Genomic DNA, 57671 nt, shown 5'->3' with positions numbered 1-57671 from the left:
TATTCCAACAACACAAGCATTAAGTGTGGTTGTTGGTAGCGATGCGGTGATGCGTGAACAGGTTGAACAAGCGGCCATGGTGGTACGTGTTGCTGAATCGCATGTGCGTTTTGGCCACTTCGAACACTTTTATTATACTCAGCAGTTAGACGATTTAAAGCTGATGCTGGATTATACTCTGACCAAGCATTTCCCTGATGTCTTAACCGCAGAAGTACCTTACTTGGCGTTTTATAAGCAAGTGATGACCACTACCGCGGAGTTAATGGCACATTGGCAAGCGGTTGGTTTTGTTCACGGGGTAATGAATACCGATAACATGTCGATCTTAGGTCAAACCTTTGATTATGGCCCGTTTGCGTTTCAGGATAACTTCGATCCGGCTTATGTTTGTAACCACACCGATTATTCGGGACGTTATGCCTTTAATCAGCAACCACAAGTGGGTTACTGGAACTTAATGGCGTTAGGTCGTGCGTTGACGCCGTTCATGGATGTCGAGCCGTTAAATACAGTACTGCAAACTTATGATGATATCTTCTTAGCGAAATTTCGTGAGTTGATGCGTGGTAAACTCGGTTTACAACAAGTGCAGGATACGGATGGTGAGTTGATTAAAAACTTGCTGGAAATATTGGCAGGTAGCGCAGTGGACTATACCTATTTCTTCCGTTCATTAAGTGATTTTGATAGCGCAGAGGATGCTGAAAATAGTACTAATAATGAAAAGAATAGCGCTATTCGCGATCAGTTTATCGACCGAGAGGCATTTGATGGCTGGGCAGTTAAATATCAGCAACGTTTAGTCTTAGAATCGAGCGTAGATGAGGTGCGTAAAGTACGCATGAATCAAGTTAACCCTAAGTATATTTTACGCAATTACTTAGCGCAGCAAGCGATCACGCAAGCAACAGACTATGACTATAGCCTGGTGAATGAGTTACTTGAAGTATTAACCAATCCATTTTCCGAACACCCTGAGTTTGAAACGCTCGCTGCATTACCGCCCGAGTGGGGACGCAAGATGGTACTGAGCTGTTCGTCTTAGTCACTCTAAATGAATACTGCCGATATGCTTATATCGGCAGTATTAACCCAGAAAATATTTCTGCATGATTAATTAAAACCCTTCGGTATAACCAATAACAACCCTTCGGTATAACCAATAACAACCCTTATATATAACCAATAGACGGCTGACCGGTGCATTATTGTGCTTTTAAATTATTGCCGGGCGTTATTATTACCCATACAACTTTCGTTTTAATTATGAAATGAAAGAAAAGAGCCCTACATTGTTAGGTGGCAGTCACAACTAACCACTAGTTTTCGTTACATAAAATAAATCTAAGGTAATATTTTCGTTCTGAGCATCATGTTTATACACGCGACAATTATAGACGCATGATGACTGTTAATTAATATCAGATGTGGCATTCCTTTTTGCCTGATGATTTGGAACGTAAAATGAAAAAAATAACATTGAAGGCTCGATTGGTATTAACCGCATCGATTGCTGTTTTTATTGGTGCTGGAGCCGTTGGAGCAACTGGCTATTTTTCTGCTAAACATAGAATTGAAAATGAGACTTTATCAAGAATAGAAAGTACTGCAAACTCATACAATAAATCTTTAACTGATTGGTTAAGTTCTAAATCAGATACCTTGAATAGTATGCCTGCAAACACGCCTTTAATGATGGTTCGAAGTACGTTAAAAATAATTAAAAATGCGGGCCGCTTTGAAAACGTTTTTTTCGCTTATCCTGATGGCAATCAAAAGAATGCTGATGATGTAGAACTTCCAGAGGGAAATGACGATCCGAGAAAATGGGGCTGGTATAAAAATGCCTCGATGGATGCTATTTTTATGGATACCCCGACCGTTGCTGCGGCAACAGGAAATCGAGTTGTATCTTTAAGTCGCGCAATGAAATTTTACAACACTGATATGGTGATTGGAGCAGATGTTAAAATTGATATTTTAATTTCAAATTTAGCGCAAACGCTTATTCCTGGAAATGGAAAAATATTTGTTGTATCTAATGATGGTGAAATTTTTGCGGATGTAAATACAGCGCTTATTAATAAGAAATTAACCGATATTTCGTTAGATAATAAATATTTAAATAATGAGCAGCCTAAGATTTATAATGACAACATAAATGGCACTGACAGTGTCATATATGTTGCTCCAATTGAAGGCACAAACCTAAGAACCATTATAGTTATTGATAGAGCAAGTATTACTCAAGATATTAGAGATAATGCGTTCTTGCAATTATTTGCGGCATTGGCTGTCAGTTTAATTGTGTCTTTGTTTATGTTCTTTTTTATTAAAAAATCACTCAATCCATTGCTTAAGGTGACGGCATCTTTAAAAGAGATCGCGGCTGGAGGCGGTGATCTTACGCATCGTCTTGACGCAAGTAATGCAGATGAAATTGGAGAATTAAGCCAAGCCTTTAATGATGTCGCTGAAAGCCAAAGATCTTTAATTGAAGAAGTTAAACATCAAGCGACTACGCTTAAATCTATGGCTGAAATAAGCCAATCAAAATCACATGAAAACAGTAACATAATCAAAGAACAACAAATTGAAGTGTCTATGGTGGCCACGGCGGTTAACGAAATGACAAGCGCTACTGTAGAGATTGCTCGCAATGCAGAAGAGGCTGCAAGTTCAGCGCAAGCATCTTCTGAAAGTGCACAAAAAGGCATGACCATTATTTCTGGTTCGATTAAGTCCATCGGTGATCTTTCGTGCGAGATTAAAGAGACATCTAATGTTATAGAAGAATTGAATTCGCATGTACTGGAAATCAATAGCATTCTTGTCGCTATTCAAACGATTGCCGATCAGACTAACCTACTTGCACTTAATGCTGCTATCGAAGCTGCTCGTGCCGGGGATGCCGGACGTGGTTTTGCTGTGGTCGCTGATGAAGTTCGTACGCTTTCTCAAAAGACCCACCGCTCTACAGGAGAGATTCAAAAAACAATTCAAACACTTCAAGACATTGTTGGCAAAGCCACTGTACTGATGAAATCAAGTGAAAAACTTGCACTCTCTACCGTTTCGGAATCCGATCTTGTCGCTGAATCGTTTAATGAAATTAATGTGTCTATCCAGAAAATTTCTGATATGTCGACGCAAATTGCGACCGCTGTTGAACAACAAACGGCGGTAACAGGCGAGATATCTGAAAATGTAAATAACATTAATAATGTATCCGATATTTTATCCGAAAACGCGGTTGATGCTAATGAACAGTCTAATGTGCTTAATACCGAAGCCACTAAACTTTATGATAGCGTAGCGATATATACGGTTTAATTACTGAAATATAATTAAGATAATAACCAGATATCTTGTATTATATACTCTCAGGTTTCATGACCACTAGGATTCAGATAAATGAATGTAGATAAAGCAAAAAAACGTATCGAAAAGCTAGCCAAAAGAGGCTTCAAAGGCTACCCAGTTGTATCATTCGAGTACTTTGGTGCAACGGCTGACATCGCGACTGAAGTTGTGGTGACATTTACGTCAGAAGAAGGCGCAGCGCCACAAGCGCAAAAGTTTGCAAGTAAAACTGACGCACGCGAAGATGAAACGATCCAATCTGTGCTGGTTAAAACAATAGAACGTACTGATGCGAGTACTGTGGCTGTAGTTGACGGCGTTTCAATCATTAAATAACGTTTTGAGTCAGAGTTAATATGTCATTCTGTAGGGTGAACATGTCCCTACAGATGCTTGAATTACGAGTTAAAAACTAACCACAACGCCAGTGGAAATGGTTGCCGTTAGATCATAGGGCAGAAATGTTTTATCTCGATCGATATAGTTAAAATCAGTCCCGGCTCTGAACGCGATATTGTCAGTCACTGCAATCACCCAAGACGCTGAGATACTCACTCCTTTCGCTTCCATTGTTTGTACGTCTGAACCCCAGTACGATCTTTTCTGACCGGTATATTCAACCACGCCAGCCTCCAGTTGCAATGACATTTTAGGTCTATTAACCAGCTGTTTTTGTGCACCTATTCGATATGTTTTTAACCTGTCCTTATGGATACCTAAAAATTCTGCAGAGGTATGGCTGTAAGAGACGTAGACGGCATCCAAGCCTAAGGTATCGGTCAAACCGAGTTGCATACCCGCACCAGAAATACCAGAGCTTTCATAGGGGCCAATTTTAATTTCTGGTGATATATGGATGGTATTAGCAAATACTGATGTTGAACTGATCAGCAGTAACGGAATAAGTATCTTATTCATAGGAAACACTCATAATTAAATGTAATAATCTGTTATTAAGACTATTTTAATGAGCGCTGTGAAGCTAAGCGTTATGTCTTATATCGCTGATAAGCGTTACTTATTATTCAGGGTCAATTGCTGTTGAATGACACCAGAGATGAGTTGATGTAACCAGTTTAAGAGTGCGCTATTTCTATGCCGTGCATGGCAGTAAGTGTAAACACCAATGTGGTAGGCTTCACCTTGAACCTCAACGTCTAAAGCGCGTAAATTGGGGTGTTGATGGACAGGAAAGAGATTGGTGTGTGGCATGTACATATCTGAATGTTGAATAATATCAAGTAACACCATGATGAACTCAGAGCGAAAGCCGACCTTATATTCCAAGCCATGCGCTTTCATCGTGTCAGCGGCGACACTAAATTTGTCATTCCAGCCGGGAGAAATGATGGATGCAATTTCATAACCCGCGTAGTCGTAAGGTGTGGTGAGCGTCTTGGTTATTGGGTGGTTTTTTTTAACGATGACTTGTCCGCATAAATCAGCCAGTTTCTTACTGTAAACTTCTGCGGGCGTTGCTATTTCGTAATTAATGCCAAGGTAAACCTCATCTTTTTGTATCTCTTCAACCGTCGAACGCGACCAGCTCACCAATTCGATTACCGCATGCGGAGCTGATGCTTTGAATGCTTGATAAAGTGATCCTGATAGGCAAGAAAGAACAATGGGAGAAAGGGCAATTTTAAGCGATGTGTTGAGTGTTGCAGGATCGAATTTAAGGCAAGTATTAATGCTGTTTGCTAATCCGTTTAAATAGGGGGAAATCGATGCGGCTAGTGTTTCTGAAAATGGAGTTGCCTTTAAACCCTTTGGCACTTTCACAAATAGTTCATCATCAAAGTGGTTACGCAGTTTCGTCAATGACTGGCTAATCGCAGGCTGAGAGACAAAAAGCCGTTCGGATGATTTCCGCATGTTTAACTCTTGAGAAAGAATCAGAAAGACCTTTAATAAGTTAAGATCTAACGTCGTGTACAAATCCTTTTTCATACTAGCCTCCCTATTAACCATGCAGTAATTTCTAGTCTAATAAAGTTCTGCTTAATTAGATAGTATTAGGTAACCGTCATTTAATTCCGCAGATGAAGATAAAGAAATTACAGCCAACCTACCTTATGAAGTAAAGCCTGCAGATCCTCGATCGGTCAGTTTTAGCATGGCTTTACCTGCACAGCAGATATCCAATGGTTCGCATTTAGGCTTGTTATTCTCACCGCTGAATCCTTACTTTCCCAAAGCATGTCATTACTTGATAACGTGATGCAACAAGGTGTGTTGCATCACCAGTCGCGTAGAGATCTTTTTCATACATGGTCTGCATCGTTTAGTGAGTATTAAACGCATTCTAAATCACCGGGTAGAGTGACATCACCAGTAGCATTGCCATTGTTACATTAAAGGCTTTTAAGCGTTTACGGCTGGTTAAAAAACGTTGCATTTTTTGTCCTAAAAGAACCCATAGGCTGATGGCCGGTAGATTAATAACAGCGAATATTAGCGTGACAAATAATACCGTATTTAGGTCGCTAGACGTGGCATAAATGCTCAATGCAGTCAGCGCCATTGTCCATGCCTTTGGATTTATCCATTGGAACATTGCCGCTTGTATAAAGCTAAATGGCTTGGTCTTGGTGGCATTGTGTTCCAGTGTGGTATTAGAGGTGGCGATCTTAAAGGCGAGATAGAGTAAATAAGCAATACTCGATACTTTTAATATGTCATAACTGACAGGAAAACGCTGGAAAATTTGCATAATACCGAGTCCCACCAACAGCAGCATAAATATAAATCCTACGACGATTCCCAATACATGTGGCACGGTTTTTCTAATACCAAAACTAGCGCCTGAGTTCATTAACATCAAGTTGTTTGGTCCCGGAGTGACCGAGGTGACGAATGCAAAAGCCATAAATGCAGTTAGTATTTCGACGCTCATAAAATCAATCTCTTTAAGTAATCCCTAGTTAATTAAATGATAATTCAGTTATAGTGGGATTATCGTTAAAAATGATCAGTGAAAAGGACTTATGAAACAACAAATCATCAAAAAGGATGCTTTTAATGACAGGATCTTACAAGAGCTTCAAATCAACGGGCGGATCTCCAATGCTGAACTGGCTGAAAAAATAAATTTATCGCCGTCAACGTGTTTACGTCGAGTGCAGGAATTAGAATCCAGTGGTGTGATCAAAGGCTACCGCGCTATTCTAGATAGTGAACTGATGGGAAATGGCTTTATTGCTTATGTGGAAGTGGGGTTAAGTGAACACACCATGGCTGCACAGCAACATTTTGAGCGAGAAATCACGCTGGCGGAAGAAGTGAAAGAGTGCCACAACATTACCGGCTCCTCTGAATATCTATTACGTGTCGAAACCAAGAATTTAAAAGCTTATAAAGTTTTTCACTCTAATAAATTAGGGGCGATACCCCAAATCCGCATCATTACCACGCATGTGGTGATGGACTCTCCGAAAGACGATCGGGCGTAATGTTTATTGATTATCGAGTAATGAAAAAGATTAAGCATTAGCAACTAAAAAGGGGCGAAACAGTTATAGTTTCTCCCCTTTCGATTACTTTTAACTAGCTAACAGCCATTTGATTAAAAATGAATGCCGTTTTCTAGTGAACTGATACGTGCCAGTGACAAGGTATCAATGCCTTTTTCTGCTAACATTGCTGCGCCACTTTGGAACGATTTTTCAAACAAGATACCCACACCTACTAATTCAGCGTTAGTTTGCTCAAGGATTGCCAGCGTACCTTCAACCGCATTACCGTGTGCCAATACGTCATCAACAAACAAGATACGATCATTGTCATTAATGTGTTCAACATTACAGTTCAACTCGTATGAGCTATTTTTGGTAAAGCTGAACACATTGGTGGTGAGTACATTTTCTGGATCTAACATGCTGCGCTTTTTCTTCATCACCACTAATGGCACATTCAGTTTTAATGCCACCAAGGTCGAGATAGCAATACCGCCGCTTTCAATGGTGAGGATACGGTCGATTTTAGCATCTTGAAAGTGGATCGCTAATTGCGATGCACACCAATCTAAAATTTGAATATCAATTTGCTTTGTTAAAAAGCTACTTGCGTCTAGGGCTACGTTGTTAACTGATTTACCGTGCTCTAAAATCGCTTTTTCTAATAAATTCATGTGTTAGTCCCTTAAATTATGAAATTGCTAAATAAACAACAAATAGTAATGCGAGTGAGTAAATTATTGGATGAACTTTTTTGCCGTCACCTTGTACTAACATGACGAAACAGTAGCTGATGAAGCCCATTGCCATACCGTTTGCAGGCGAGAAGGTTAACAAGCTAAATACCATGATAAAGAATACTGGAATGGCTGACTCTTTCTTATCCCACCTGACGTTAGCCAAGTTTTTAATCATATAAATACCGATAACAACCAGTGCCGGAGCCACAATCGCCGACGTGAAGATTGAGAATACAGGGAACAAGAACATAGATATTAAGAACATCACGGCAACAGTAATGGCACTGATACCTGTTTTAGCCCCCATTGATGATGCGACTGCCGATTCGGAATAAGCGGTAATTGACGTCGTACCTAATATCGTCCCTATGATGGTACCACCGGAGTCAGCCACTAATGCCGATCTTGCGTTTGGCACTTTACCGTCTTTACCGATAATACCGGCATCACGGCCGACACCCACAATCGTGCTTAGACCATCGAAGAAGTCGACAATAAAGAAGATAATAACCAAGAAAATCAAATCAGTCAGTTTTGGCATTGTCAGTTGTGACAAATCAAAGATAGCACCAAATGTGGGCGCTAAACTTGGCGGCATCGAAAAAACTTCTGACGGTAAGGTAATTAAGTTACTACCCAGGAAGCGATCGCTTAATAAACTTAAAATAATAGACGAGATGAATGAAATAACAGTCGCAAGTTTCATGTCTCGGACTAAACAGCCAATCGCAATAAAGATGCTGAACAGGGCGATAAATACTTTCGGATCGCTGACATCACCCATGCTTACTAAGGTGAACGGGTTGCTTACAATGATACCGGCGTTACGTAATCCCAGAAAAGATACAAACAAGCCCAGACCAACCGCGATACCGAGTTTTAGATCTTCAGGGATCGCTTCAATCATCACCTTACGTGCAGGGGTTAAGCTTAAGATTAAATACAGACAACCAGAAAGGAAAATAGCAAACAGTGCTTCATGCCAAAGTAACGAGATACCACCACCGAGTAAAATAGCTTTAAAGAAGCCATTCATCGACATGCCCGGCGCCAACATAATCGGGTATTTAGAGATCGCACCCATAATGAATGTGGCGATAGCTGCAGACAGTGCTGTTGCGGTAAAGACCGAACCTTTGTCTATCCCTTCGATGCTGCCTAAGATTGCCGGATTCACTGCTAAGATATAACTCATCGCTAAAAAGGTAACTAAACCCGCGTAGATTTCATTTTTTAGAGTTGCGCCACGCGCAGACAGGAGGAAGTACTTGTCCATTAAACACCCATTACTATTAAGTTGGTTGATTTAAAATGACAATATTCCGAAGTATAAACTTGGGTAGGGGAACCATACCAGAAAAAAGGTACAGTTATCCTGCTTCATTGTAGGTCTGAAATTTACGGTTTCAGAGTAGAGACTTAAGGCCCATATTGCCAAAATTATACAACGTCACATTGCTTGCGGGGCATCTTAAAGATGTTGACGCGGTTGTCAATTTTTTTATGTTGGCTGAACATTCAAAACAGCGAGATATCTAGGCGGAAAATAGCTAGTATTGCTATGGGGAACTACTACTTATAGGGCTTTGAAGAGAATTAGGTATATAACAGGGTAATATTAAAATAAATTAAATTAATTGACTTGATGGTCAATATTTAAACAGGTCGATATTATACTTTATGGCTTTGTTTTTGAGTGAAAAGTGACGAACATGTCGTTAATTTGTGCCAATTATGTCTAGATAGGCAAAATAGCCTTTAAATAGAAACTGTTTTTATAATAATACCGTAGCCTCTAAACGAAAAATGGCGAGCCTCGGCTCACCATTTCGATTAACGTTAAACAATTACTTTTTAAGATCAGCAATTGCTTTGGTTAATTCATCAACTTTTGCGTTTAATGCGTCAACTTTAGTGCCGTCAACACCTGAAATTTTAGTGAACACTTGGTTTACACGTGTTTCTAAAACGTCAGTAGAGATTTTTTTATCAGACAATTTTGCTTTAGCTGATTCTTCAATCTTAGTGCCTTTAGCAACAAGTTCTTCGAATAATGTTGAAGATTTGTCTGAAACTTTGTTCGCTTCATCAATGCTCTTACCGTATGCACCAAGGCCTGCTAACCAAATGTTTTTAGCAATTTCGTCTTTGCTGCTCCAAAGTTTCTTCGCTGTATCAACTACGTTTAATTGTGTCATGGTTTTTATCCTTTCAGGGTGCGTTTCGATTTGTTGAAGCCAGAATAGGGTTTTAAATTAGAAAATGCATACAAATTGTGTATTTAGTTTTGTTGAATAATTTATAATTAGATAAAGAATAATTAGAATTATTTTTCTGTTTAACTGTGTTTCACTTATCTACGGTTATACCGTAATAACGCGTAAAAGAGTGCCTGACGTGGGGTTTAATTTTATTATTCAGCATTATTCAGCATTATTCAGAATTGTTTGTTTTAGTTTGAACTATTGTTGGCGAGTTACTTATTAAGCAACTATCTTACTATTTATAACCACTTAAACCGTTATAACGAAAAAATAGTAATAAACAGCATCGTTTTTTTTCCTAGGCGATTATAATTTTTACCAAATTATTTGGGGTGCTAGCAGTGGAATTTGAAATTTTAGTAAAAGATGGTTTAGCCCTTGTTTCTCGTGTTAAGCAAGAAATTCGTTTTATTCGTTCATGCAATTACACGCAAGCAAGTCTTGATATCTTACATACAGCTTCTTTTAATTTGGATTCTGTTGAAGATTTGTTGAATTATGCGAATGAACTGGCCTTAAAAAACAATGATGTCGCTGGAGAGAAAGTGTTGATTGCCAGTCATGCAATTAAAAAAGTACAATCAATGTTATCACGTCAATTTGACGCAGAGCTCGATTGCGAAAGCCAGCCCTGGTTTGAAAACGTGGCTGCAAATATCGGTATTTGTGCTTAGCGATAATAGTATGAGTTCAGCACTAGGCCAGATACATTTTTTCTGGTTCTTTTATGTCCACTATTTTATTTAAAAATCAGGTTTTTGTGGTATAGATCATGATTTTAAGCAAAATTCTCCTGCAATTTAAGAGTATGTAAGTCAGCTGCCTGGCTGGCGATGATTTCATGTTACTGTACCTGCGAAAATCAGGTGATAGTTAACAAGGGATGAAGGGTTGTAAGATGGATTTTATGAATGATTACGCCAGGCTCCACAATAATATCATCGAGCTTATCGAAGAAGACGCCGAATATGGCTTCTATATTACCTACCAAGACTTAACTTTTACCAGTGTGTTTCAACCCATTTTTGATCGTGAGCATAATATATACGGTGTCGAGGCATTAGCGCGTATTTTTGATGCCAATGGTTCTGCGGTTAACCCCCATGATTACTTTGAATCTATCATCCATGATGATGAAGTAAGCGCTATTGCCACGTTAATTTGTTCTACTATCCATATGTTAAACTTTTCTCGTTCATGTTATTACGATAAAAAGCTCTTCATCAATGTTACCCCGGTTATATTTGAGATCCTGTCTAATCATGACATTGCGGTTAATACTTTAATCAGGGGATTGAAAAAGATCGGTGTGTCACCGACGCAATTGGTTTATGAAATCATTGAGTTTGAAGGTCGCAACCTTGAATCGGTTTTAAATGGAATCCAGAAATTAGCCGATTTTGGTATTGAAGTGGCTATTGATGACTATGGTATTGCTTATTCGACAGAAGAGAGAGTAAGAAGTATTAAACGTGATTACTTGAAAATTGATAAAAGTATTGTCGATTTGTTAGCTGCATTTAAGTACAGCAAATTTCATCATGCAGTGAGTATCGGCCGTTCCATTAAGGCGAAGACCATTGCCGAAGGGATTGAGACTAAAGCTGTTTTTGAGCGTTGCGTGGAATCGGGTGCGGATTATTTTCAGGGGTACTATTTAGCGAGACCAGAGAAGCTAGCAAAATCTGAAAGCGTACGTCAGACTACAGAGTCTAGCGAAGGCTGGAAGGTGCTCTAATTTGTAACATCAGATAGCCAGACGGCCAATCACACCTTGGTGCTGGCAGATCAACAGAAGGCTATCCATTTTTGTATTTACTCTTTGCTATGGCGCTCGGTTAATCCGAAATCATCGAGGATGCCATAGAAGGCTGGTAAGATTAAAATCACTAATAACGTTGAGGCTAATAAACCAAAAATCAGCGCGACGACAAGTGGGATGATGACCTGAGCCTGAATACTCTGTTCCAGTAGTATCGGCATTAACCCGGCCGTGGTTGTTGCTGTGGTGATTAAAATAGCGCGGATACGATTAGTGGTTGCATGGATGGCTGCTTGCCTCATGTCGTTAGTCTGCACTAAATTCTCTTTGATAAACTGCACCAGCAAGATAGAGTTATTCACCACGATCCCAGCCAACGAGGTAAAGCCCAGCATTGATGGCATGGTCAGATCATAATTCAACAGGTAATGACCCCAGAATACCCCAATCAGCGCCAGTGGAATAGCGAGCATCACAATGAGTGGTTCGATGTAACTGCGGAACTGAAAGCTTAATATTGCAAAGACCACAAACAGACCAATCGAGAAACTTTTCAGCATTGAGTTACCTGTTTCTGCGGTTGATTCGACTTCCCCCCCTAAGCGCACTTCAATACCTGGATATTTCTGTATCAGGGTAGGGACAAATTCTTTTTGCATTCTCGTCATCAATTCGACGGTATTGGCTTTTTCTTTATCTATGTCCCCTTTTAACGACATAGTGCGAATGTTGTTAATACGGTTTAATTGACTCACCCCACGGCCCCATTCTACTTTAACTATACTCGCCAGTGGTACTTGGCTGCCATCAGCAAGGGTGAAAGGGAAATCTTCATAATAGGCTAAGTCAGCGCTATAACGCTCAGCCAATCTTACGTCTAGCTCCACATTTTCACTGCCAATTTGTAACTCATCGACAGTGATACCAAAAAATGCAGCGCGTAATTGCAGCGCGATATCTTGTCCGGTGACGCCAAATGTTTCCGCGCCAGGCAGTAACGACATTCTGAGCTCAGGTTTACCATCACGAAGGTTGGTAATGATATTGCTCACGCCATTAAATTGGGCTAGGTATTGGGCTAATTCATTACCGGCATCTTTTAATGTCTGGATCTTCGGGTGGCTTAATTCAATATCAATCGCACGTCCAGCTGGACCAATCGCAGGTTCACGTACGATCAAGTTGGTGACTCCCGGGATAATACCAATCTGCTGCTGCAACGCGGCTAAATAATCGGCCATCCGTGTCACACGCTGCTCTGATGTCAGCAGATCCACAAAGATAGTCGCGACATGTTCACCGGTTTCTCCTGCGTCAGGGTTCACGCCACTTTGTACTGTGATATATTTTAGCAGTGATTCATTATCGGGTTGTTCACCAAATTGAGCACTGGTGAGCTTAATATCTTTGGTGATACGGGCAACAACCTTATCGGTTTTATGAAGCGGGGTGCCTGGCGGCATTAATACGGTTATCTGTACCCAATCACCTTCTACTTCGGGAAACGCTGAGAAGCGCAGCATGCCACTGGATGTCAACGATAGCGTACCGATGAATAAGGCAATGATGCCTGCTGTTACCATGTAACGACGGTCGACAACAGCACCAATCACTTTAGGTAAAAGAGTAAACTGGAAGTATTCAAATTTCTTATTAAAACGGCCTTTAAAGCTGTTCTCCGCGACGCTGTCATCGACATCTTTAACGGATGCATAAAGGTGATGTGGCAAAATTAAAAAAGCTTCAACCAAGGATACACTTAAGGTAATGACTAAGGTTATCGGGATCACTTTAAGTACTGCGCCCATGTCACCTTCAAGAAACGCCAGTGAACCGAAGATCGCGACTGTGGTTAGAAATGATGAAAACACCCCATTTTTAACCCGGTTCACCCCCTTGACGATCCCGGCAAGTTTATCTTCGGTTTTACTGAGTTCATGAGCGACACTTTCGGATAATACAATGGCATCATCCATCAACAAACCGATAGCCACTAACAGCGCCACCATCGACATCAGATTTAAACTAATACCAACCAATGACAGTACATACATACTGGCAAGGAAGGACACCGGTAAGCCCATTGCCACCCAGATAGCATAACGCCAAGGGAAGAATAACCACATCACCAGGAATACTAAGATGAAACCTTGCCAACCATTAGAGAGCAATAGATCCAAACGATCTTTCGCCACTGAGGCCATGTCTTTGGTGAGCGAGAATTCAATACTATCCGGTGTTTGCAGCTTTTCGTTGACAATAAATTGTTGCACTTCTTCCAGTACATCCAGTGAGTCATCGGCTTTCGATTTTTTAATATCGAGCATGGTGCCTTCTTTACCATTCACCGTTATTTTTGATTCATCTAATTCAAAGCGTTGGGTGATCGTAGCGATGTCTTTTAACTGTACTTTACTGCCATCTTGGTGACTTAACACAATGATCTCACCGAGATCGCGTGGGGTATAACGCTGGGCATCGAAACGCAATAATATGGTGCTGCTGGGGGTATTTAAGTTACCACTGGGCATCTTCACATTTTGTTTGGCAATTTGATTTGCCACATCTTGCACTGATACGTTGAGTTGACGCAGGGCGACTAAATCAAGTTCGACTCGTAATTGTGGATCCGAGAAACCATTAATTTCAACTTGGGCAATGCCTTTTAACCGTTTTAGACGGCGCTTAACATCTTCGGCATATAGTTTGAGATCTTGTTTATCCATGTCACTGTAAATCACCAGACTGACCACATCATCATAGGTCATCAGCTCTTTTACCACGGTTGTTTCCACTTCATCGGGAAACTGGTCAATGGCGTCGACTTCGGTTTTTATATCCGAAATAAACGTAGTGCCGTTACCATCATGGCTCATTTCTGCGGTGGTGACCGCGACCCCTTCACTGGCACTGCAGGTCAGTTTTTTAAGGTTGTTGATGCCATCAAGCGCATCTTCTATTGGTAAACAAATGGCTTGTTCGACATCTTCAGGACTCGCGCCGGGATAGGGCACGGTAATTTGCACTATGGTCACTGAAAAATCAGGAAAGGTTTCCCGTTTCATATCTGGAATGGTGATCGCACCGAGTGCTAAAAACATCGCCATAATTAAGTTGGCAGCCGTTGGGTGTTTAGTAAAGAACTGGATCATTATTCACTATCCTCTGTCCACACGGTTGGCGCCAGTTTTAAGCCATTCGCCACCGGGATAATATCGGATAACACCACTTGCTGACCGGCTTGCAGACCATCTGCTTTTATAGCCGCGATTTGGTCGCGAATAAATAGCACATCAACGGTTTTTAATTGCAGTCGGTTATCGGCATCTATCAGGTATAAACGGTTATTATGCAGGGCTGCTAATGGCACGGTTAGTTGCGGTTGCGCCTGGCCGTTTACGGTCACTTCAACAAACATGCCTGAGATAATAGGGCTGTCATTGGGATCATTACGTTTAATGAATTCAAGGAAATCAAAGTCAGCTTCGACGACCAATCCTGCGGTGCCTAAGCGCGAATCAATTTCACCTAAGATCCGCGTTACCTTACCTTGCCAATGGTTTTCTGATGATGAATTACGTAAGGTAATACGGGCCGTTAAATTAGCGATAGCAATATCGGGCACAGCGTGGAGATTATCTATTACATCGCGGTCTTGTTTTAAACTGTGAATGAGGCGACTGAGTTGGCTGGTGGGCATTTTTGCTTCAACTTCTAATTTCGATACATCATGTGCCAACATCAGACTGGTGCCAGCAGACACAAACTGTTGTAACTCGGCGTTCACATCAATAATACGGCCATTAAATGGCATCGTAATGATGGTGTTTTCTAAATCGAGCAGCGCTTGGTCAACTTGACTTTGCGCTTGGGCTATTTGTGCTTGCAGGGCTTTTTGTCGTACCGGCAGTTGATTTACTTGTGCTTTTAAATCATTTAACTGTAGCTGGGTATTGTATACCACACGCTCTTGCTGCTCTAAACTTGACGCCGAGATCGTGCCTTTCTTGTTTAGTTTGATATTACGTTGATATTCTTTTTCTTCCAGCGCCAGGGTTTTGCTTTCGACTTGATATGAACGCGTTAGACGCTGCTCTTCAATCGCGAGCTTTTCCACTTCAAAGCTTATATTGTCTAAATTCGCTTGTGCGGTGATTAGGTTTAATTGGTAAGAGGTCGGGTCGATACGCAGTAACTCAACCCCGGCATTAATAAAGGTACCACGTTGTAACTTATCATTTTTGTAGATTACTTTGCCGCTGACTTCGGTGATACCTTGCCATGTGTTTTTCGCCACAACATTACCGTAACCTTTTACCGCCGGGGCTATGCTCTGTACTTGGATCTGAGTCGTATAAACACTTTGCGCAGGTTCTATCGCTTCTAATACAATGTCTTTCTTCATGATGGCATTATTAATGGCCATGATACCTAATCCTGTAGCGACGCCGATTGGTAGCCACAGTAGTTTAGATTTCTTCATGGTATTGCTCCGTGCTAATAGAATTGATTAATAAGCTATAATTCTGTTGTGCCAAACGACGGTAGAACTGCATATCAATATCGGTTGTAATTAATTGTTGGATCAAAGGTTTAAATGCACAAGGGTAAATGCATAAGCTTAAGATTTGAATGGTTAATAATTCCGGATCAAGTTCAGGTTTTATATCGCCTTTGGCTTGTAGTTTAGTGAGCATGGTTTTGATATATTTGAAGGATCGTTGTGGCCCTTCTTTAATGATGTGCGCTTTAATCTGTGGGTTGTCATCACTGATCATGTTGCGCTTGATGATATGGTGTAAGCTTTGGTTTTCTTGTACTGCGGTATAAAACAGAATAAATATGTCGTGTAGTTTTTCTAATGATGGATTAGCCGCATTTTTTCTCAATACGTCTACCATTGGCTGGCGGTATTGTTCCATTGCCGCATGAAATAAACCTTCTTTATTTTGAAAGTAATAGCGGATCATCGCTGGCGTAGTATTGGCGGCTGCGGCAATTTTTCGAGTACTAATTTGGTTGTATTCATTTTTGGCGAATAGGTCAAATGCCACCGTCATTAAGTGCTGGCGAATATTGGTATCGGAAGATTTTGTTGGTCTGCCTATGTGACGAACTTCGGTCACGTCTTTGCTATCGTTATTATCCATGCCTACGCCATCATTAATTAATCACCTGGATAATTCTGAACCTGTTTGTATAAATTATCCAGATGATTAATTTCCCACTTTTGCCGTTTTGGATAAATTTTGTCTAAAAGATATCATTAAGGGCGAAACCGATCCCAATACGCTGAGTTTGCGTATTATAATCAATCATGCTTTCTCCATAGCCATAAAAATACTGGGTGTATAGTCGTAAATTGTCTTTTATCGGATAGCTCCAAGTTAATTCCATTGCGCCATAATTAGGCTTATCCAGATTATTACGTAATATCATCGTAAAACGTTGCTCATCGAGTGCATAAGCCGCGGTCAATTCGAAATTACCCATGTAGTCATCAATATCTGGATTGTCATCGCCTTGGGGAGCATCTTCAAACTCTTTTTCGTCTTCCGGAATGCGCCACCAAATCTTTCCTCTTAGCGCGAAAGACCCTTTATCTAAGACTGCGATGCCATAGATCCGGTTCCAACTTCGAGACCGTTCTGAATAACTACCGTTGGACTGGTGGACAAATCCGACCCCCAATAAAGAGTTAGTGAGACCAGCAATTTTCCAGTCGTTATTAAACATCATGAACACTTCTGGTTCGTGGTTGGTTTCACGGAAGGGAGACGAAGCGTCGGTATTATTTATCTGCCAATAGGACTGATTGGTATATGCCATAAATAGATGACCATTATCACCGAACACATTGTACATGATAGGAAATTTAACACTGACCTGAAATTTAATCTCAAAGTTATCTAGCGAGGGTTCATATCCACGCAGTTCAGCCTCCTCACGAAAGGGTTCAATATTAGGCGAGTCATTGTAGGTGGCCAAAATATAGTTGACGTTATGTGGTGTCAGAACAAATGGCTGATCGGAAGTAGTACGTTCATCGTGAATTCTCTTTTCGACCAGTGAATCGCTGGCATTCGCAGTGAAGCTGATCGCGAAGATCAGTGATATGAACCAATGCAGAGAAACGGCCATTATTGTTTTTGTCATTTGAGTTGCCATAGAGGTAATCTTGATACTTAGCTTTAATATTTGAGTATTACCGCTACCATAATATGAATTCAGATGTTAAACAAATGTTAACTGGCTGGCTGATCTGTAATTGGTCTCTCTTTATTAAGCTGACTCACTAAAATTCGCAGATAATGAGTATCACTGCGATGCGTATGTCCCCCCCATATCCTCTAACAACTCTATTTTTTCGCCTTCGCTGAGTTTTTCTATGTACTCTTTTAGGGTCGTTAGCGTGCCTATGATCGTCGCTAATTACGTGCGTAAATCATGTGAAACCGAGAGTAGGATACTGTTTCTAAGCTGAGCTTGTTTTAACTCATTTTTTGACGTTGATAATGCTACTTAATAGCGCACTCATTAATATAACGAACGTGAAAAATACGAGGTTATTACGCCAATACTTGTACATCATACAAACAGGCCATAAAGAATGATTTGTAAATACGTTTACAGGTTGTTATTTGATAATTAATTATCGTTAATCGATAATTAATTATTGATATATACTTATTTCTGGCTTAGTATCCAGTCATCTACTCAACAGGGTTACTAATTATGTCCAAGATTCAAAAGCAAAGCCGTCGTGCACGTATATTTTTTCAAAGTCTATTTGTGCTAACTCCAATCGCAGTATGTTATTACTGGCTAACGGTTGAAACGTCATATGATTTTCTTACATCATTCGGCGTTATTCAGGTCAGTCATAACATCGACAGTTACACACGATTACCATTGACGTTAACAACGCGAATATTAGCCACCATCGTCAGCTTATTTTTATGCAGCATCATTATGTATGCGCTAAAGGTGCTGATTAATTTATTCCGCAGTTACGAGCGTAACGAAATTTTCTCACTCGATAATGTGATGAGCTACCAGAAATTAGGTTACAGCTTATTCTATTGGGTTGGTGCTTCTGTGGTTTACGGTGCATTGATGTCGGTTATCTTGTCGTTTAATAACGCTCCGGGTGATCGCATGCTGGCAATTGGATTTGTAGGCGTGGATTTTCTAACACTAGTGCTTGGCTTTATTATCTTGATTATTTCATGGGTGATGAAAGAAGGTTATTTTCTTGCTGATGAAAACAGCCATACAATTTAAGGAGCCGAGATGACTATTTGTATTAATTTAGATGTAATGATGGCTAAGCGAAAAATGCGCTTAAAAAGCTTGGCTGAAGCTGTTGGCATCACAGAGGCAAACCTCTCGATATTAAAAAACGGCAAAGCGAAAGCGGTCCGGTTATCAACACTCGACAAGCTTTGTGAAGTACTAGAATGCCAGCCTGGCGATATTCTAGAATTTGAAGTTAATAGTGATGATAACGATAGTTAATATCACAGCTTAGTATGGTCTTTATAATAAGCCGTTTTACGGCTTTTTTTATATCTTAAATCTAGGGTTTCGATGATTTTTTTACCTATTAAAGCCCGAGTTTTACTCGGATTGTATTTATTGATTGTAGCGACTCTTGCAGTTGGTATTCACATTCAAATGACTAATGCTGGTGTTCGTTACCCTCAGTGGTTCGATCAACCAATCTGGGTACCGCTGTCACTTTTTATATTACAAAATATGGGCATATTATGGTTGAGTGAAAGAATTAAAGAATGGAGAACGTCGTTAAGTTTCATCGGTCAGTGGGCTGTACTCTTTATTATGATGGCTGCTTTACAAGAGCTATTCATACGTTTGCCGTTAACAGCGGGTTACACCGTCGATAAACAGTTTCTGTATTTATGGGTTTCTAACTATTTACCTGAACTGCTACTTACCTTAGTGACAACTGGCGTCATTAACGTGATTAGTCGAACATTAATGTTAAACAATAAAGTAATAGCTATTCTAGTCGTTATCATTTTTACAGTTCTGTCTTTGTTCTTTATTCAGCCTGCGTTTCAGGATATAACTCAGCCGCTGATGCCATATTTGACGTCCCCAGATTCAGCTGGTGTTCTAGAGGTGCCGTACCCATGGCAGGTCGACGTGATTGCCTCACTGACTTTTATTGAGCCTGTGATCGCCTCATTCTTTGTTTGTTATTTGATTTATTTGAACCATTATTCTGGACTGAAAAAATTGATGCTACAGACTATTTTAGCGTTACTAATATTGACGGAGAGTGGCGTAACTTTTGTATTTTACCTGTATTACTCAAGTATTGAGTCCTATGTTGATCGTATCTTGAGTGTTAGCCAGTTCACCTTGGAATGGGTATTCATCGGTGTAGCGGTGAGTGCTGCTATTGTGTATCTTCAAACTCTTTTTCGTCTTCCGGAATGCGCCACCAGACTTTTCCTCTTAGTGCGAAAGGCCCTTTATCGAAAACTGCTACGCCATAGACCCGGTTCCAACCTCGAGAGCGTTCTGAATAACTACCGTTGGACTGGTGGACAAATCCGACCCACAATAAAGAGTTAGTGAGACCAGCAATTTGCCAGTCGTTATTAAACATCATGAACACTTCTGGCTCGTGGTTGGTTTCACGGAAGGGAGACGAAGCGTCGGTATTATTTATCTGCCAATAGGACTGATTGGTATATGCCATAAATAGATGACCATTATCACCGAACACATTGTACATGATAGGAAATTTAACACTGACCTGAAATTTAATCTCAAAGTTATCTAGCGAGGGTTCATATCCACGCAGTTCAGCCTCCTCACGGAAGGGTTCAATATTAGGCGAGTTATTGTAGCTGGCCAAAATATAGTTGACGTTATGTGGTGTCAGAACAAATGGCTGATCGGAAGTAGTACGTTCATCGTGAATTCTCTTTTCGACCAGTGAATCGCCGGCATTCGCAGTGAAGCTGATCGCGAAGATAAGTGGTATGAGCCAATGCAGAGAAACGGCCATTATTGTTTTCGTCATTTGAGTTGCCATAGTAATAATCTTGTTACTTAGCTTTAATATTTGAGTATTACCTCTACCATAATACGAATACAGATGTTAGACAAATGTTAACTTAGCGGTTTATCTGCACTGCGGTTTTAGATACTCAGAGCAACATTGACTGGGTCGCTATTTTTCCTATACTCAAAATCTAAGCCTTATCATAAAAGGGGGAGATAATGAAAATATCTACCTTACGAATTGTTGCTTGGAGGATGCTGTTGTTTGGGTTATGTTCCGCTTTTTTATCGGCGTGTAGTTCTGAAAACATAATTGATGCGATTAACGGCGGTAAAGGCAACGCCGACAGCTTTGAGCCCACGATCAGTGCGAACAGTCGTTATGTGGCTTTTACTTCACTTTCTAACAATTTGGTGTCAGATGACACTAACGAGACTGCAGATATCTTTGTCTATGATCGTAACAGCGGTATTACTGAGCGAGTGAGTATCGCCAGTGATGGCAGCCAGGCGGATGCGGGCAGCTATAAACCTAGTATCAGTGCTGACGGTCGCTATGTAGCTTTTATTGCTGACGCCAGCAATCTAGTCGATGATGATACCAACAATGAAAAAGATGTTTTTGTCCACGATCGTGTCACTGGCAGCACCGAGTTGGTAAGCATCGATAGTGATGGCAGCCAAGGTAATTTTGATAGCGATCAAGTCGCTATAAGTGCTGACGGCCGCTACGTGGCTTTTACCTCACTTTCCGACAACTTGGTACTGAACGACACTAATATGAAAGCAGATGTTTTTGTCCACGACCGCGACCGAGGCATCACCGAGCGGATCAGCGTTTCTAGTAGTGGCAGTCAGGGGGACGGTTATCATCCAGCCATCAGTGCTGATGGTCGTTATGTGACTTTTGCTGCCGATACCAGTCATCTGATATTGAACGACACCAATATGAAAGCAGATATTTTTGTCCACGATCGTAACAGCCGTACCACCGAACTAGTCAGTATCGCCAGTGACGGTAGTCAGGGTAACTCTGATAGTTTGTTTCCAGCCATCAGTGCTGATGGTCGTTATGTGGCTTTTGACTCTAGTGCTAATAACCTAGTACCTGAAGATACTAATGCGGCTAAAGATGTTTTTGTTCATGATCGCAAGACTGGCCTGACAGCGCTGGTTAGTATTGCTATGGATGGCAGTCAGGGAGACGATGATAGCAGTATTTCTAGTATTAGTGGTGACGGCAACTATGTGGTATTCCAATCTCTAGCTAGCACTTTTATATCTCACGATGATAATGATTTTTCTGATGTTTTTATCCACCATCGCTACGTAGGTATTACTGATCTGGTCAGTGTTAGTAGTTACGGCGGTCAGGCTAACGAGCATAGTTATCGACCTGCTATCAGTGCCGATGGCCGCTACGTAGTGTTTCAATCTCAAGCCAGCAACATGATATCGAACGATGATAACGGCAGCACTGATATCTTTATCCGTAAGGTTAACTAATAAAACTAGCTAGGGAATAATGATTGATTTTCATAATCCTTAGAAACAATGAAGGCGAGGCAATATTAAATTTCCTCGCCTTTATTTTTGATTCTTTCTTCGACCAATGAATCGCAGGCATTCGCTAGTGAAGCTGTTTGGTGGATTTCAACAGGAAACGATATAGATTATCGAATGTCAGTTACAGCGTGGGCCAACCGAAGTTGAGCGACTACTTTCCTTACTATTAATTAAGCTAAATAAGTTTGTTTTTTAAATGCAAATGAATATGCAAATGAGAATGATTAATGTTAATATATTTTATATTCTTATAAAGTATTGAACTTCCATAGAATTACCGATATCTGTGGCAGGGGTAAGTTGTGTTATTCAATAATGAAAATTAAATTGATTTTATCTCTTCTAAAAGATGATTCTGCAAAGTTTTTTTTTGCAATGTGCCTAAGTGCGTTAAGTGCTGTCGCAGGTGTCTCGGTCATTGCATTTATCAATAAAGCGATCAGTCAGCTCAGTTCAGATAGCAGCTTTCCGATTGTATTATTTTTTGCTTTGATCCTGGCGTTATTTGGATTGAGTTATGTTTCGCAGTCGCTGATCACCGCATTAGGACACCGAGTTGTGTACGAGCTGAGGTTGAGTATCAGCCGCAGATTAATGAATACCTCTGTTGAACGTATTGATCAGTTAGGACAACCAACTATTCTGGCGACTTTAACTAAAGACATAGCGGCTATCAGTCAAGCATTTAATAGTCTACCTTTTGTTGTTTTTGGTGCTTCGATTGTGCTATTTACTTACGGTTATTTGTTTTGGTTGTCTGCAACATTTTTTATTGCGACGATTGTGATGAGTACCGTGTCTATTATTTTTGGCCGCCGGTTGATGACTGCTTCTCGTGATTATAAAAAACGAGTGCGAGAAAATGATGACGTGTTGTTTGACAGTTATGATGCCATGCTGCGAGGTCGTAACGAGCTGAAATTAAGTCAAGAACGCCGTACGTCTTTTTATCATTCCCAACTACAAATTGCTGCAGAGCAAACTCGAATCTTAGATACCAAAGCTGACCGGCTTACAGTCCTTAACGGTAGTTGGATAAACACATCTGTATTGCTCTTGATCGCGGTCGTTTTACTTATGCATACCCAATTGCAGATTGGCACATCTGAACAAGTGACTGGATATGCATTGGCAATCTTGTTTTTACGTTCTCCTTTAGCGGGACTTGTGGGTTCATTGCCTGCTCTGATCATTGGTTCTATCGCTTATGCCAAAGTATCATCGCTAGAATTAGCAGAAGATAAAAATGAACAGGCTTTACTTCCTGCACTTCATACTTCCTGGAAAACACTTCAACTAAATCAAATTGAATATGACTACCCGAGTGAAGATGGTGAATCTGGCTTTTCTGTTGGGCCTATTAATTTAACCATTAATCAAGGTGAGTTAGTTTTTTGGGTTGGTGGCAATGGTTGTGGTAAGTCAACTTGTGCACGCTTGCTAACTGGTTTGTACAATGCGCACCGCGGAACAATACTGTTTTCTGACACTGTTATTAATGAACATAATATGGATTGGTATCGTAATCATTTTTCAGTGGTGTTTGCCGATTTTTATTTATTTAAAAATATAATTAATGAAAATGGGGTTAAGCCAGATCCAGAACTGGTTGAACACTACTTAACGAAACTTGGTTTAAATAATAAAGTGGACGTTGCTGATGGTCGTCTTAGTACAACTGAGTTATCTCAAGGGCAACGCAAGCGTTTGGCATTATTATTAGCGTACCTTGAAGATCGCAGCATTATTGTACTTGATGAATGGGCCGCCGATCAGGATCCTACTTTCCGACGCATTTTTTATACCGAATTACTGCCAGAGCTTAAGGCGCGCGGTAAAACGGTGATAGCTATTACGCATGACGATCATTATTTCCACCTTGCAGATAAATTATACCGTATTGATGCAGGGCAACTATCCCTCGTTAAAAATGATGTGAATAAACTAACTATGGAGCAAGCTAGCTAATGGATGTACCGCAATTTATTCGAGGATTATTAGGGGGGGCGTTAGTTTCAATCGCAACATTTAGTCACCCTGTGTTAGCCGAGCATACCAGTCATGGTATCAGCTTGTATGGTGAACCAAAGTATACCGAGGACTTTAACCACTTTGATTACGCGAATCCAAATGCGCCTAAACAAGGCGAGTTGGTCATGGCGGAAATGGGCAGTTTTGATTCTTTGCACCAATTTATCGATTTAGGTAAAAAACCAAGGGGCTTATTCTGGCTTTACGATCGGTTAACTGTCCGTGGTCACGATAAAGACGAAATTAAAACGCGTTATGGTTGGTTAGCTGAAAAGATGACGATTGCTGATGATTATTCTTCGGTTATTTATTATTTAAGAAAAGAAGCAAAGTTTAGTGATGGTTATCCTGTTACCGCTGAAGATGTGGCGTACTCATTAGAGCTGTATCGTCAAAGTGGTTTAAGTAATATTAAATCACGTTTTAAGATGGTTAAGTCGGTTGACGTTATTGATCCTTTAACGGTGAAAATTAATTTTGGTCGTGATGGTAGTCGCTTACAAATCTTAAATTCGGGCAATTTACCGGTATTGCCAAAGCATATCTGGCAACAAAAAGACTTTACTCAGCCATCGCTTGATTTACCGATTGGTTCTGGTCCTTATAAAGTCATCTCGGTCGATCCTGGTCGTCGGATTGTTTATCAATTAAGAGATGATTATTGGGGACGAGATTTACCCGTGAATAAAGGTAAATATAATTTTGAGAGTATTAAGGTTGAGTATTTCCGTGATCGTACCGCAGCAGTGCAAGCGCTTAAAACCAATGATGTAAATTATATTGCTGAAACGAATTTATTACGCTGGAACAAGTTATATCAAGGTGACGTATTTAGCTCGGGAACAGTTGTTAAAGATAAGATTAATTACGATGCCCCTTCTTTTGTTACGGCGATGGTCTTTAATCTAAGACAAGCTAAATTCGGTGATCGCAGAACGCGAGAAGCTTTAGTCACAGCATTTGATTTTGAATGGTTAAATAAAAAAGCATTTAATAATCAATATACTCGAGCAACAAGCTTATTTAATAATAGTTTCTTGGCTGCAGATGGATTACCAACAGCGCAGGAAAAAGCAGTACTAACGCCATTCTCTGCGCAATTACCAGCTCAGGTATTATCAAGTGAATTTACATTACCGAGCACAGATGGCTCGGGTCGTAACCGTAAGAATCTATTAACAGCACAGGCTTTATTAAAAGAGGCTGGTTGGAAAGTTAAAAATAATGAATTGACCCACAGTGTGACGGGGGAGGTAATGGCCATTAACTTCCTATTATCATCGCCAGCCATGAAGCCTGCAATCGGCGCTTATATTCAAACGCTGAAAAAATTAGGTATTCGCTCAAACATAACGGTTAAAACAGGTACTGAATATTATAAGTTATTAATGCAACGTCAGTTTGATATGACCCCAACGCAATATAAGGTGCGTATTCCACCGAATACAGAATTGCGTTCATCACTTAAATCTGAATTTGCGAGTGTTGCTTCAAGTTATAACATCAGCGGTATTAAAGATCCGGTTGTTGATAGCCTAGTAGAAGGACTTGTTCAATCAGATAGTTATGTGGATACGCAAACGTATGGACGCGCACTAGACCGGGTATTAAAATGGAATTATTACTATTTGCCATTGTGGGCACGTAACTTCCAGTTAGTTGCTCATCAGAACTACATTGAAAAACCGGTACTCGCACCAAAATATGGTTATGAGATTGAATTCTGGTGGGATGAACGTACCAAGTAATATGCTAAATTTCTATTTTATTCGTCGTCTGCTATTAGTATTTCCGACGCTGTTTGTCATTATTTCACTCAATTTCTTCTTGCTTCAGTTATTGCCTGGCGGGCCTGTTGAGGCCGCCTTAGCCAAGCAACAAGGCCTTGATAGTTCGGCGAATGCGCTTTTCGATGAGACAGAGCAAGTCACTAACGGTGAGCTTATTGATGAGCAACTACGAGAAAAGATTGCACGAGAATATGGTTTTGATAAACCTATATGGCAACGTTATACCGAAACACTCCGCCGTTATGTATCATTCGAATTAGGGAACAGTTATTTTAGTAAACTTCCCGTTGCTGAATTAATTTTTTCTAAGCTTCCAGTCTCTTTGTCCTTGGGGTTTTGGACTTTGTTCCTAACCTATTTAATCGCAATACCACTCGGGGTGATGAAAGCGAATAAGCAAGGTGGCTTATTTGATTCGACATCAAGCTTACTCTTGTTTATCGCTTATGCAGTACCGACTTTTATTATCGCTATTATGCTATTGATTTTATTTGCTGGTGGGGTATTTAGTTGGTTTCCGCTGCGGGGATTAGTCTCCTCAAATCATGCTGATTTACCCGTTATGGGACAACTGTTGGATTATTTTTGGCATTTATGTTTGCCTGTCACCGCCTGCGTTGCTAGTGGCTTAGCTTCGTTAACGGTATTAACACGTAACTCTATTATTGACCAAATGGCTCAGCCTTATTTAGATACGGCTATTTGCATGGGAGAAAGTCGAACCGGGGCTATTTTTAATCATGTGTTACCCAATAGTATGTTAGTTATCGTCGCTCGTTTACCGTCAGATTTACTGTCTATTTTCATTGGTGGCACCTTGCTCGTTGAAATCGTATTTTCATTAGATGGCGTGGCACTATTAGGTTTTGAGGCATTATTGGAACGTGATTATCCCGTGGTATTGGGGATCTTATATTGTTATTCGTTACTGGGTCTCGTGCTGAATTTGGCTGGTGATCTGATATATCGTTGGGTTGATCCACGTGTTGATTTCTCTGAGGTGAACGGATGATGGATGTTAGCCAGGATGATGTAAATTTTACCGATACTTCAAAGAAAGACAGTCGTCGATTCGGTACATTGAGGCGAGGTAAATCTGCCGCGGTTGTTTTTTTAATGTTGTTCCTTGTTAGCCTGTTTGCAGAATTAATCGCAAATGATAAACCGCTACTTATTAGTTATAAGGGGGCGTTGTTTGTTCCTATTATCAATAGTTATCCAGAAACCCAGTTTGGTGGCGATTTTGATTCAGAAGCGGACTATACCGATCCTTTTTTAAGTGAACAGATCGCAAAGCAAGGCTGGGCATTATGGCCACTTGTACATTACAGCTACAGTACCATTAATTATGAGCTTAGCTACCCATCACCCCCAACAGCTGAAAACTGGTTAGGCTTGGATGATCAGGGACGGGATGTTTTTGCTCGGCTTCTTTATGGTATACGTATTAGTCTTGGTTTCGCCTTTTTTATCACTGTCAATATTGCGTTGTTGGCGTTAGCTGCGGGCACGCTGCAAGGATATTTTGGCGGGATAGTCGATCTGCTTGGTCAACGTGTTAGTGAAATTTGGGGCTCGGTCCCGGTGATGTTTGTGGTGATGATCGTATCGAGTCTTATCCAGCCGAGTTTCTTCACCTTGAGTATGATCTTAGCCTTGTTTGGTTGGCACTATTTAGCGCAGTTAGTTCGAGCGGAGGTATTAAGAACACGCCAGCTCGAATATATCCAGTCTGCGCTCATTGTTGGTGTCCCAGATTGGCGAATAATTTGGCGACACATTATGCCCAATGCACTTATTGCGACATTAAGTAGTTTGCCGTTTGTATTTTCTGGGGCCTTGGGGTCGCTGATCACGTTGGATTTTCTGGGGTTCGGCTTACCTGCCGGTTACCCTTCTTTGGGGGAACTTATTTCGCAAGGTAAAAATAATCTACAGGCACCCTGGTTAGGATTAACAGGTTGTGGTGCTATTTTAGTCATTGTGACATTAGTGGTGTTGATGAGTGAAGCAATACAAGAATGGTTGAGCCCTTATAAGGATACAGATCATGCTGAAAGTTGAGGAACTTAGTTATTCTATTGGACAAGTTAAGCTGCTAGATAACATTAGTTTTCAAGTTGATAGGGGCCAAACTTTAGCTGTCGTTGGTGAAAGTGGCGCAGGAAAAACCCTATTATCCAAGCTATTACTTGGTATTGAACCTAAAACGGGGGTGGCTAGTGGATCTGTTAATATCAACGGGCATAACAGCCGCACTTTTTCTGAGCTGCAGTGGCAGAAGGTGCGAGGAAAGCAGATTGGAATGGTGTCGCAAGAACCCTTGTCGGCACTCAATCCGGTTAAGCGTGTCGAGTGGCTGCTTAAGCGAGCTATTCTATTACATCATAAATCGGATAAGTCATTTAGAGCGGGTAATACGGCGCTATTAAATCAACGTATTGATGAGTTGCTCGAACAAGTCGGTTTATCTGCTGATTTAAAGTTGCGTTATCCACATCAATTGTCTGGCGGACAGAGGCAAAGACTGCTTATTGCATTAGCGATTGTGAATAACCCTGCGCTACTTGTTGCTGATGAACCGTCGACGGCACTTGATCCGGATGTTCGTCAGCAGATTTTACAGTTGTTAAAGCAGATCCAAGCTCGAACGGGGATGGCTATTGTGCTTATCTCACATGATCTGCATATGGTTAGGCAATTTGCAGATCACGTGATGGTATTACAACAGGGTAAGGTCATCGAGCATAACCAAACGTTACTTCTATTTACTGCACCACAGCATGAATATACGCAAGCCTTGCTGAGACCTATGCATTTTGATCCCCCTGTTTCTCCGAGTAATCGAAACTTGCTGAATGTAAATAACTTGACTGTTGATGTTAAATCCACAGGTTGGTGGCGTGCACCACAGCGGTTATTGGATAACATTCAGTTTTCGTTGAATGAAGGCGAAAGTATTGGCATTATTGGTCAGAGTGGCTCAGGAAAGTCTACGTTAGCGAAAGCGTTGTTGCGGCTTATGCCTGCGACAGGCTCTATTTATTTTAATGAGCATGATTGGCTTAATGAAAAACGCCGAATGTTACGACTCCATCGGCATAAAATCCAATTCGTATTTCAAGATACCGCCTCGAGTCTAAATCCCAGATTAACGATTTCACAAACACTAACAGAAGGGTGTTTGGCTCAATTACAAACAGAAAACCTCTCATCTCGACTCGATACGATCATGGCTGATGTGGGTTTATCCACCGATTTATTAACTCGTTATCCGCACCAATTATCAGGCGGACAGCGTCAGCGCATCATGATTGCGAGAGCATTAATTCTTTCTCCCAAGCTGTTAATTTTAGACGAACCGACGACAGCTTTAGATCAAGAAAATAGATTTAGAATGATAAAGCTACTGAAGTCGATTCAGGAAAACCGCCAAATCAGCCTAATATTGATTACCCATGATTTAACCCTGCTTCAAGCACTATGCCATCAAGTTTTGATATTAGAGCAAGGGAAACAGCTGCAATGTCAGTCTGTTAATCATTGGCTGTCAGCTGAAAATACATATGATAAACAAGAAAAGGAACTTAATAATGAACCCGTTGGAATCGTTGCTTGATCGCCGTTCATATAGCTTATCTAAGTTAGGTCATCCCGCGCCATCTGAAGAAGAACTGCGGAATCTGTTTGATTTAGTGATGACAACGCCTGATCACGGTAATGTGAAGCCTTGGCGATTTATTGTTGCTCGTGGTGAGAATATGCAAAAATTAGGTGACTTGACGCTAGAGTTATACAAGCGCCAATCCCCTGATGGCGAAGTAAAAGATAAAGCCTATCGTTCTGCAAGAGAGGTCGCTGCGGTACCTATGATGATTATGGTGGTAACGGATCTTGACCCTGAGCACAAAGTATCGCTGTGGGATCAACGCTTGTGCGTCGGGGCCGCGGCTCAGAACATCATGAATGGTCTGCACTTAATGGGTTATGGTGGTCTCTGGTATACCTTTTTAGCTAATAACGATGTTAAGCCTATGTTTGGTATGAAACCTGACGATCAGGTCGTGGGCGCCATTGCAGTAGGAACGCCAACCCCCCATTTTGTGAAGAAGATTAAACGTCAGTCGCCAGACCGATATTGTTTTGAATGGCAGGGATTAGGACAAACACCGACCCCACTTTTTGGAAAATAATATTAACAATCAATCGAATTAAACTAAAAGAGGGACTCATTGAGTCCCTCTATCTTAATCATTCATACTGATACAATATTAGAAATTATATGCAGCACTAAGTGAAACGGTTCTTGGTGAACCTAAATATACGGCGTTTTGCGTTGAATCTGAGCCTGCTGTGTAATAATCCTTATCAAATAAGTTTTTCACATTTAGCTGAAGTTTCAGGTCATTATCTGCAAAGTCAGGTGCATACCAAATAGCGGCGTCAACCAGAGTATAAGCATCTAGGGTATAGTCATAATCTTTACGGCGGTTACCTGCGCGATCATCAATATAACGGATGCCACTGCCAACGCCCCATTCATGACTTGCCTGATATGTTAACCAAAGACTGGCGTTGTTTTTTGGCACGTTCACTGGCTTACTTACGCTATCTGGAGCGTCAACGAACTCAACATCAGTATAACCATATGAGAATAGCGCGGTGAGATCATCTGTGATCGCGTAATCACCATCTATCTCTAAACCTTGGACTTTCTGTTTATAAACGTCGACGCTACCTGCTATATCACCATCATAAGCAACATTTTTAAGATCAGTGCGGAAAACAGAAGTAGTCAAGTTTAGTTTGTGTCCTAATAGTGATAATTTACTACCAACTTCAAACTGTCTACCGTTTTGGGCTTCAACCCACTCTTTTTTAACGCTGTCGAATTTTTGATTCGGAAGGTAAGAATCGGTGACATTACCAAAGAAAGACACTTGGCTATTGAGTTTGTACAAGGCGCCGGCTTGGAAGCTAATATTTGCTTCTGTTGGACTTTCTGATGATTCATTACTGAGATTCGCGGCAGCAGCTGCAGTTGGATCCCAAATAGTTTCCTTCTTAGCTTTAAAGATGTCATAACGAGCGCCAAGAACGAAATTCCAGTCATTTAGCTCGATTAAATCTTGAGCGAAAATACTGTATTCAGTGAGTTCTTGTCTGACTTGCCTTGTGTTATACAGATCATCTGGATGAGGTTCTAGAGCAGGATCTCCAGTGTAATAATCAAAGCTTCCTTTACTCGTATTTGGAGTATGTAGAACACCTTTTGAGTACATTGCATATTCATTTTGACTCCAACTTGCAGACGCTAGTTGATCCTCTTTTTCTTTATAATGAGTATAATCTGCGCCTAATATTGTACGGTGTTCGAGAGATCCTGTGTTGAATTCAATATTATTTTCCCAAGAGTATAACTGGGTATTACTGGATAATTCACTACCATAGAGATAGCGGTTGATCGTACCATCAAAGGCTTTTGCACCGTCTTGACCATAGATAAAGCCATTTTTCCTAGAGGCTGCGGAAGATGCATAAAAATGTACACGTTCGGCCGATGCTTTTCTCTCATAATTACGTGCTTTAAAGCGCATAGACCAGTAGTCGTTAATGTCATGATCAATGTCAAAACCAAACTTGTGGACTTCTCGTTCCTGACGAGAGAAATCAGTGCCCAGGCGTTTCTCATCAATATCTAAAAATTCCCAGCCATTATTACCATCGGAGACAGCCAATGTACCTCGGTCGAAAGGAAGTTCTTCTTTATTGTATTTATAAGAGAATGTGAGTGTCGTATCGTCTGTGACTAGCCAGCTAAGGCTTGGTGCAATGAATACTTGTTTACTGTCAGAAGCATCACGCCAGCTTTCAGAATCGTCAAACACACCCACCAGACGGTATAGCACTGTACCATCGTCATTCGCAGGCCCGCTGAAGTCAACACTGAGTCGTTGTTTACCGTGTTCATCCATTGTCACTTTTACTTGATTTTGTGCAATTGGAGTTGGACGTTTACTGATCAGATTAATCAGGCCACCAGGGCTCATATTCCCATACAAAACAGATTCAGGGCCTTTTACTACTTCGACAGATTCGAGATCTTCAATAACGGCTTTGTCTTGAGCGACGCCGTAAACTCGAGTGCCATCTTCATAAACATTGGCTTCAAAACCACGGATTTTGAATAAATCGCGTGTGCCACCAAAGTTATTGTGCTCTGTTACGTTACTGACATTTTGCACCACATCACTCAGGTCTGAAGCATCTTGTTGTTCCATCACCTCCGAGTTGATTACTTGTACTGAGCGCGGAACACTAGATAAGTCAGCTTCTGAACGCATGGTTGATTGGGCAATATTGCTGGTTAAAGTCTGTTTAATTCCGACTACTCTCGTAATTTCCTGATCTTGTAAACCTTCTTTATTTACATTTTCATCAGATGAAAAAGCTGGAGCTGAAGTTACGAGAAGAGTCATTATTAAGTACTTTGGCTTAACGGCCTTACTGACCGCGTTAGCTAATTTTGATTTGAGCATGGTACATCCTATATTTATGCTTATTTATTAGTATATTATTATAAAGAGCTATTGTAGGTGCGAATGATACTGATAATTATTACCATTACCAGTGCTATATGTGATTATTTTTATATTAGGTTGTTAGTAAAATTATTCTGAGAAGGGACGGGCAACTAAAAATGGTGTTTTTATTCTATTTTTACGCCATTCGGTATTATGTCTGGTATTGGAAAGCGATATTGCAGCATCAACGATGACGGTTATATGCGGCAATACCTTATCAAGATAACGTCTGTGATATTGATTGGGCTGGGGTAACCCTTCAATTTTGTTTTAGCTATCAACCGCACCTCATTCGCCATCTTAACAATCAGATAGGATTAACACCTAAAACCTATGTAAAAAAACAGAGGGTCAATAATTGATGTTTATGATGGCGTAAAATCTTCTGAAGTTTGATTATTCCTATAAAGTCAAAGCATTGGCACAATTGAAAACACCAGCAAGCTCGCCATGCTGTAGTTAAATATCTTAATCTTGGTTGGTGCCTGTAAGATACCCTGCAATTGCTTTCCGGCTGTCGTCCACAGGCTAACGGAAGGTACATTCACAAGGCCAAAGATCAGCGATACCAGCAGAATATCTTGTGGCTCAGCTGAGGTGGCATAAACACTGATTGCGGTTAGTGCCATCGTCCAAGCCTTCGGGTTGACCCACTGAAAGCTGGCGGCTGACAGGAAAGACATCGGTTTGTAGTCCGATGCTTGGTTTGTCATGGGCTTGCTTTTGGCGATCTTAACCGCTAAATAAAGCAGATAAAGCATACTGGCGATGCGTAAACCTTGCTGCACAACTGGGTAGGCTGTAAACAGTCCAATCAAGCCAAAACCGACCAAGGCAACCATCAAACTAAAGCCAAAAGTAATGCCGAGCATGTGGGGAATAGTGCGCATAAAGCCAACATTGGCGCCAGAGGTCATTAGCATAATGTTGTTTGGCCCTGGTGATACGGTTGAAACAAAAGCGAAGGTAATTAAAGCTATAAGTTGTTGATATTCCATTTTTAATCCATTTTTTAGTTCTTATGTGTAGTTGTATTTTAAGCAAGTATGCGGTAAATTTTGTGTCTATATTTGCTCTAATTGATGAAAATACACAAGGAATGGTCGTTATGGACAGGTTTGACGAAAGAATATTGCGCGAGCTTAAATTGAACGGCAGATTGTCTAATGTAGAACTTGCAGAACGGATCGGATTATCTGCTTCAGCCACATTACGGCGCGTGCAAGAACTAGAACGCAGTGACGTTATTCAGGGCTATCGCGCTGTGTTAAATTCAAAAAAACTGGGTATTGGTTTTATTGCTTATGTCACGATTGGTCTGTCGAGCCATAGTAAAAAATCACAACGTGGTTTTGAAGAACAGATCATGGATGTAGAGCAGGTGACCGAGTGCCACAATGTCACTGGTGCAAACGAATATCTGCTTCGCGTCGAGACTGCAGATCTGACCGCTTATAAATGCTTTCATTCTGATGTGCTAGGCGAGATCCCACAAGTAAACTCCATCACCACACTGGTGGTGATGGAAACACCTAAAGATGAGCGGACCTAACATTTAAATTGCTTTTTGGAATCGTCATAACGGCTTATTATGCAGAAGGCTAATCTGTTATTGGTCTGCTAACTGTATCTTCCTTAACAAGTTTGCTAGCTGCGCTTGTTCTTGGTTGCTAAGTACGCTGAGCATGTTATCCATGTTGGCAACATGTGCATTCAATGCTGTGTCTACTAACTCTACTCCCTTTTTAGTCAGAGTTACTTTACAACTACGTCGGTCTTGTTCACTGGCAATACGTTGGATAAAACCACTTTTCACCAAGTGTTCAATACGCATACTGACCGCGCCTGAGGACAGCATTAGAGTGTGATACAACTCAGTAGGGGTTACAGGAGTATCGCAGCGACGTATGGTGGCTAAAATATCAAATTCAATTCCGCTTAATCCATGTTCTTTAAAAACAGGATCTAACTTTTTCTTCCATGTATCACTGGTTTGACGTAATCGCCCGATTACCCCCATTGCAGAGCAATCCAGGTCGGGTCTAACAGCCAACCATTGCTCAAGGATCTTATCGACTTTGTCTGACGGCATTTTATCTCTCAAATAAATATCTTTTCAAAAAGATACTTGATTTAAGAATATATATCTATTACTTTATGGAAAGTATCTTTTGTAAAAGATACTTTTATGGAAGATTTATGATTAATTAGTGAGGGTAGTTATGAACAGGATTCAGCAAATTAAGACCATAGCGTTAACCGCAATTGCGCCCATCGTTTGGGGTAGTACCTATATAGTGACAACCGAAGCGCTGCCACCAGAAAGTCCGCTTATTGCTTCAACCATCCGTGCGCTTCCCGCTGGGATATTACTGGTGTTAATTAGCCATAGTAAGCCAGCCGGGATGTGGTGGTTGCGTTTGGCAACGCTCGGTTTTTTGAACATAGGTTTATTTTTCTATTGCTTGTTTTTTGCGGCAACCTACCTACCGGGTGGCATGGCGTCGATGGTCATGTCTAGTCAGCCAGTGATTATCATGATCTTAAGTTGGTACTTACTGGGAACCCGTTTTTCTTCACAGCAAATGCTCGCCTGTGGATTCGGTATATTTGGAGTGAGCCTGCTGGTGCTTAATAGCTCCGCGGAACTAAATATCGAAGGTGTGTTGATTGCTATTCTTGGTACTCTAAGCATGGGCTTAGGTGTCGTATTGACAAAAAAATGGGGACGTCCAACGGGGATGACAATACTTGGATTCACCGGTTGGCAGTTGTTATTTGGCGGTATAATTCTGTTACCTGTTTCACTTTGGGTAGAAGGTGTTCCAACCCAACTGACGGTAACCAACTACTTTGGTTATGGGTATTTGAGCCTTATTGGTAGTATTTTAGGTTACTTTCTCTGGTTTCGTGGTATCGAAAAGCTACCACCCGTGTCGGTCTCTTTTATCGGCTTTTTAAGCAGTGTTTCGGCCTGTTTCCTTGGTTATCTCATCCTAGATCAAACGCTGACTTGGCCTCAACTTATAGGCGCTTCAGCCATTTTGTTTTCAATCGTGCTGGCTGCGCCTCGGGCATCCACACAAACTCATCACTTAGCACAATTTCAAACTGTAAAACGGAGTTAATATGAAGCTTGCTATCGTATCTAGAAGCCTAAGAGCGAATTCTCAAAACCTGAATGTTGCCTATCATCTACAAACACCTAAAGATGAACGGACCTAGCGTTTAATTTGACTACTATGTCAGATTTCTTGCCTGAATTTGTTTCTTTGATTTACCAGTACTCAATTAATTGTACTGATACTAATCTTGGATTGTATTGAAAACTAATCGTCAATTGTTCCATATCTGTATTTATTGAAGATAATCACGCGATTATCATTTTAATTAACATTTATTTTACTTTTTATCTAAAATGAGAGGTGACGAAGTGTTGCGCTTATCATGTTGATTTAATTGTTTTTATTTGTTTTTGTTCATTTTTACAAATGTTAACCCTACCTTTTTTTCGTCATTCTTATGTTCGCTGTGTTTCAGCATTGTTGCAACTTGGTTGCGATCTTGTGTACAGTATTTAGCCGTTATGGTACTTAATATAACGTTATTGCGGTAACAGATTTACACATGGATAGGATGACTTTTAATTAAGTTTTTGATTTAAAGGCTATTGTCACATTAAATTGAGGTAGGTATTAACATGAAAAATAATAAAAATGATTTGTTATATGGATTACACGATCGTCCCGAACCACTAAAGGCGTTATTTGCTGCGTTTCAGCATATTTTAGCCAGCTTTGTGGGCATTACGACACCAGCGTTAATTATTGGTGGTGTATTAGGGCTGGGTAGTGAACTACCTTATCTTATTTCAATGGCCTTATTTGTGTCTGGGGTAGGTACTTTTTTACAAGCGAAGCGTCTTGGGCCTATTGGTTCGGGCTTGCTGTGCGTACAAGGGACCAGTTTTGCATTTTTAAGTGCGGTACTCGCTGCCGGTTTTCTGGTTAAAAACCGTGGTGGTAGTCCAGAAGATATTCTAGCGATGATTTTTGGTGTTTGCTTTGTCGCCTCGTTTGTTGAAATCGTATTAAGCCGTTTTATTCATAAATTACAACATATCATTACGCCTGTTGTAACAGGTATTGTTATTACTACCATTGGTTTATCACTGATTAAAGTTGGCATGACAGATATTGCTGGTGGCTTTGGCAATGAAAATATGGGTGATGCAAAATATCTGATTGTTGGCGGCGTAACCTTGGCTACTATTATCTTAATTAACCGCTCAAGTAATCAAGTACTGCGTCTTTCCGGTATTATGATCGGTATGGTTGTTGGTTATATTACCGCTTATTTCATGGGCATGGTGAATAATGAGATTGCTGATGTTGCGGTTATTTCGATTCCAACCCCTTTCAAATATGGCTTCGATTTTGAGCTGGCTGCGTTTATTCCTGTGGCTATTATTTCTATTGTTACCGCGATAGAAACAACCGGTGACTTAACGGCGAACTCTATGGTATCTAATGAGCCAACTCGTGGTCCTGTGTATATCGAACGTATCAGAGGTGGTGTATTAGGTGATGGTGTCAATTCTTGCTTAGCGTCTATTTTTGGTAGTTTTCCAATGTCGACCTTTAGTCAAAATAACGGTGTTATTCAATTAACGGGCGTCGCAAGTCGCTATATCGCCTTTTATATTGGCGGACTGTTTGTTTTGCTTGGTCTGTTTCCGGTTATTGGTGCCGTGTTGCAAACATTGCCTAAACCGGTATTAGGTGGGGCAACACTCGTTATGTTTGGTACTGTCGCATCTGCAGGGATCCGTATTTTAGCCACTGCCGATCTCGATCGCCGAGATCTATTAATCATGGCGGTATCTTTTGGTCTTGGACTGGGTGTTGTGGCTGTTCCAGAAGTGACTAACTCATTCTCGCCATTGCTTAGAGCATCTTTAGTTCTTCAGTGACGGTTGCCGGATTGTCTGCAATTTTGATGAGCTTGATCCTGCCGCGTAAAACAAAAGCAGTAGAAGATGATGTGACCTCAGAGACTGGATCTAAGTCTGCAGAGCAAGAAACTGCTGCTAGTTAACATTGACTTTATCACTATTTTTTGTTGTTATTATGCATTATCAGGTAGCGTTTAGCACGTGACCTGATTGATTGGAGGCTAGGGTAACTAGCCGTGATCTTATACCCTGTTCGTCTCTGATATAGCATCTTGACGTAACTTGGGTATAAATTAACTGATTGTGTACCTTTCCGGTTTGTGCACTTTTGGCTCCTACATCCGGGTTTGATGAATTAAGGCTTTTTAGCCTTTATTATTTTTTAAATCCTGACAATTAGGAGTTTATATGCAAGTTAAATCATTGCGTCTGTGGATCAAGAATCCACTCGACTGTTTAGATCCTGCCTACGCTGGCGGTATCGTTATTCAAGACGACATCATTGTTGAATTAGTCCGTGCAGGTGCAGAGCCTGTTAATCCGGTCGATGAAATTGTTGATGCCAGTCAACATGTACTGATCCCCGGTTTAATCAACAGTCACCATCATTTTTACCAAACCTTAACACGCGCTTTTCCTGCGGCCTTAAATAAAGAATTATTCCCTTGGTTACAAAGTTTGTATCCGGTATGGGCGAAGTTAACGCCTGAAATGATAGCCACTTCGACAAAAATTGCCCTGAGTGAATTATTATTGTCTGGTTGTACGACCGCCAGTGATCACCATTATTTATTTCCCGATGGATTAGAACACGCGATTGATATCCAAATTGAGCAAGCCAAATTACTGGGTATGCGTGTGCATTTAACACGTGGTTCAATGAGCTTAGGGGAAGACCAAGGTGGCTTACCACCGCGCACCACTATCCAAACTGATACTGAGATTTTAGATGATAGCCTGCGCTTGATTAAGGAATATCATCAATACGAAGATGGCGCGATGACCCGTATTGCATTGGCACCTTGTTCACCATTTTCGGTGAGTGAAGAGTTGATGACAGCAACGGGAGAATTAGCCCGCGAAAACAATGTTAGATTGCATACGCATTTAGCTGAAACCCACGACGAAACTGACTTTTGTATTAAAATGTTTGGGGTTAGACCGGTCGATTATCTCGAACGGGTGGGCTGGCTAAATGACCGAACCTGGTTAGCACATGGTATCCATTTTAATGACGAAGAAATTAGCCGATTAGGGGATGCTGGCGTGGGTATTTGCCATTGTCCATCGTCTAATATGATATTGGCATCAGGGCAATGTCCCACATTAGCATTACAAGCGGCGGGTAGCCCTGTCGGCCTAGGCGTTGATGGCTCGGCGTCTAATGATGGTTCTAACATGATCGGCGAAGTACGTCAGGCGTTGTTATTACAACGATTACGTTATGGTGCCAGTGATATTACCCACCAAAAAGCCTTCGAGTGGGCAACTAAAGGCTCGGCAGGTTGCTTAGGACGTGACGACATTGGCGAGATCGCCGTGGGTAAACAGGCTGATGTTGCCTTGTTTAAACTCGATGAGATCCGTTTTGCTGGTGCCGGCACACCTGTTGCTGCGTTATTACTTTGCGGCGCAACCAAAGCCGATAAAGTCATGGTTGCAGGTAAATGGCGGGTGCTTGATGGCGAAATCGTGGGGTTGGATCTGAATCAGTTGATGGCAAAACAAATAATGCTGGCAACGCAGCTAGCCAACGCATAATGCGATAACAATCTACTCACGTTAGCCCTTTCATTTGTTGTTTAATAAGAGAGTGATGAGGTGCTAACGTTAAGCCAATTTGTCTGTATTATTTTGCTATATTTGAGCTGCTCTTCTCTGCCTATATTTAGCTAATCGGTGAGTGGTAAAGCACATCGACCTGCGATATATTTATTCGCGGCTACCATGCCGATCGTCATGCTAATCACAAAGGCTAAAACAGTGCCACTACCACTGGCGATATTGGTTATTGCAGGACCTGGGCACATGCCCGCTAATCCCCAACCCGCACCGAAAATAACAGCACCTGATAGTAATGTACCATCCACCTTGTTATTGCTCGGGTAAGAAAAAGCCTTACCATTGATGGCTGTTTTTCGTTTCTTAATCACGAGATGATAAAACGGTGAAAATACCAATAAAGCACCACCCATAACAAAGGCAAGACTTGGGTCCCAATCACCAAAGATATCTAAAAATGCGATGACATTATGCGGGTCTACCATGCCAGATATCGTCATGCCACTGCCAAACAACACGCCGGATATGCCTGCTACTACAATACAAACTATTTTAGATTGAAACAGGTTAGCTTTAATCATTACAATACCCCAAGTAGACGACGGATAAGTACCATCAACATTGCTGATGCCATAAAAGCACAGGTTGCATAAATAGAACGTTTAGAAAAACGGCCCATGCCCACGATGCCATGACCGCTGGTACAGCCATTGCCTAAACGCGTACCAAAGCCAACCAATAAACCTGCAAGTATCACGACGAAAATATTATTATCGCTCACATCAGGCAGTGAAAACCCGAAAGGCGCAACGACTAATATACTTAATATAATGCCCACTAAAAAAGCACCACGCCAACTGGTTTCATTTTTTTTAGGCGTTAATAAACCGCCCACGACGCCACTGATACCCGCTACTTTACCGCTAAATAACATCAATACTATTGCCGATAAACCAAGTAACATACCGCCGAATAATGACGCCCAAGGGATTGTAAATTCCATCCTGACCTCTACTCAAAATTATTCACAAAATATTTTATAAAAACTCGCAATTAACGCTTCGATACGTTCATCAGCCAAAGAATAAAAAACAGATTGAGATTCTTTACGTACCTTCACAATGTTGTTTTTTCTTAGCACCGCTAAATGTTGTGAAAATGCAGATTGACTTAATGTCGAGTTTTCTTGTAACTGGCTTGCACTCACTTCACCGTCTACAAGTTGGCACAACACCATTAATCGTTCTGGGTGTGTCATGGTTTTTAATACGTCGGCAACTTCGGTTGCACGCTCTTTCATGTCGATCATGTCCATGATTACGTCCCTTGCTATTCAATTTGATTTACTTAGTGTACGTCTGAACTTAAATTAGTCAATGCTTATTTAGGTTTGACTAAATTAGATTTATCTATATTAGACTTTTCTAATATAGTGTTTTATAGTGGCCTCACAAATTAAAATTAATTAACCTCAAATGTGGAGTGAATAGCGATGACAAAGATTGTAATTATTGGTGGTGTTGCTGGTGGTGCGTCGGCAGCGGCACGCGCTCGTCGTTTAAGTGAAGATGCACAAATCATTATGTTTGAGCGCGGTCCGTTTGTTTCTTTTGCTAACTGTGGTTTGCCTTATCACATCGGTGGTGATATCCAAGATAGAAGCAAACTGTTGCTGCAAACGCCAGAAAGTTTTCTTGCCCGCTTTAATGTTGATGTTCGCATCATGAATGAAGTCGTGAGTATTGATCGCGCGACTAAAACAGTGACTGTTCACTCTCTATTGGACGATACTCAGTACACAGAAAGTTACGATTTTCTGTTATTAAGTCCGGGTTCTGCACCGATTGTTCCGTCTATTCCGGGTATTGATAATCCGTTAACGCATTCGCTACGTAATATTCCTGATATGGATAAAATAATCCACACTCTTGAGCAGAATAAGCCAGCGCATGCCACTGTGGTTGGTGGCGGTTTTATTGGGTTAGAAATGATGGAAGCATTTCATCAACTCGGTATTAAAACCACCTTAGTGGAGTTTGCTGATCAAGTGATGACCTCAATGGATAAAGAGATGGCAGGTTTTGCACATCAAGTGATCCGTGAGCAAGGCATTGATCTGCGTCTCGGCGTCGGCCTTGAAGCTGTGCAGTATAACGAGTCAAATCGCAATTTAACCCTGACGTTGAATAATGGTGAACAGCTCGATACTGGCATTTTAATTATGGCTATTGGTGTGCGTCCCGAAATAAAACTGGCTAAAGAGGCAGGCTTAGCGATTGGTCAGTTAGGTGGTATTAAAACTAACCCACAAATGCAGACCAGCGATCCCGCTATTTATGCCGTTGGTGACGCGATTGAAGAGCAAGACTTTGTCACTGGCGAACCAACCATCATACCCCTTGCAGGACCTGCAAATCGTCAAGGTCGTATGGCGGCTGATAATATGTTTGGTCGTAACGAAAGCTACCAAGGTACGCAAGGCACCGCGATCTGTAAGATTTTTGATTTAGCGATTGCGTCTACGGGACAAAATGAGAAGCAATTAAAGCGTGATGGCATCGCTTTCGAAAAAGTCTATGTGCACACTGCAAGTCACGCGAGTTATTATCCCGGTGCTGAGGTGGTGTCATTCAAAATGTTATTTGATCCAATAACGGGCAAGATCTTAGGGGCGCAAGCAGCAGGTAAAGACGGTATTGATAAACGTATTGATATCATGGCTGTTGCCCAACGTGCGGGCATGACTGTCGAGCAACTTCAACATTTAGAACTGACTTATGCGCCACCTTTTGGTAGTGCCAAGGATGTGATCAACCAGGCTGCCTTCGTTGCACATAATCTGATGATAGGGGATGCAACCGCGATCCATTTTGATGAGATTGACCACTTAACCGATAATCAAGTCCTGCTTGATGTACGTAATCCTGGTGAGCTAGAGAAGTTAGGTTACATTGGTGAGGCGATCAATATTCCGGTTGATGAACTGCGTCAACGCATGCATGAATTGCCAAAAGACAAAGAGATCATTATCTATTGTCAGGTAGGGTTACGTGGCAACGTGGCTTATCGTCAATTAGTGAATAATGGCTTTAAAGCACGTAATCTTATTGGTGGGTATCGCACTTATCTGGCAGCTAAAGCTTAGTTTTAATCACATTTTTGAGGTGTAAACATGTACTTATTCAATTATGTAAAATACACTTATTTATACCCAAGTAGCTTGGGTATAAATATCTGACATGTTACTTTTTATTAAAGAGAAGTATATAAATGAGCATACACCTCAACATACACCTCACCATAGATCATACGCCAGCGCTAGCACTGTTAGCCTGGTATAACATTGATCATCAGCTCGCCTGCCGTCTGTCTTCAGAATAATTTCTATAGGTATAGGCGATTTTTAACCTCGCCTTAAATTCGCTTCGTATTATTTAAATAGTAATTACCAACGAAGGTATTCTTATGGAAAACTTTAAACATCTACCAGAACCATTCCGTATTCGTGTGATTGAACCTGTGAAACGTACTACTCGTGAATATCGCGAAGAAGCCATTTTAAAAGCGGGTATGAATCCATTTCTGCTCGACAGTGAAGACGTATTTATTGACCTACTGACTGACAGTGGGACCGGTGCAATTACACAAGATATGCAAGCGGCGATGTTTCGTGGTGATGAAGCATACAGCGGCAGCCGCAGTTATTACGCACTGGCGAATGCAGTGAAAGATATTTTTGGTTATGAACATACCATTCCGACTCACCAAGGTCGTGGTGCCGAACAAATTTACATCCCTGTGCTTATCAATAAACGTGAAATGGAGAACGGGCTAGACCGTAAGAAAATGGTCGCACTGTCGAACTACTTCTTTGATACAACGCAAGGGCACACACAAGTAAACTGCTGTGTCGCGAAAAACGTATACACAGAAGATGCGTTTAATACCGCGGTTAGTGCCGATTTCAAAGGTAACTTTGACCTGATTAAGTTAGAAGAAGCGATCCTAGAAGCGGGCGCAGTAAATGTTCCTTATATTGTCAGTACCATTACTTGTAACTCTGCGGGTGGTCAGCCTGTTTCTATCGCCAACTTAAAAGCCGTGTATGAGATAGCGCAGAAATATGCCATTCCAGTGGTCATGGATTCTGCGCGTTATGCAGAGAACGCTTATTTTATTCAACAACGTGAAATCGGCTATCAAAACTGGACTATTGCCGCTATCACGCACGAATCTTACAAGTATGCCGATGTGCTGGCAATGTCGGCGAAGAAAGATGCCATGGTGCAAATGGGCGGACTACTTTGCTTCAAAGACGACTCTATGCTGGATGCCTATAGAGAATGCCGTACTTTGTGTGTGGTGCAAGAAGGTTTCCCTACTTATGGTGGCCTAGAAGGCGGTGCGATGGAGCGTCTTGCTGTGGGTCTTTATGATGGTATGCGTCAGGAATGGTTAGCCTATCGTATTGGTCAGGTGCAATATCTGGTAGACGGACTCGAGGGGCTAGGCATCGTATGCCAACAAGCGGGTGGTCACGCTGCATTTGTTGATGCGGGTAAATTGCTGCCTCATATCCCCGCGGGTCAATTCCCTGCACATGCCTTAGCTTGCGAATTATATAAAGTCGCCGGCATCCGTGCTGTTGAGATTGGTTCTCTGCTGCAAGGACGTGATCCAGTGACTGGCGAACAGCATGCTTGTCCTGCAGAGCTGCTTCGTCTTACTATTCCACGTGCCACGTATACGCAAACCCATATGGACTTTGTGATTGAAGCATTCCAAAAAGTCAAAGAAAACGCAGCAAATGTCAAAGGTCTGGACTTTACTTACGAGCCCCCGGTACTGCGTCACTTTACAGCGTTACTTAAAGAAGTTGATATCGTAAAAAAGCCAAAAAAAGTAGACTCTAGAAAGCTAGAAGAAGCTTAATTAGCACTAACTTAACCTTAATCAAGAGCGCCACCCCTTGCTTATTTACAGTGATGCGGTGGCTTTTTTTGTTTATTATTCCGCTTATATTTTTATCTCTTCTTTTATACCACCGCATAGCTACGCGATCATGCTTGGTTTGAAACCAGGCTGTTAGGTACACACGTGGGCAGTTATCAATGATTAATTATTTTATTGTTTTTATTAATGTTTCTCGGAACATGGCCGATACGCTGCATTGTGTCATTGATGGATTATTCAGAACATTCTCATTATTAGGAAGTGATAAATAGAGAATGAAGGGCGAAACGAAGAGTATGAGGTTACTTTAAAGCATATTCTAATTTTGTTAGACACTAAAGCTGCTAATTTTTATGGATGTAAATTATCTCAGCAGTTAATCTCAGATCTATCTAATTGTGGAATAAAATAATGTTAAAAAATTTAGGATTCAAAAGACTCATCATATTGTCGGTAGTTGTCTTACTGACCGCTATTTTACTTGTTTCAAACATAATTTCTTATAATATAATTAAATCTAAAACCATTGAAGATGTGAACCTGCTGTCGAGTTCAATCGTAAGCTACGAAGCCAATAAAATTGAGCATTGGTTCAAAACAAAAACGGATGCACTTAATGGCATCACCCAACAATACAAGTCAAATAGCCTGGGTGATGATTACGTCAGCATCGCGCGACTCATAAAAGAAACCAGTGGCTTTGGCGGTGTATTTATCGCTTTTGATGATGGTGTCACTTATTCCACTGCACAAGATCCAAGCTGGGTTAATGGCGTTGCTATTACAGCGCGTTATGATGCGCGTCAACGTCCTTGGTATCGCCTAGGTAAAAACACTTCAACGCTCGATATTTCCGATGTTTATAACGACATAGGCACAGGTCTTCCCGTTATTTCAGTTGTTCGTAACTTAGGTAATGGTGTGTTACTGGGTGATATTGATTTAAGCATCCTTGAACAGACAGTTAAAAATGTTAATTATCCTGGTTCTGTCACCGCCATTATGGATAGTGACGGTTATGCATTAGCATCAAATTCAACGGCATTGAGAACGGGGGTTAATTTCTCTGATATCGGCATGAATAATGTTAAAACCGGTATGTTAAGTGGGCGTGCGAACACAACGGCTTATACGTTAGCGGGTGTCGATAAATTAGCTTTTACGCAAGAAATTACACTGGTCAACGGCAAGCGCTGGTACTTATTTATTGGTGTTGATAAATCAGTTGCTTATGCAGAAGTCGATGAAGCGTTAGAAAGTGCGATTGTGGTCTCTGCTATCATGCTTGCAATTGGCTTATTCTTGACTATTACCGTACTGAATATAGTGTATCGTCCGATTGTATCACTGAAAGAAGTGGTCATGGATTTATCTAAAGGTAATGGTGATTTAACGCGTCGTTTACCGGTTGAAAGTAACGATGATTTAGGTGATATCTCGGCAGGTATTAATGCTTTCATTACGAACCTGCAAACCTTGATGTTAGAGATCGATAACTCTTCACAACATATTTCCGAAAGTGTAGAGAGACTAGAACAGCAAACGACGAGCAATAATCAAGTACTGGATGCTCACTCAATTGAAACCGACCAAATTGCAGCAGCAGTAGAAGAAATGAGTGCCACGGCGAATGATGTTGCCAGCAATGCTGAGGAAGCGTCACAATTTACAGATGCCATGAATAAGCAGGTAAATACCTCGAAAATGACGGTTACATCGACCACATCAACCGTCTCTAAGCTAGTTGAAGATGTAGAAAGTTCATCAAAAAGTATCCAAGACATTGAGAAAGATACGCAAGCCATCACTAAAGTACTTAATGTGATTGGTGAGATTGCTGAACAAACAAATCTACTTGCGCTTAACGCGGCAATTGAAGCTGCGCGAGCGGGTGAGCAAGGTCGTGGTTTTGCTGTCGTTGCTGATGAAGTGCGTGCGCTAGCGGCGAGAACGCAAGTGAGTACGGCTGAAATCAAAGAGACGCTGGATGCATTAACTGCGGGTTCAAGTTCTGCGATTTTAGCGATGGATATGACCCAGGAAACTTGTCAACAGGCTGCTAAAAGTACCTATGCAGTAGCTGAAGATTTGGATATTATCGCGAGTTCTGTAACGAAAATTAATGATTTAAACACGCAAATTGCCACCGCGGCCGAGGAACAAAGCAGTGTTTCTCATGAAGTAACGCGTAACATGACTGCGATCCGTGAAATGGCGCAAGAGCTAGCCATAAACGGTCAAGCTACCGCTCAAGAATCGGTAAATGTTGCCGTTGCCAATGAGCAACTGAAATCAATTGTGGCTCAATTTAAACTGAAGTAATCTCGTTCATTTTATTGAGTAAAGCCATTAAGTATTCATACTTAATGGCTTTTTTTTTAATTAATTTAGGGTTTTTAACCAATCACTATTTGACCTAATACATAACCAACCAGACAGGCAGAAATAACGCCAATTAACCCCACCGACATGAACGAATGGTTAAAGTAGTACTTACCAATTTTCGTTGTGCCTGAATTATCAAAGTTTACCGTGGCAATATCTGATGGGTAGTTGGGAATAAAGAAGTAACCATATACCGCCGGCATTAAACCTATCACTAACGCAGGTTCGAGTCCTAGCGCCAAACCGACAGGTAACATCATGCGCGCCGTTGCCGCTTGTGAGTTAACCACCACCGAGACGATAAATAGCGATAACGCAAACGTCCAAGGGTGCAGCGTGACCATATCAACGATACTGGCTTTGAATTGCGGCATCGCGTATTGGAAATAAGTATCAGACATCCAGGCAATACCAAAGATAGCAATGGCGGCGACCATTCCTGACTTGAAGACTACGCCATTCGGCACATCGCGCGGGTCGGTTTTGGTGGCGAGCAAAATAACCCCGCCAAACGCCAACATCATCATTTGGATCACCACTGACATTTTGATTGGCGCTGCGCCGTCGGTGATGGTCCGAATTTCAGGAAACATGGCGATCACCACGATAGACACGATCGCCCCTAAAAAGATAAGTACGGCGTTACGCGCTTTGCTTGGTAGTTCTTCATCTAAAGAGGTTGATGTGGTATTTAAGATCTTTTCACGCCAGATCGGATCTTTTAAGCGCGCTTGGTATTCCTCATCATCCTCTAACTCTTTACCACGACGTAAACTATAAAGTGCCAGCATTAAGGTACCAAATAACGTGGACGGCACGGTGACCATTAAGATCGACAGTAGGGTGATAGAAGAGTCGATATCCACTAATTGGGCTAAATAAAACACCACAGCAGCAGAAAGAGGGGAAGCGGTGATCGCAATTTGCGATGCCACTGACGCTGCTGCCATCGGACGCTCAGGTCGAATGCCATTTTTAAGCGCGACATCACCAATGATCGGCATAATTGAATATACCGCATGCCCGGTACCGAGCAAAAATGTCATTGTATAGGTAACAAAAGGGGCAATGAGCGTCACGCGTTTAGGATTCTTTCTTAAAACACGCTCAGCCACTTGCAGCATATATTTGAGACCGCCAGCGGCTTCGAGGATCGAGGCACAGGTGACAACCGCTAAGATAATCAGCATAACGGTGACAGGCGGAGACGTTGGCGGCATTTTGAAGATAAAGACCTCAATCACCAAACCAATCCCTGATACCACCCCTAAACCTATGCCACCAAATCGGGAACCGATATAGAGCACGACTAATAAAAACATAAATTCAAAATACAACATAAAACCACCAAAACTATAACTTTGTAGGTAGTTATGGTATCTGGTAAATTAACGCGTTAAATTGAGCTATTTCGCATATTGAATAGAATGCAATATTATTTTATGGTCAGTTGATGTCAGATAACATTTTGATAAATAATATAATTATGGAGCAATAATGTGAGCTGCAATAAAAAATAACGGGTGATTTAGTGATAAAACAAATCAGTGTTCGATCTGCTGACTCTCTCATTTTTCAACTGCTCATATCTGCTGTATTTTTAAATTACCGACGTGGACAGTGTTTCAAATCAAAGCTTTTTACACTGTTTTGGGTAGATTGGCAGGATAACCAAAATAATGCAGTGCATAGACCTGTATATAGTTGTAAAGAGGCAAGCAATGATAAATGTCACGTTCAATGGACAAATATTTTCCGTAAATGCGCACCAAACTCTACTTGAAGTGGCAACAGACTGTCATGTTGATATTCCGTCACTGTGTGGCTTGAATAAACATGGCGAGAAAGTGCCATGTGATCTTTGTGTCGTCGATATTGCCGGGCAAGGTATTCAACGCGCTTGTGAGATGACACCTGTCGAGGGTATGGCTGTCACCACAACATCTGCAACCTTGTCTGCGTTACGTCAAAAGTCGTTAAACCGTATTCTTTCTGATCACTATGCAGATTGTGAAGCGCCATGTCAGACCGCGTGTCCTGCTGGTGTCGATATTCAATCTTACCTTTACCATATTTCCCAAAACGACCATGCCAAAGCGGTCGAAGTGATTAAACGTACGCTACCTATGCCGTTGTCGATTGGTCGCGTGTGTCCGGCATTTTGTGAGACCGAGTGTCGTCGTGGTTTGGTGGATGAGCCGGTTGCCATTCGTCAATTGAAACGACATTCCGCCGATATCGATCTGGAAGCTCAAGCGCAATACGTGCCGCTCAAGAAACCGATAAAAGGTAAATCTATTGCCGTTGTAGGGAGTGGCCCTGGTGGTTTGACTTGTGGTTATTACCTCACTAATGAAGGTTATAACGTTACCGTATTTGAGTCTATGCCAGATGCGGGTGGCTGGTTACGTTATGGCATCCCTGAATACAGATTACCGAAAGCCATTCTTGCTAAAGAAATCGAGATCATGTGTCGTAACGGCATGCAGGTGCTGACCAACAAGAAATTGGGTGATGACTTTACCTTAACCCAACTAACCCAAGACTATGATGCGGTGTGTTTGGCTGTGGGTGCGTCGCAAGCCGTTGCTATGCAATATAGCGGCAGTGACTTTGATGGTTGCTATTTAGGGGTTGATTACCTCAAAGATTACGTCACCGACGGCAACTACACCACAGGTAAAAAAGTAGCGGTTATTGGTGGTGGTAATACCGCGATTGATTGCGCGCGCACTGCAGTGCGAGATGGCGCTGATACTACGTTGATTTACCGTCGTACTCGCGCTGAGATGCCTGCCGAAGATTATGAAATTCTGGAAGCAGAGCACGAAGGGGTTAAATTCCACTTTCTGACCAACCCAGTTGAAAACATCGCCGATGCAAACTGCCGGGTATGTGAAATAAAATTAGAAAAAATGGCCTTGGGTGAACCAGATGCCTCGGGTCGTCGTCGCCCCGAGAAAACCGGTGAATATTTTACCGAAGCTTTTGATACTGTGATTGCTGCGGTTTCGCAAAAACCTGATTTGAGCTTCATGGACAAAGAAACCTTGGACTTACCGCTGACACGTTGGAATACCCAAGATGCACACCCAGACACTATGCATTCCGGTGTGGGTAATATCTTTAGTATCGGCGATTTTCGTCGCGGACCTGCAACAGCAATCGAAGCCGTTGCCGATGGTCGTATTGCGGCAGAAGCGATCGACCGTTATTTCGACGGTGATATGGAAAATATTCCGGTAAAACAATTTAACTCGCAAAAAGCCCGCAAGCTAAAACAGGTAGATACGGCGCAGTTTGATAGCATTAAACAGGCGATGCGGTCGGTGATGCCAGAGTTAAGCCCACAACAACGTGAGTTAAGCTTTGCTGAAGTGGAAACCGGCTTTGACAATGATGAAGCGATGCGTGAAGCCGCACGTTGTTTAGAGTGTGGTTGTCAGGCCAATACCGACTGCCAGTTACGTGATTTTGCCACCGAATATAAGGTTGCTGATACTAACGTTAGTCAAGACGGTTGTCAGAAATTCGTGGTGGATGATAGTTCTGAGTTCATCGTCTTTGATGCCAACCGTTGTATCAGTTGCGGTCAATGTGTGGACGCGTGTAACGAGCAAGCGGTGCACGGTGTACTTAGTTTCATGAAGAATGACGATGGTGCATCAGCCAGTCGTCCTGAGTGCCGTCCTGGTTTTGAAAACGGCTTTAGCATGGGCGATTCAAACTGCGTGCAATGTGGACGCTGTGTGCAAGTATGTCCGACCGGTGCCTTGGTCGATAGCCGTGATAAATCACAAGGTCGCATTGAAATACTGAAACCCGTCGATACCATTTGTACCTATTGTGGTGTGGGTTGCAAGTTAACCATGTTCGTTGACGAAGCGCAGAATAAGATCCGTTATGTACAAGGTGTGAAAGATTCACCTGTAAACCAAGGTATGTTATGTGTGAAGGGGCGCTTTGGTTTTGATTTTGTCAGTAGCAAGGAACGGCTAACCACCCCCTTGATCCGTAAACATGGTGAACTACAGCCTGCCAGCTGGGAAGAAGCGATCACGCTGGTGGCGGATAAGTTTAATGCCATCAAAAATAATCATGGCGGTAATGCACTGGCGGGTTTCTCGTCAGCAAAAACCACCAATGAAGATAACTTTGCCTTCCAGAAATTCATTCGCCGAGAATTAGAAACCAACAATGTCGATCACTGTGCGCGTTTGTGTCATGCCTCTACCGTTACTGGGCTTGAAGCATCCATTGGTAGTGGCGCGATGACCAATGATATCCCGAGTATCAAACATTCGGATATGATATTCATTATTGGCTCTGATACCACATCAGCCCATCCGATCATTGCATCGCACATCAAACAAGCGATCCGTCATGGCAACGCGCGTTTGATTGTGGCCGATCCAAAACGCATCGATATTGCCGATCATGCGCAGTTATATGTCGCGCACCGTCCGGGTACCGATGTGATGTTGATAAACGGTATCATGCAGCAGATCATTAAAAACGGTTGGCATGACAAAGCTTACATTGACGAGCGCACCGAAGGTTTTAATGCGTTAGCAGCGGAAGTCATGTCTGACAATTACGCGCCGGATAAAGTGGAATTGATCACCGGCGTAAAAGCGCAAGATGTGATTAAAATGGCAGAAATGATCGGGACGGCCGACCGAACCGCGGTGTATTATTCCATGGGGATCACGCAGCACACCACAGGTCATGATAATGTCCGTTCCGTTGCCAACCTGCAAATGCTGTGTGGCAACATTGGTATTGAAGGTGGCGGCATTAACCCGTTACGTGGTCAGTCTAATGTGCAAGGTGCCTGTGACATGGGGGCGTTGCCAAACAGTTTACCGGGTTATCAGAAAGTCTATGAACCTGAAGTACAAGAAAAATTCGCGAAAGCGTGGAACAAAGCTAATTTACCCAAAGAAGTGGGTTTAACGCTGACCGAAATTATTGATGCCGCGTGTCACGGTGAGGTGAAAGGTTTGTATGTCATGGGTGAAAATCCGGTACTGAGCGATCCGAATCAAGCGCACGTTATTGACGCGCTTGAGCAATTGGATTTCTTGGTAGTGCAAGATATCTTCCTAACGGAAACCGCGCAATACGCTGATGTGGTATTACCCTCGTGCTCATTTGCCGAAAAATCGGGTCACTTCACTAATACTGAACGTCGTGTACAACGTATTTCACCCGCGGTTAAACCACCGGGTGAAGCGAAAGAAGATTGGCTGATCATTCAAGATATTGCCAACGCCATGGGCAGTGACTGGGCATATCAATCTGTTGAGGATATTACCAAAGAGATCACCCAATTGACGCCACAATATGCGGGCATCCATTGGCATCGCGTAGGTAAAGATGGCTTGCAATGGCCCTGTCCTGATGACGCATCTCCAGGCACGCGCATTATGCATACCGAGCAGTTCACCCGTGGCAAAGGTGAAATGGTCGCAGTGCCGTTCCGTTATGCGGCGGAATTGCCCGATGATGAGTACCCATTGATACTGACCACTGGTCGTTTGCTTGAGCAGTTCCATACCGGCACCATGACACGTAAAACCAAAGGGCTAGATAATCTGGCTGGACCACGTGCGATGATCTCGGTGGCGGATGCCGAACGATTAGGGGTTGTTAATGGTGAAATGCTCACGGTAACGACACGTCGAGGCAGCATTGATACGCCAGCGTTTGTGACTAAGCGGATGCAAGAAGGGGTGGTGTTTGTGCCATTCCACTTTGCGGAATCACCGGCGAACCGTTTAACCACCACGGCAACGGATCCACATGCCAAGATCCCTGAATTTAAAGTGGCCGCGGTGAAAATCGAAAAAGCGTTATTGTCAGTTTTCTAGTTAGCAATATCAAATAAAGCGGTGTAACAATAGAGGCCAATCAACGCGTCGGGTAGGGAAACCCGACAACACCGGAGAAATTAAATAATGTGGCAATCAATCATGGGCTTTGTTTCAGGGACGTTCAAGCCAGCGGCCGATCTCATCGACAACATTCATACTTCAGAAGAAGAAAAGCTAAAATTAAAAAACGTGTTAGTTGAGCTACAAAATGAAGTCACCAAAAAGCATATCGAGCTAGTCAGTAAGCAAATGGATTTAGAACGCACACTGCTCGACGCACAATCCAGTATTATTCAAAAAGAAGCGAACAGTGGCTCGTGGATCACCCGCAGTTGGCGACCGATAACCATGCTCAGTTTCCTTGCTATCGTCATTCTTAATGCCCTCGGTATTATTACCCTCGAAGAAAAGTTCGCCCATGATTTTATGCAGCCCGTGGAAATCGGACTCGGTGGTTATGTGATCGGACGCTCTGCTGAAAAGGTCATCCCCTCTATTGCCAAGGCGCTGGGCAGTAAATAATAAACTTAGTGAAATGAGTCTTTACTTTAAACTTACACAAGGCTTATAATAAGCCTTCCTTACTATATGCCGCTGAATCATGATACATTCGAAATTTGGGTTTCTTAGCTATGAAATCAGTCACGTTATTCGACAACGTTTTAACAAGCAAGCTGAAAGCATTGGCGTTACCCATTCTCAGTGGCGAGTATTAGTTCATCTGTCTGAAAATGAAAATTGTCGACAAGTTGACTTAGCTGATATCTTAAATGTAAAACCGATTACGCTAGCAAGACAAATAGATTTGTTAGAACAGCTTAGTTTAGTCAAACGTTTGAATGATAAGGAAGATAGACGAGTATTTCGTTTAAAATTAACAACTAAAGCCAAGCCTATTATGCAAGAGCTGTGGCAGATTGCAGACTCAATTGAAAATGAGATTTGTAATATGCTTTCTGATGAAGAGAAAGGTGTGCTTTCTAAATTACTCATCACGATAAAAACACAAATCAGTTAGTACGCTTAATTCCCTAAATCAAAGGTACAGAGATGACGCCGCCATAACCCTAGAATCCCCCTCTAAACAATTTATATGACGTTTATATATACTTAAAGTCAGATTCTTACGCATCGTAAGATTATTATAAATTGCATTTTAATCAGCACTAGTACGTATATCTAGCAAAGATAATGCTAATTGTTGATGATCTCTATTTTCCTGAAATATTTTAAACTGAGCTATCAGCTCTCGCACCTGCGTGACATATCGCATCATTTAAAACAGGAATTCTCCAGTATGGTATTTTTGCCATCGCTATTTATCGTTTAAAAGTACACTAAATTGAGTACGGCTTAGCGTCGTGGAATTTGCCCTTTTTTAAGGTCATTTACTGTGGCTGAAATAGCATGAAACCGTCGATTATGGCTGCTTTAAACGATATGTCTGTGCATCACCACGTATTTTTCGTGGGTCATCGATGCACCCGAAAAAGGACAAGTATGATTTTTTTGTCAAACAAACAAGATTGGTTAGGTAATGTTAAAGGAGATATTTTAGCCGGTATTGTTGTTGCGTTAGCGCTGATCCCCGAAGCTATCGCATTTTCTATTATTGCGGGTGTAGACCCTAAAGTGGGTTTGTATGCCTCGTTCTGTATCGCGACTATTATTGCGTTCACAGGTGGCAGACCCGGTATGATCTCTGCTGCAACAGGTGCAATGGCGCTGCTTATGGTGACGCTAGTCAAAGAACACGGGTTAGAATACTTGCTCGCCGCGACTTTGTTAACGGGGGTATTGCAAATACTCGCGGGTTATTTAAAGTTAGGTGGTTTAATGCGGTTTGTCTCACGTTCAGTGGTCACTGGTTTTGTAAATGCACTGGCTATCTTAATATTTATCGCCCAATTACCTGAATTAACCAATGTCACTTGGCATGTCTATGCAATGACGGCTGGTGGCTTAGGCGTTATCTATTTATTCCCTCATATCCCCGTCATTGGTAAAAGTATTCCTTCACCCCTGGTGTGTATTGTCCTACTTACCGTGTTATCACAGGTGATGGAGTTAGACATAAGAACGGTTGGCGATATGGGGGCGTTACCAGATACGTTACCCATCTTCTTATGGCCTGAAGTACCTCTCACACTCGAAACACTGTGGATCATTTTACCTTATGCGCTTGGTCTTTCTGTGGTTGGGCTTTTAGAGTCGATGATGACCGCAACGATAATCGATGACCTAACAGATACAAAAAGTGATCAAAATAGAGAATGTAAAGCACAAGGTATTGCCAATATCGGCGCCGGTTTAATGGGTGGGATGGCTGGTTGCGCCATGATCGGTCAATCAATCATTAACATTAAATCGGGTGGTCGAGGTCGGTTATCAAGTCTATCAGCCGGTGTATTCTTGCTTATTATGGTGGTTTTCTTAGGAGACTGGCTTAAACAAATACCGATGGCAGCCTTAGTTGCTGTGATGATCATGGTCGCCATTGGGACATTTTCTTGGAGTTCGATTAAAGATCTTAAAACCCATCCGTTATCAACTAATATTGTTATGATCGCGACAGTGATCACCGTTGTTGGTACGCACAATTTAGCGATTGGCGTATTTGTCGGTGTGCTACTTTCAGCGTTATTTTTCGCCCACAAAATCAGCCGTTTTATGGTCGTGAAAAATACCGAAATAGCACAGCAAGGGCGAACTTATCAGGTAACAGGACAGATATTCTTTGTGTCGGCGGATAAATTTGTTGATGCGTTCGATTTTAAAGAAGTGGTTGATAGCGTCGTTATCGATTTATCGCACGCCCATTTCTGGGATATTAGCGCCGTTGGTGCATTGGATAAAGTGGTGATTAAGTTTCGTCGAGAGGGTGCAACCGTTAATATTGTCGGCATGAGTGACGCCACCGCGACCGTGATTGATAAATTTGCAATTCATAATGATCCCGCTGCGGTTGAAAAAATGATGGCTGGTCACTAAGGAGAAAAACAATGAATAAAATAATAGCATGTATTGATGGATCTATACTGGAAAAAGCTGTCTGTGACACTGCGATCTGGGCGTCAAAACGTTTGAGTCATGGCATTGTTTTTCTGCATGCCATCGATAAAAAACAGCAACATGGCGCAGACGATTTAACTGGCTCTATTGGTTTAGGGGCACGTACTGCGCTGCTTAACAAAATGGTTGAACTTGACGAGCAGCGTGGGAAAATGGCTATTCAGTTGGGTAATGAAATGTTAGGCAGAGCCGTTGATAGAGCCAACACCGTGGGTCTGACCGATATAGAGCAGAAACAACGCCATGGTGATTTTGTCGAAGCTTTAGTGGGCTTAGAAACTGATGCACGTTTAATGGTGGTCGGGCGCTGTGGTAATGGTCATCAAGGTGATTTTAAAGCCCTTGGTTCGCATATCGAAACACTGATCCGGCAGGTGCATACGCCGATCGTGATTGCCCCGCAGGCTTTTACCGAGCCGACTAACTTTATGCTGGCTTATGATGGACGCGAAACGGCAGACAAAGCCGTGCAACGTATCATTCAAGGCGGTTTACTCCAAGGCATGACATGTCATTTAGTCACGATTAAAAATACTGAACAAGCACAACAACAGAAATTTGAGCAAGCCAAAATGCGACTTGAGCAAGAAGGGTTTAGTGTCATTGCCACGTATCTTGAAGGGGATATTTCTACTTCGTTAATGGATTACAAACAACAGCATGATATTGAACTGGTGGTGATGGGCGCGTTTGCGCATTCTAAGATGAGAAACTTTTTCCTTGGTAGCAATACCATGCGCATGATTGAAAATTGTCGAGTGCCGCTGATCGTGCTTAGATAATTGCGTTAACGTGATTGGTTTAGCTAAGCGAGGTCAATGTCAAACCGCAGTGACCACTTTCGCTGGTCACTGCAGTTTAGTTATGGCATTTTTAGGCAAATAGTTACAACTGGGGCGTATTTATAAATCTCAGTGTTTTTGTTGGTTCTAGGTAGGCGCGAATGAACTGGTTCATGTCTGCAACGGAAATGCTGTCGAATATTGCTGGTGCAGTTTCTGTTGACCCGAGTGCATAATTGAATAAATGATCACGGTGTAACAGCCACTGTTTATTTGGTGATTCATTTAATGAATAAGCTAAATCCTGCGTTATTGTTTTTTTGTTTTCGTTTAGTTGTGCTTCGGTTATACCATTAGTAAGTAAATCACTGATGATACTATCGACCACCTGTTGTGTTTGCTCAACATCTTCAACTTTAGTAATTAACTCAATCATCACTTCAGTAAATGCCTGACCAGCTGGTTGATCGCTTACCATGACATAAGGGGAATAAGTTAAGGATAATTGCTCCCTCACGATCTTGGTCAGCGTTTTGCTCATGATCGCCTGCATGAGTTCTGCCTGATAAACTTGTTTGATACCTTGGTTTGGGGTGTCTGTGATAGTGTAAAACAGCACCTGCCCATTATCTTGCGGATAGCTTGTTTCATTGAGCTGAGTCGTTTTTGTTATCAACGATTGAGCAGGGTGGTCAAAGGTATTATTTTTCCCCTTTGGTAAACTCGCCACGTATTGCAATATAAGTGGCTTTAACTGCGCCGTATCAAAGTCGCCGACGATAGTTAACTTATAACCATTAACGTTATTAAAGAGTGTTTGATAAAGCCTTTCAACATCACTTTGTTGCACCTCTGCTAGTTCCTTCGCTGAAATTCGCGCCTGCTGGGGATTATTGGGAAACAGAATATCATCTACTTTTATCCATGTTGCCGTTGTTGGTAACGCGAGATTATTTTGCAGATGTTCAATACTCCCTTTCCTTTCTAACGCAAATACCTGCTCATTAAGTTCAGCGTTGGTCATACTGCTATACAGCATCGAGAATAGTAGTTCTAGGCTCTTGGGTTCATTAATCGAATACAGATTGAAACCATGATTGTTGGCTTCGATCACCGGAATAATGTCGATGCGCTCTTGGTTAAACTGTTGCTGTATCGCTTGTGCTGATACTCCCGCTAAACCGCTATTCATATAACTGTTTATCAAAAGGTAGTTGGCTGCGCGTTGTTTTTTGGTAAATGAATTGATACCGCCAGGAGCTGTAAAACT

Annotated in this window: 44 protein-coding genes, 3 pseudogenes and 1 riboswitch (2 of these 48 cut by a window edge); of the genes and pseudogenes, 27 read left to right on the top strand and 20 right to left on the bottom strand. The window is 41.7% G+C overall.

All coding sequences use genetic code 11. From position 1 onward, the window contains the following. From PE36_RS07415 to PE36_RS07405, 3 genes are all read left to right on the top strand, one after another. Positions 1–1048, top strand: partial view of a YdiU family protein gene (locus PE36_RS07415; protein WP_006031363.1) — the 3' portion only. Its footprint begins 515 nt before the window's first position; the window shows 1048 of its 1563 coding nt (coding positions 516–1563); its start codon lies beyond the left edge, outside the window; the stop codon is at positions 1046–1048. Between the two features lie 419 nt (positions 1049–1467). After that, entirely contained in the window at positions 1468–3336 is a 1869-nt protein-coding gene (locus PE36_RS07410; RefSeq protein WP_043994189.1) for a methyl-accepting chemotaxis protein, read from the top strand. A gap of 81 nt (positions 3337–3417) precedes the next feature. Beyond that, the gene (locus PE36_RS07405) at positions 3418–3702 is read left to right on the top strand and encodes a hypothetical protein (protein WP_006031360.1); all 285 of its coding nucleotides are present in this window, start codon (positions 3418–3420) and stop codon (positions 3700–3702) included. Between the two features lie 69 nt (positions 3703–3771). Here PE36_RS07405 and PE36_RS07400 read toward each other — a convergent pair whose 3' ends face one another. From PE36_RS07400 to PE36_RS07390, 3 genes are all read right to left on the bottom strand, one after another. Continuing rightward, complete coding sequence (locus PE36_RS07400; RefSeq protein ID WP_006031359.1) at positions 3772–4284, bottom strand: DUF481 domain-containing protein; 513 nt, start codon at positions 4282–4284, stop codon at positions 3772–3774. A 96-nt stretch (positions 4285–4380) separates the two neighbouring features. Beyond that, on the bottom strand, positions 4381–5316 hold the full coding sequence (locus PE36_RS07395) for a LysR family transcriptional regulator (RefSeq protein WP_006031358.1): 936 nt from the start codon (positions 5314–5316) through the stop codon (positions 4381–4383). Positions 5317–5671: 355 nt separating this feature from the next. Further along, positions 5672–6262: a LysE family translocator gene (locus PE36_RS07390; protein ID WP_006031357.1), complete on the bottom strand. Its 591-nt coding sequence runs from the start codon at positions 6260–6262 to the stop codon at positions 5672–5674. 91 nt (positions 6263–6353) lie between these two features. Here PE36_RS07390 and PE36_RS07385 point away from each other — a divergent pair, with 91 nt between their 5' ends. Continuing rightward, complete coding sequence (locus PE36_RS07385) at positions 6354–6818, top strand: Lrp/AsnC family transcriptional regulator (protein WP_006031356.1); 465 nt, start codon at positions 6354–6356, stop codon at positions 6816–6818. Between the two features lie 113 nt (positions 6819–6931). On the opposite strand, the gene PE36_RS07380 is transcribed toward PE36_RS07385, so the two are convergent. The 3 genes from PE36_RS07380 to PE36_RS07370 form a co-directional block, all read right to left on the bottom strand. After that, positions 6932–7495, bottom strand: coding sequence for a xanthine phosphoribosyltransferase (locus PE36_RS07380; RefSeq protein ID WP_006031355.1), 564 nt, complete (start codon positions 7493–7495; stop codon positions 6932–6934). Positions 7496–7511: 16 nt separating this feature from the next. Then, complete coding sequence (locus tag PE36_RS07375; protein ID WP_006031354.1) at positions 7512–8837, bottom strand: NCS2 family permease; 1326 nt, start codon at positions 8835–8837, stop codon at positions 7512–7514. 90 nt (positions 8838–8927) lie between these two features. After that, positions 8928–9029, bottom strand: a riboswitch (purine riboswitch). Between the two features lie 379 nt (positions 9030–9408). Next, the gene (locus PE36_RS07370; protein ID WP_006031353.1) at positions 9409–9759 is read right to left on the bottom strand and encodes a phasin family protein; all 351 of its coding nucleotides are present in this window, start codon (positions 9757–9759) and stop codon (positions 9409–9411) included. Positions 9760–10166: 407 nt separating this feature from the next. Between PE36_RS07370 and PE36_RS07365 the strand changes: the two genes are divergently transcribed. Next, positions 10167–10499 (top strand): hypothetical protein, encoded by a 333-nt coding sequence (locus PE36_RS07365; RefSeq protein ID WP_043994186.1) that lies wholly within the window; start codon positions 10167–10169, stop codon positions 10497–10499. Positions 10500–10723: 224 nt separating this feature from the next. Further along, the gene (locus tag PE36_RS07360) at positions 10724–11563 is read left to right on the top strand and encodes an EAL domain-containing protein (protein WP_006031351.1); all 840 of its coding nucleotides are present in this window, start codon (positions 10724–10726) and stop codon (positions 11561–11563) included. 77 nt (positions 11564–11640) lie between these two features. Here the strand turns inward: PE36_RS07360 and PE36_RS07355 are convergent, their stop codons facing one another. From PE36_RS07355 to PE36_RS24980, 5 genes and pseudogenes are all read right to left on the bottom strand, one after another. Next, positions 11641–14739, bottom strand: a complete 3099-nt coding sequence (locus PE36_RS07355) for an efflux RND transporter permease subunit (protein WP_006031350.1) — start codon at positions 14737–14739, stop codon at positions 11641–11643. Next, positions 14739–16070: an efflux RND transporter periplasmic adaptor subunit gene (locus PE36_RS07350; protein WP_006031349.1), complete on the bottom strand. Its 1332-nt coding sequence runs from the start codon at positions 16068–16070 to the stop codon at positions 14739–14741. The genes PE36_RS07355 and PE36_RS07350 overlap by 1 nt, the downstream gene beginning before the upstream one ends. After that, on the bottom strand, positions 16057–16737 hold the full coding sequence (locus tag PE36_RS07345) for a TetR/AcrR family transcriptional regulator (protein ID WP_006031348.1): 681 nt from the start codon (positions 16735–16737) through the stop codon (positions 16057–16059). The genes PE36_RS07350 and PE36_RS07345 overlap by 14 nt, the downstream gene beginning before the upstream one ends. Positions 16738–16840: 103 nt before the next feature. After that, complete coding sequence (locus PE36_RS07340) at positions 16841–17728, bottom strand: phospholipase A (protein ID WP_043994217.1); 888 nt, start codon at positions 17726–17728, stop codon at positions 16841–16843. A gap of 207 nt (positions 17729–17935) precedes the next feature. Continuing rightward, positions 17936–18109, bottom strand: a pseudogene (locus PE36_RS24980) (histidine kinase); the annotation flags it as partial. 213 nt (positions 18110–18322) lie between these two features. Here PE36_RS24980 and PE36_RS07335 point away from each other — a divergent pair. Both PE36_RS07335 and PE36_RS07330 read left to right on the top strand, forming a co-directional pair. After that, positions 18323–18871 (top strand): DUF2975 domain-containing protein, encoded by a 549-nt coding sequence (locus tag PE36_RS07335; RefSeq protein ID WP_006031346.1) that lies wholly within the window; start codon positions 18323–18325, stop codon positions 18869–18871. A 9-nt stretch (positions 18872–18880) separates the two neighbouring features. Next, positions 18881–19105, top strand: a complete 225-nt coding sequence (locus PE36_RS07330; RefSeq protein ID WP_006031345.1) for a helix-turn-helix transcriptional regulator — start codon at positions 18881–18883, stop codon at positions 19103–19105. A gap of 928 nt (positions 19106–20033) precedes the next feature. Here PE36_RS07330 and PE36_RS23960 read toward each other — a convergent pair. Then, positions 20034–20630, bottom strand: a pseudogene (locus tag PE36_RS23960) (phospholipase A); the annotation flags it as partial. Positions 20631–20845: 215 nt separating this feature from the next. Between PE36_RS23960 and PE36_RS07320 the strand changes: the two are divergent. The 7 genes from PE36_RS07320 (at position 20846) to PE36_RS07290 (ending at position 30206) form a co-directional block, all read left to right on the top strand. After that, positions 20846–22132: a PD40 domain-containing protein gene (locus tag PE36_RS07320; RefSeq protein WP_157517765.1), complete on the top strand. Its 1287-nt coding sequence runs from the start codon at positions 20846–20848 to the stop codon at positions 22130–22132. A gap of 375 nt (positions 22133–22507) precedes the next feature. After that, the gene (locus PE36_RS07315; RefSeq protein ID WP_006031341.1) at positions 22508–24160 is read left to right on the top strand and encodes a cyclic peptide export ABC transporter; all 1653 of its coding nucleotides are present in this window, start codon (positions 22508–22510) and stop codon (positions 24158–24160) included. Continuing rightward, on the top strand, positions 24160–25971 hold the full coding sequence (locus tag PE36_RS07310; RefSeq protein WP_006031340.1) for an extracellular solute-binding protein: 1812 nt from the start codon (positions 24160–24162) through the stop codon (positions 25969–25971). Before PE36_RS07315 ends, PE36_RS07310 begins: the two co-directional genes overlap by 1 nt. Further along, positions 25934–27025, top strand: coding sequence for an ABC transporter permease subunit (locus tag PE36_RS07305; RefSeq protein WP_198138588.1), 1092 nt, complete (start codon positions 25934–25936; stop codon positions 27023–27025). The genes PE36_RS07310 and PE36_RS07305 overlap by 38 nt, the downstream gene beginning before the upstream one ends. Beyond that, positions 27022–28077 (top strand): ABC transporter permease, encoded by a 1056-nt coding sequence (locus PE36_RS07300; protein WP_232286544.1) that lies wholly within the window; start codon positions 27022–27024, stop codon positions 28075–28077. Before PE36_RS07305 ends, PE36_RS07300 begins: the two co-directional genes overlap by 4 nt. After that, positions 28064–29632 (top strand): ABC transporter ATP-binding protein, encoded by a 1569-nt coding sequence (locus tag PE36_RS07295; protein ID WP_006031337.1) that lies wholly within the window; start codon positions 28064–28066, stop codon positions 29630–29632. The genes PE36_RS07300 and PE36_RS07295 overlap by 14 nt, the downstream gene beginning before the upstream one ends. Next, positions 29607–30206, top strand: coding sequence for a nitroreductase (locus PE36_RS07290; protein ID WP_006031336.1), 600 nt, complete (start codon positions 29607–29609; stop codon positions 30204–30206). The genes PE36_RS07295 and PE36_RS07290 overlap by 26 nt, the downstream gene beginning before the upstream one ends. Positions 30207–30284: 78 nt before the next feature. On the opposite strand, the gene PE36_RS07285 is transcribed toward PE36_RS07290, so the two are convergent. Together PE36_RS07285 and PE36_RS07280 are read right to left on the bottom strand one after the other, a co-directional pair. Beyond that, the gene (locus PE36_RS07285) at positions 30285–32552 is read right to left on the bottom strand and encodes a TonB-dependent siderophore receptor (protein WP_006031335.1); all 2268 of its coding nucleotides are present in this window, start codon (positions 32550–32552) and stop codon (positions 30285–30287) included. A gap of 455 nt (positions 32553–33007) precedes the next feature. Then, the gene (locus tag PE36_RS07280) at positions 33008–33595 is read right to left on the bottom strand and encodes a LysE family translocator (RefSeq protein ID WP_006031334.1); all 588 of its coding nucleotides are present in this window, start codon (positions 33593–33595) and stop codon (positions 33008–33010) included. A 110-nt stretch (positions 33596–33705) separates the two neighbouring features. Between PE36_RS07280 and PE36_RS07275 the strand changes: the two genes are divergently transcribed. Continuing rightward, the gene (locus PE36_RS07275) at positions 33706–34149 is read left to right on the top strand and encodes an Lrp/AsnC family transcriptional regulator (RefSeq protein WP_043994181.1); all 444 of its coding nucleotides are present in this window, start codon (positions 33706–33708) and stop codon (positions 34147–34149) included. A gap of 57 nt (positions 34150–34206) precedes the next feature. Here the strand turns inward: PE36_RS07275 and PE36_RS07270 are convergent, their stop codons facing one another. Next, on the bottom strand, positions 34207–34689 hold the full coding sequence (locus PE36_RS07270; RefSeq protein ID WP_006031332.1) for a MarR family winged helix-turn-helix transcriptional regulator: 483 nt from the start codon (positions 34687–34689) through the stop codon (positions 34207–34209). Positions 34690–34819: 130 nt separating this feature from the next. Here PE36_RS07270 and PE36_RS07265 point away from each other — a divergent pair, with 130 nt between their 5' ends. The 3 genes and pseudogenes from PE36_RS07265 (at position 34820) to PE36_RS07255 (ending at position 39312) form a co-directional block, all read left to right on the top strand. Next, positions 34820–35725 (top strand): DMT family transporter, encoded by a 906-nt coding sequence (locus PE36_RS07265; protein ID WP_006031331.1) that lies wholly within the window; start codon positions 34820–34822, stop codon positions 35723–35725. A gap of 572 nt (positions 35726–36297) precedes the next feature. Further along, positions 36298–37694, top strand: a pseudogene (locus PE36_RS07260) (uracil-xanthine permease family protein). 265 nt (positions 37695–37959) lie between these two features. After that, positions 37960–39312: an 8-oxoguanine deaminase gene (locus PE36_RS07255; protein WP_006031328.1), complete on the top strand. Its 1353-nt coding sequence runs from the start codon at positions 37960–37962 to the stop codon at positions 39310–39312. A gap of 131 nt (positions 39313–39443) precedes the next feature. On the opposite strand, the gene PE36_RS07250 is transcribed toward PE36_RS07255, so the two are convergent. Genes PE36_RS07250 through PE36_RS07240 form a run of 3 tightly spaced genes read right to left on the bottom strand, consistent with a single transcriptional unit; the run spans position 39444 to position 40648 of the window. Then, complete coding sequence (locus PE36_RS07250) at positions 39444–39914, bottom strand: DUF6691 family protein (RefSeq protein ID WP_006031327.1); 471 nt, start codon at positions 39912–39914, stop codon at positions 39444–39446. Next, on the bottom strand, positions 39914–40336 hold the full coding sequence (locus PE36_RS07245) for a YeeE/YedE family protein (RefSeq protein ID WP_006031326.1): 423 nt from the start codon (positions 40334–40336) through the stop codon (positions 39914–39916). The genes PE36_RS07250 and PE36_RS07245 overlap by 1 nt, the downstream gene beginning before the upstream one ends. An 18-nt stretch (positions 40337–40354) precedes the next feature. Next, a complete protein-coding gene (locus PE36_RS07240; RefSeq protein ID WP_006031325.1) occupies positions 40355–40648 on the bottom strand; it encodes a helix-turn-helix transcriptional regulator in 294 nt (97 codons plus the stop codon). 177 nt (positions 40649–40825) lie between these two features. Between PE36_RS07240 and PE36_RS07235 the strand changes: the two genes are divergently transcribed. The 3 genes from PE36_RS07235 (at position 40826) to PE36_RS07225 (ending at position 46608) form a co-directional block, all read left to right on the top strand. Beyond that, positions 40826–42478, top strand: a complete 1653-nt coding sequence (locus PE36_RS07235) for an FAD-dependent oxidoreductase (protein ID WP_006031324.1) — start codon at positions 40826–40828, stop codon at positions 42476–42478. 320 nt (positions 42479–42798) lie between these two features. Then, entirely contained in the window at positions 42799–44265 is a 1467-nt protein-coding gene (gene tnaA / locus PE36_RS07230; RefSeq protein ID WP_006031323.1) for a tryptophanase, read from the top strand. A gap of 432 nt (positions 44266–44697) precedes the next feature. After that, positions 44698–46608 carry a methyl-accepting chemotaxis protein gene (locus PE36_RS07225; protein WP_006031322.1) on the top strand — a complete coding sequence of 637 codons (1911 nt, stop codon included), beginning with the start codon at positions 44698–44700 and terminating at the stop codon, positions 46606–46608. Positions 46609–46682: 74 nt separating this feature from the next. Here the strand turns inward: PE36_RS07225 and PE36_RS07220 are convergent, their stop codons facing one another. Next, positions 46683–48011, bottom strand: a complete 1329-nt coding sequence (locus PE36_RS07220) for an anaerobic C4-dicarboxylate transporter (RefSeq protein ID WP_006031321.1) — start codon at positions 48009–48011, stop codon at positions 46683–46685. Between the two features lie 381 nt (positions 48012–48392). Here PE36_RS07220 and fdhF point away from each other — a divergent pair, with 381 nt between their 5' ends. The 5 genes from fdhF to PE36_RS07195 all read left to right on the top strand — a co-directional run bounded on the left by fdhF (position 48393) and on the right by PE36_RS07195 (position 56401). Further along, positions 48393–52544, top strand: a complete 4152-nt coding sequence (gene fdhF / locus PE36_RS07215) for a formate dehydrogenase subunit alpha (RefSeq protein WP_006031320.1) — start codon at positions 48393–48395, stop codon at positions 52542–52544. Between the two features lie 87 nt (positions 52545–52631). Then, positions 52632–53069, top strand: a complete 438-nt coding sequence (locus tag PE36_RS07210) for a 3TM-type holin (protein WP_006031319.1) — start codon at positions 52632–52634, stop codon at positions 53067–53069. A 79-nt stretch (positions 53070–53148) separates the two neighbouring features. Next, a complete protein-coding gene (locus PE36_RS07205) occupies positions 53149–53565 on the top strand; it encodes a MarR family winged helix-turn-helix transcriptional regulator (protein ID WP_006031318.1) in 417 nt (138 codons plus the stop codon). Positions 53566–54047: 482 nt separating this feature from the next. After that, positions 54048–55538: a SulP family inorganic anion transporter gene (locus PE36_RS07200; RefSeq protein ID WP_006031317.1), complete on the top strand. Its 1491-nt coding sequence runs from the start codon at positions 54048–54050 to the stop codon at positions 55536–55538. Positions 55539–55549: 11 nt separating this feature from the next. After that, positions 55550–56401: a universal stress protein gene (locus PE36_RS07195; RefSeq protein ID WP_006031316.1), complete on the top strand. Its 852-nt coding sequence runs from the start codon at positions 55550–55552 to the stop codon at positions 56399–56401. Positions 56402–56504: 103 nt separating this feature from the next. Here the strand turns inward: PE36_RS07195 and PE36_RS07190 are convergent, their stop codons facing one another. After that, on the bottom strand, positions 56505–57671 hold the 3' portion of the coding sequence (locus PE36_RS07190) for a pitrilysin family protein (RefSeq protein ID WP_006031314.1). 1626 nt of this gene lie beyond the right edge of the window; only the last 1167 of its 2793 coding nucleotides appear in the window; its start codon lies off the right edge, out of view; its stop codon occupies positions 56505–56507.

The sequence above is a fragment of the Moritella sp. PE36 genome, from assembly GCF_000170855.1.
GTDB lineage: Bacteria > Pseudomonadota > Gammaproteobacteria > Enterobacterales > Moritellaceae > Moritella.
Note: the sequence above shows the minus strand (reverse complement) of the source record. Positions and strands in the feature narration are given on the sequence as shown.

Coding starts and splice junctions, on each gene's coding strand:
- PE36_RS07410 (WP_043994189.1), top strand. CDS start 1,468: ATGAAAAAAATAACATTGAAGGCTCGATTGGTATTAACCGCATCGATT.
- PE36_RS07405 (WP_006031360.1), top strand. CDS start 3,418: ATGAATGTAGATAAAGCAAAAAAACGTATCGAAAAGCTAGCCAAAAGA.
- PE36_RS07400 (WP_006031359.1), bottom strand. CDS start 4,284: ATGAATAAGATACTTATTCCGTTACTGCTGATCAGTTCAACATCAGTA.
- PE36_RS07395 (WP_006031358.1), bottom strand. CDS start 5,316: ATGAAAAAGGATTTGTACACGACGTTAGATCTTAACTTATTAAAGGTC.
- PE36_RS07390 (WP_006031357.1), bottom strand. CDS start 6,262: ATGAGCGTCGAAATACTAACTGCATTTATGGCTTTTGCATTCGTCACC.
- PE36_RS07385 (WP_006031356.1), top strand. CDS start 6,354: ATGAAACAACAAATCATCAAAAAGGATGCTTTTAATGACAGGATCTTA.
- PE36_RS07380 (WP_006031355.1), bottom strand. CDS start 7,495: ATGAATTTATTAGAAAAAGCGATTTTAGAGCACGGTAAATCAGTTAAC.
- PE36_RS07375 (WP_006031354.1), bottom strand. CDS start 8,837: ATGGACAAGTACTTCCTCCTGTCTGCGCGTGGCGCAACTCTAAAAAAT.
- PE36_RS07370 (WP_006031353.1), bottom strand. CDS start 9,759: ATGACACAATTAAACGTAGTTGATACAGCGAAGAAACTTTGGAGCAGC.
- PE36_RS07360 (WP_006031351.1), top strand. CDS start 10,724: ATGGATTTTATGAATGATTACGCCAGGCTCCACAATAATATCATCGAG.
- PE36_RS07355 (WP_006031350.1), bottom strand. CDS start 14,739: ATGATCCAGTTCTTTACTAAACACCCAACGGCTGCCAACTTAATTATG.
- PE36_RS07350 (WP_006031349.1), bottom strand. CDS start 16,070: ATGAAGAAATCTAAACTACTGTGGCTACCAATCGGCGTCGCTACAGGA.
- PE36_RS07345 (WP_006031348.1), bottom strand. CDS start 16,737: ATGGATAATAACGATAGCAAAGACGTGACCGAAGTTCGTCACATAGGC.
- PE36_RS07340 (WP_043994217.1), bottom strand. CDS start 17,728: ATGGCCGTTTCTCTGCATTGGTTCATATCACTGATCTTCGCGATCAGC.
- PE36_RS07335 (WP_006031346.1), top strand. CDS start 18,323: ATGTCCAAGATTCAAAAGCAAAGCCGTCGTGCACGTATATTTTTTCAA.
- PE36_RS07330 (WP_006031345.1), top strand. CDS start 18,881: ATGACTATTTGTATTAATTTAGATGTAATGATGGCTAAGCGAAAAATG.
- PE36_RS07320 (WP_157517765.1), top strand. CDS start 20,846: ATGAAAATATCTACCTTACGAATTGTTGCTTGGAGGATGCTGTTGTTT.
- PE36_RS07315 (WP_006031341.1), top strand. CDS start 22,508: ATGAAAATTAAATTGATTTTATCTCTTCTAAAAGATGATTCTGCAAAG.
- PE36_RS07310 (WP_006031340.1), top strand. CDS start 24,160: ATGGATGTACCGCAATTTATTCGAGGATTATTAGGGGGGGCGTTAGTT.
- PE36_RS07305 (WP_198138588.1), top strand. CDS start 25,934: ATGAGATTGAATTCTGGTGGGATGAACGTACCAAGTAATATGCTAAAT.
- PE36_RS07300 (WP_232286544.1), top strand. CDS start 27,022: ATGATGGATGTTAGCCAGGATGATGTAAATTTTACCGATACTTCAAAG.
- PE36_RS07295 (WP_006031337.1), top strand. CDS start 28,064: ATGCTGAAAGTTGAGGAACTTAGTTATTCTATTGGACAAGTTAAGCTG.
- PE36_RS07290 (WP_006031336.1), top strand. CDS start 29,607: ATGAACCCGTTGGAATCGTTGCTTGATCGCCGTTCATATAGCTTATCT.
- PE36_RS07285 (WP_006031335.1), bottom strand. CDS start 32,552: ATGCTCAAATCAAAATTAGCTAACGCGGTCAGTAAGGCCGTTAAGCCA.
- PE36_RS07280 (WP_006031334.1), bottom strand. CDS start 33,595: ATGGAATATCAACAACTTATAGCTTTAATTACCTTCGCTTTTGTTTCA.
- PE36_RS07275 (WP_043994181.1), top strand. CDS start 33,706: ATGGACAGGTTTGACGAAAGAATATTGCGCGAGCTTAAATTGAACGGC.
- PE36_RS07270 (WP_006031332.1), bottom strand. CDS start 34,689: ATGCCGTCAGACAAAGTCGATAAGATCCTTGAGCAATGGTTGGCTGTT.
- PE36_RS07265 (WP_006031331.1), top strand. CDS start 34,820: ATGAACAGGATTCAGCAAATTAAGACCATAGCGTTAACCGCAATTGCG.
- PE36_RS07255 (WP_006031328.1), top strand. CDS start 37,960: ATGCAAGTTAAATCATTGCGTCTGTGGATCAAGAATCCACTCGACTGT.
- PE36_RS07250 (WP_006031327.1), bottom strand. CDS start 39,914: ATGATTAAAGCTAACCTGTTTCAATCTAAAATAGTTTGTATTGTAGTA.
- PE36_RS07245 (WP_006031326.1), bottom strand. CDS start 40,336: ATGGAATTTACAATCCCTTGGGCGTCATTATTCGGCGGTATGTTACTT.
- PE36_RS07240 (WP_006031325.1), bottom strand. CDS start 40,648: ATGGACATGATCGACATGAAAGAGCGTGCAACCGAAGTTGCCGACGTA.
- PE36_RS07235 (WP_006031324.1), top strand. CDS start 40,826: ATGACAAAGATTGTAATTATTGGTGGTGTTGCTGGTGGTGCGTCGGCA.
- tnaA (WP_006031323.1), top strand. CDS start 42,799: ATGGAAAACTTTAAACATCTACCAGAACCATTCCGTATTCGTGTGATT.
- PE36_RS07225 (WP_006031322.1), top strand. CDS start 44,698: ATGTTAAAAAATTTAGGATTCAAAAGACTCATCATATTGTCGGTAGTT.
- PE36_RS07220 (WP_006031321.1), bottom strand. CDS start 48,011: ATGTTGTATTTTGAATTTATGTTTTTATTAGTCGTGCTCTATATCGGT.
- fdhF (WP_006031320.1), top strand. CDS start 48,393: ATGATAAATGTCACGTTCAATGGACAAATATTTTCCGTAAATGCGCAC.
- PE36_RS07210 (WP_006031319.1), top strand. CDS start 52,632: ATGTGGCAATCAATCATGGGCTTTGTTTCAGGGACGTTCAAGCCAGCG.
- PE36_RS07205 (WP_006031318.1), top strand. CDS start 53,149: ATGATACATTCGAAATTTGGGTTTCTTAGCTATGAAATCAGTCACGTT.
- PE36_RS07200 (WP_006031317.1), top strand. CDS start 54,048: ATGATTTTTTTGTCAAACAAACAAGATTGGTTAGGTAATGTTAAAGGA.
- PE36_RS07195 (WP_006031316.1), top strand. CDS start 55,550: ATGAATAAAATAATAGCATGTATTGATGGATCTATACTGGAAAAAGCT.